This is a genomic window from Nocardia fodinahabitans (genome assembly GCF_052983615.1).
In genome coordinates this window covers 7428688-7485634 of record NZ_JBRJJC010000001.1, presented here as the reverse complement: position 1 = coordinate 7485634, position 56947 = coordinate 7428688, and the positions used below count along the sequence as shown (strand labels likewise).

Annotated in this window: 55 protein-coding genes and 1 pseudogene (2 of these 56 running past the window's edge); 25 read left to right on the top strand and 31 right to left on the bottom strand. The window is 68.5% G+C overall.

Features of this window, described 5'->3' with window-relative positions; all coding sequences use genetic code 11:
- On the bottom strand, nt 1-356 hold the 5' portion of the coding sequence (locus NV348_RS35330) for a fasciclin domain-containing protein (RefSeq protein ID WP_447150826.1). The gene continues 253 nt to the left of window position 1, outside the view; only the first 356 of its 609 coding nucleotides appear in the window; the start codon lies at nt 354-356; its stop codon lies off the left edge, out of view.
- Between the two features lie 304 nt (nt 357-660).
- Here NV348_RS35330 and NV348_RS35325 point away from each other — a divergent pair, with 304 nt between their 5' ends.
- Together NV348_RS35325 and NV348_RS35320 are read left to right on the top strand one after the other, a co-directional pair.
- The gene (locus tag NV348_RS35325) at nt 661-1158 is read left to right on the top strand and encodes a DUF6764 family protein (RefSeq protein WP_447150825.1); all 498 of its coding nucleotides are present in this window, start codon (nt 661-663) and stop codon (nt 1156-1158) included.
- A 55-nt stretch (nt 1159-1213) separates the two neighbouring features.
- On the top strand, nt 1214-2086 hold the full coding sequence (locus NV348_RS35320; protein ID WP_447151219.1) for a MerR family transcriptional regulator: 873 nt from the start codon (nt 1214-1216) through the stop codon (nt 2084-2086).
- A gap of 159 nt (nt 2087-2245) precedes the next feature.
- On the opposite strand, the gene NV348_RS35315 is transcribed toward NV348_RS35320, so the two are convergent.
- From NV348_RS35315 to NV348_RS35295, 5 genes are read right to left on the bottom strand one after another with little or no spacing between them, the layout of a single operon-like run.
- Nucleotides 2246-3046 (bottom strand): SDR family NAD(P)-dependent oxidoreductase, encoded by an 801-nt coding sequence (locus NV348_RS35315; RefSeq protein ID WP_447150824.1) that lies wholly within the window; start codon nt 3044-3046, stop codon nt 2246-2248.
- Between the two features lie 36 nt (nt 3047-3082).
- Nucleotides 3083-3664: a DUF308 domain-containing protein gene (locus NV348_RS35310; RefSeq protein WP_447150823.1), complete on the bottom strand. Its 582-nt coding sequence runs from the start codon at nt 3662-3664 to the stop codon at nt 3083-3085.
- Between the two features lie 37 nt (nt 3665-3701).
- Nucleotides 3702-3833, bottom strand: a complete 132-nt coding sequence (locus NV348_RS35305; RefSeq protein ID WP_447150822.1) for a hypothetical protein — start codon at nt 3831-3833, stop codon at nt 3702-3704.
- The gene (locus NV348_RS35300) at nt 3830-4402 is read right to left on the bottom strand and encodes an alpha/beta fold hydrolase (RefSeq protein ID WP_447150821.1); all 573 of its coding nucleotides are present in this window, start codon (nt 4400-4402) and stop codon (nt 3830-3832) included. Before NV348_RS35300 ends, NV348_RS35305 begins: the two co-directional genes overlap by 4 nt.
- The gene (locus NV348_RS35295) at nt 4402-4833 is read right to left on the bottom strand and encodes a hypothetical protein (RefSeq protein ID WP_447150820.1); all 432 of its coding nucleotides are present in this window, start codon (nt 4831-4833) and stop codon (nt 4402-4404) included. The genes NV348_RS35300 and NV348_RS35295 overlap by 1 nt, the downstream gene beginning before the upstream one ends.
- A 175-nt stretch (nt 4834-5008) precedes the next feature.
- Here NV348_RS35295 and NV348_RS35290 point away from each other — a divergent pair, with 175 nt between their 5' ends.
- The 4 genes from NV348_RS35290 to NV348_RS35275 are packed head-to-tail and all read left to right on the top strand — an operon-like array spanning nt 5009 to nt 9250.
- Nucleotides 5009-5842, top strand: a complete 834-nt coding sequence (locus NV348_RS35290) for an alpha/beta fold hydrolase (protein ID WP_447150819.1) — start codon at nt 5009-5011, stop codon at nt 5840-5842.
- Nucleotides 5843-5879: 37 nt separating this feature from the next.
- Nucleotides 5880-6326: a VOC family protein gene (locus tag NV348_RS35285; protein WP_447150818.1), complete on the top strand. Its 447-nt coding sequence runs from the start codon at nt 5880-5882 to the stop codon at nt 6324-6326.
- An 18-nt stretch (nt 6327-6344) separates the two neighbouring features.
- Complete coding sequence (locus NV348_RS35280) at nt 6345-7811, top strand: dihydrolipoyl dehydrogenase family protein (RefSeq protein WP_447150817.1); 1467 nt, start codon at nt 6345-6347, stop codon at nt 7809-7811.
- The gene (locus NV348_RS35275; protein WP_447150816.1) at nt 7808-9250 is read left to right on the top strand and encodes an aldehyde dehydrogenase; all 1443 of its coding nucleotides are present in this window, start codon (nt 7808-7810) and stop codon (nt 9248-9250) included. Before NV348_RS35280 ends, NV348_RS35275 begins: the two co-directional genes overlap by 4 nt.
- 66 nt (nt 9251-9316) lie before the next feature.
- On the opposite strand, the gene NV348_RS35270 is transcribed toward NV348_RS35275, so the two are convergent.
- Together NV348_RS35270 and NV348_RS35265 are read right to left on the bottom strand one after the other, a co-directional pair.
- The gene (locus NV348_RS35270) at nt 9317-10360 is read right to left on the bottom strand and encodes an alpha/beta fold hydrolase (RefSeq protein WP_447151218.1); all 1044 of its coding nucleotides are present in this window, start codon (nt 10358-10360) and stop codon (nt 9317-9319) included.
- A gap of 206 nt (nt 10361-10566) precedes the next feature.
- Nucleotides 10567-10770, bottom strand: a complete 204-nt coding sequence (locus tag NV348_RS35265) for a hypothetical protein (RefSeq protein WP_447150815.1) — start codon at nt 10768-10770, stop codon at nt 10567-10569.
- Between the two features lie 277 nt (nt 10771-11047).
- On the opposite strand from NV348_RS35265, the gene NV348_RS35260 reads away from it, so the two are divergent.
- The 8 genes and pseudogenes from NV348_RS35260 (at nt 11048) to NV348_RS35225 (ending at nt 18185) form a co-directional block, all read left to right on the top strand.
- The gene (locus tag NV348_RS35260) at nt 11048-11941 is read left to right on the top strand and encodes a universal stress protein (RefSeq protein WP_447150814.1); all 894 of its coding nucleotides are present in this window, start codon (nt 11048-11050) and stop codon (nt 11939-11941) included.
- 75 nt (nt 11942-12016) lie between these two features.
- Nucleotides 12017-12625: an Rv1733c family protein gene (locus NV348_RS35255; protein WP_447150813.1), complete on the top strand. Its 609-nt coding sequence runs from the start codon at nt 12017-12019 to the stop codon at nt 12623-12625.
- A 349-nt stretch (nt 12626-12974) separates the two neighbouring features.
- Nucleotides 12975-13662, top strand: a pseudogene (locus NV348_RS35250) (dienelactone hydrolase family protein); the annotation flags it as partial.
- Nucleotides 13663-13687: 25 nt separating this feature from the next.
- Nucleotides 13688-15001: an ATP-binding protein gene (locus tag NV348_RS35245; protein WP_447150812.1), complete on the top strand. Its 1314-nt coding sequence runs from the start codon at nt 13688-13690 to the stop codon at nt 14999-15001.
- 9 nt (nt 15002-15010) lie between these two features.
- Nucleotides 15011-16021 (top strand): tetratricopeptide repeat protein, encoded by a 1011-nt coding sequence (locus tag NV348_RS35240; RefSeq protein WP_447150811.1) that lies wholly within the window; start codon nt 15011-15013, stop codon nt 16019-16021.
- Between the two features lie 90 nt (nt 16022-16111).
- Nucleotides 16112-16261: a hypothetical protein gene (locus tag NV348_RS35235; RefSeq protein ID WP_447150810.1), complete on the top strand. Its 150-nt coding sequence runs from the start codon at nt 16112-16114 to the stop codon at nt 16259-16261.
- A gap of 246 nt (nt 16262-16507) precedes the next feature.
- Nucleotides 16508-17362, top strand: a complete 855-nt coding sequence (locus NV348_RS35230; RefSeq protein ID WP_447150809.1) for an acyl-CoA thioesterase — start codon at nt 16508-16510, stop codon at nt 17360-17362.
- Between the two features lie 244 nt (nt 17363-17606).
- Nucleotides 17607-18185 carry a hypothetical protein gene (locus NV348_RS35225; RefSeq protein WP_447150808.1) on the top strand — a complete coding sequence of 193 codons (579 nt, stop codon included), beginning with the start codon at nt 17607-17609 and terminating at the stop codon, nt 18183-18185.
- A gap of 322 nt (nt 18186-18507) precedes the next feature.
- Here NV348_RS35225 and NV348_RS35220 read toward each other — a convergent pair whose 3' ends face one another.
- Nucleotides 18508-18993 (bottom strand): MarR family winged helix-turn-helix transcriptional regulator, encoded by a 486-nt coding sequence (locus NV348_RS35220; protein ID WP_447150807.1) that lies wholly within the window; start codon nt 18991-18993, stop codon nt 18508-18510.
- A gap of 411 nt (nt 18994-19404) precedes the next feature.
- Nucleotides 19405-19581: a hypothetical protein gene (locus NV348_RS35215; RefSeq protein ID WP_447150806.1), complete on the bottom strand. Its 177-nt coding sequence runs from the start codon at nt 19579-19581 to the stop codon at nt 19405-19407.
- Between NV348_RS35215 and NV348_RS35210 the strand changes: the two genes are divergently transcribed.
- A complete protein-coding gene (locus NV348_RS35210; protein WP_447150805.1) occupies nt 19565-20164 on the top strand; it encodes a hypothetical protein in 600 nt (199 codons plus the stop codon). The two genes, NV348_RS35215 and NV348_RS35210, sit on opposite strands and share 17 nt — an antisense overlap.
- A gap of 86 nt (nt 20165-20250) precedes the next feature.
- Here the strand turns inward: NV348_RS35210 and NV348_RS35205 are convergent, their stop codons facing one another.
- Complete coding sequence (locus NV348_RS35205; protein WP_447150804.1) at nt 20251-21054, bottom strand: HEAT repeat domain-containing protein; 804 nt, start codon at nt 21052-21054, stop codon at nt 20251-20253.
- Between the two features lie 171 nt (nt 21055-21225).
- On the opposite strand from NV348_RS35205, the gene NV348_RS35200 reads away from it, so the two are divergent.
- Nucleotides 21226-22305 (top strand): alkaline phosphatase family protein, encoded by a 1080-nt coding sequence (locus NV348_RS35200; RefSeq protein WP_447150803.1) that lies wholly within the window; start codon nt 21226-21228, stop codon nt 22303-22305.
- A 134-nt stretch (nt 22306-22439) separates the two neighbouring features.
- Nucleotides 22440-22970 (top strand): hypothetical protein, encoded by a 531-nt coding sequence (locus tag NV348_RS35195; protein ID WP_447150802.1) that lies wholly within the window; start codon nt 22440-22442, stop codon nt 22968-22970.
- 1450 nt (nt 22971-24420) lie between these two features.
- Here NV348_RS35195 and NV348_RS35190 read toward each other — a convergent pair.
- Nucleotides 24421-25155: a hypothetical protein gene (locus tag NV348_RS35190; protein ID WP_447150801.1), complete on the bottom strand. Its 735-nt coding sequence runs from the start codon at nt 25153-25155 to the stop codon at nt 24421-24423.
- A gap of 349 nt (nt 25156-25504) precedes the next feature.
- Here NV348_RS35190 and NV348_RS35185 point away from each other — a divergent pair, with 349 nt between their 5' ends.
- Complete coding sequence (locus NV348_RS35185) at nt 25505-26017, top strand: hypothetical protein (protein WP_447150800.1); 513 nt, start codon at nt 25505-25507, stop codon at nt 26015-26017.
- 137 nt (nt 26018-26154) lie between these two features.
- Complete coding sequence (locus tag NV348_RS35180; protein WP_447150799.1) at nt 26155-26409, top strand: SHOCT domain-containing protein; 255 nt, start codon at nt 26155-26157, stop codon at nt 26407-26409.
- Between the two features lie 45 nt (nt 26410-26454).
- Here NV348_RS35180 and NV348_RS35175 read toward each other — a convergent pair whose 3' ends face one another.
- The 10 genes from NV348_RS35175 to NV348_RS35130 form a co-directional block, all read right to left on the bottom strand.
- Entirely contained in the window at nt 26455-28488 is a 2034-nt protein-coding gene (locus tag NV348_RS35175) for an erythromycin esterase family protein (protein ID WP_447150798.1), read from the bottom strand.
- 350 nt (nt 28489-28838) lie between these two features.
- Nucleotides 28839-29918 (bottom strand): zinc-dependent alcohol dehydrogenase family protein, encoded by a 1080-nt coding sequence (locus NV348_RS35170; RefSeq protein WP_447150797.1) that lies wholly within the window; start codon nt 29916-29918, stop codon nt 28839-28841.
- Nucleotides 29919-29930: 12 nt separating this feature from the next.
- Nucleotides 29931-30569, bottom strand: coding sequence for an SRPBCC family protein (locus NV348_RS35165; protein ID WP_447150796.1), 639 nt, complete (start codon nt 30567-30569; stop codon nt 29931-29933).
- Nucleotides 30566-31486 carry a universal stress protein gene (locus tag NV348_RS35160; RefSeq protein ID WP_447150795.1) on the bottom strand — a complete coding sequence of 307 codons (921 nt, stop codon included), beginning with the start codon at nt 31484-31486 and terminating at the stop codon, nt 30566-30568. The genes NV348_RS35165 and NV348_RS35160 overlap by 4 nt, the downstream gene beginning before the upstream one ends.
- 160 nt (nt 31487-31646) lie before the next feature.
- Nucleotides 31647-34193, bottom strand: a complete 2547-nt coding sequence (locus NV348_RS35155; RefSeq protein WP_447150794.1) for a cation-translocating P-type ATPase — start codon at nt 34191-34193, stop codon at nt 31647-31649.
- Nucleotides 34194-34258: 65 nt separating this feature from the next.
- Nucleotides 34259-34654 (bottom strand): hypothetical protein, encoded by a 396-nt coding sequence (locus NV348_RS35150; protein WP_447150793.1) that lies wholly within the window; start codon nt 34652-34654, stop codon nt 34259-34261.
- 163 nt (nt 34655-34817) lie between these two features.
- Complete coding sequence (locus tag NV348_RS35145) at nt 34818-35267, bottom strand: hypothetical protein (RefSeq protein ID WP_447150792.1); 450 nt, start codon at nt 35265-35267, stop codon at nt 34818-34820.
- 89 nt (nt 35268-35356) lie between these two features.
- Nucleotides 35357-36343 carry an Acg family FMN-binding oxidoreductase gene (locus tag NV348_RS35140; RefSeq protein ID WP_447150791.1) on the bottom strand — a complete coding sequence of 329 codons (987 nt, stop codon included), beginning with the start codon at nt 36341-36343 and terminating at the stop codon, nt 35357-35359.
- Nucleotides 36344-36424: 81 nt separating this feature from the next.
- Nucleotides 36425-37333: a universal stress protein gene (locus tag NV348_RS35135; RefSeq protein WP_447150790.1), complete on the bottom strand. Its 909-nt coding sequence runs from the start codon at nt 37331-37333 to the stop codon at nt 36425-36427.
- A 48-nt stretch (nt 37334-37381) separates the two neighbouring features.
- On the bottom strand, nt 37382-37636 hold the full coding sequence (locus tag NV348_RS35130) for a hypothetical protein (protein WP_447150789.1): 255 nt from the start codon (nt 37634-37636) through the stop codon (nt 37382-37384).
- 257 nt (nt 37637-37893) lie between these two features.
- On the opposite strand from NV348_RS35130, the gene NV348_RS35125 reads away from it, so the two are divergent.
- Nucleotides 37894-39243: a wax ester/triacylglycerol synthase family O-acyltransferase gene (locus NV348_RS35125; protein WP_447150788.1), complete on the top strand. Its 1350-nt coding sequence runs from the start codon at nt 37894-37896 to the stop codon at nt 39241-39243.
- 102 nt (nt 39244-39345) lie between these two features.
- Complete coding sequence (locus NV348_RS35120) at nt 39346-40344, top strand: zinc-binding alcohol dehydrogenase family protein (RefSeq protein ID WP_447151217.1); 999 nt, start codon at nt 39346-39348, stop codon at nt 40342-40344.
- A 25-nt stretch (nt 40345-40369) separates the two neighbouring features.
- Here NV348_RS35120 and NV348_RS35115 read toward each other — a convergent pair whose 3' ends face one another.
- Entirely contained in the window at nt 40370-41245 is an 876-nt protein-coding gene (locus tag NV348_RS35115) for a universal stress protein (protein ID WP_447150787.1), read from the bottom strand.
- Between the two features lie 208 nt (nt 41246-41453).
- Here NV348_RS35115 and NV348_RS35110 point away from each other — a divergent pair, with 208 nt between their 5' ends.
- Nucleotides 41454-42401: a CHAD domain-containing protein gene (locus NV348_RS35110; protein WP_447150786.1), complete on the top strand. Its 948-nt coding sequence runs from the start codon at nt 41454-41456 to the stop codon at nt 42399-42401.
- A gap of 6 nt (nt 42402-42407) precedes the next feature.
- Here NV348_RS35110 and NV348_RS35105 read toward each other — a convergent pair whose 3' ends face one another.
- From NV348_RS35105 to NV348_RS35090, 4 genes are all read right to left on the bottom strand, one after another.
- Nucleotides 42408-44141, bottom strand: a complete 1734-nt coding sequence (locus tag NV348_RS35105; RefSeq protein ID WP_447150785.1) for a sensor histidine kinase — start codon at nt 44139-44141, stop codon at nt 42408-42410.
- 40 nt (nt 44142-44181) lie between these two features.
- Nucleotides 44182-44826: a response regulator gene (locus NV348_RS35100; protein WP_447150784.1), complete on the bottom strand. Its 645-nt coding sequence runs from the start codon at nt 44824-44826 to the stop codon at nt 44182-44184.
- A gap of 87 nt (nt 44827-44913) precedes the next feature.
- Nucleotides 44914-45441, bottom strand: coding sequence for a flavodoxin family protein (locus NV348_RS35095; RefSeq protein ID WP_447150783.1), 528 nt, complete (start codon nt 45439-45441; stop codon nt 44914-44916).
- A 12-nt stretch (nt 45442-45453) separates the two neighbouring features.
- Nucleotides 45454-45870 carry a hypothetical protein gene (locus NV348_RS35090; protein WP_447150782.1) on the bottom strand — a complete coding sequence of 139 codons (417 nt, stop codon included), beginning with the start codon at nt 45868-45870 and terminating at the stop codon, nt 45454-45456.
- A 234-nt stretch (nt 45871-46104) separates the two neighbouring features.
- Between NV348_RS35090 and NV348_RS35085 the strand changes: the two genes are divergently transcribed.
- Nucleotides 46105-47007, top strand: coding sequence for a universal stress protein (locus NV348_RS35085; RefSeq protein ID WP_447150781.1), 903 nt, complete (start codon nt 46105-46107; stop codon nt 47005-47007).
- A gap of 51 nt (nt 47008-47058) precedes the next feature.
- Here the strand turns inward: NV348_RS35085 and NV348_RS35080 are convergent, their stop codons facing one another.
- From NV348_RS35080 to ppsA, 3 genes are read right to left on the bottom strand one after another with little or no spacing between them, the layout of a single operon-like run.
- Nucleotides 47059-48552 (bottom strand): bifunctional aminoglycoside phosphotransferase/ATP-binding protein, encoded by a 1494-nt coding sequence (locus tag NV348_RS35080; RefSeq protein ID WP_447150780.1) that lies wholly within the window; start codon nt 48550-48552, stop codon nt 47059-47061.
- Between the two features lie 10 nt (nt 48553-48562).
- Entirely contained in the window at nt 48563-49306 is a 744-nt protein-coding gene (locus tag NV348_RS35075) for an SDR family NAD(P)-dependent oxidoreductase (protein ID WP_447150779.1), read from the bottom strand.
- 44 nt (nt 49307-49350) lie between these two features.
- Entirely contained in the window at nt 49351-51639 is a 2289-nt protein-coding gene (gene ppsA, locus NV348_RS35070) for a phosphoenolpyruvate synthase (RefSeq protein WP_447150778.1), read from the bottom strand.
- Between the two features lie 490 nt (nt 51640-52129).
- On the opposite strand from ppsA, the gene NV348_RS35065 reads away from it, so the two are divergent.
- The gene (locus NV348_RS35065; RefSeq protein WP_447150777.1) at nt 52130-52819 is read left to right on the top strand and encodes a DUF2267 domain-containing protein; all 690 of its coding nucleotides are present in this window, start codon (nt 52130-52132) and stop codon (nt 52817-52819) included.
- 45 nt (nt 52820-52864) lie between these two features.
- Here NV348_RS35065 and NV348_RS35060 read toward each other — a convergent pair whose 3' ends face one another.
- Entirely contained in the window at nt 52865-56077 is a 3213-nt protein-coding gene (locus tag NV348_RS35060) for a beta-phosphoglucomutase family hydrolase (protein ID WP_447150776.1), read from the bottom strand.
- A gap of 184 nt (nt 56078-56261) precedes the next feature.
- Between NV348_RS35060 and NV348_RS35055 the strand changes: the two genes are divergently transcribed.
- Nucleotides 56262-56947 carry the 5' portion of an Acg family FMN-binding oxidoreductase gene (locus NV348_RS35055; RefSeq protein WP_447150775.1) on the top strand. The gene runs 289 nt beyond the window's last position, so 686 of the gene's 975 nt are visible here — the first part of the coding sequence; its start codon is at nt 56262-56264; the stop codon falls past the right edge of the window.

The window sequence follows — 56947 nt, the reverse complement described above, 5'->3', positions numbered from 1 at the left end:
GGGTCGAGCGCGGCGAACGCGTCGTCCACCGGCGCGAAAACGGTGAATTCGCCGCTGTTGAGCGTGTCGACGAGGTTGACCTGCGGATTGATCTGACCGGATACCGCCGCGGTGAGTGTGGTCAACAAGGGACTGTTCGCGGCGGCGGTGGCCACGGGCTCCTGTGACATCGAATCGATCGAGCCGGGTCCACTCGGTACTTGCTCGGCGTAATTCGCGCAGCCGGCGCCGACAAGCCCGGACATGGCACCCTCATCCTGTGCGGGCATGGTCGTAGCGGACGTAGTCATCGTTGGTGGAGACTCGGCGCCGCCTGATTCGTCGGTGTCGGTACAAGCCGACCCGGCGATGGCCATCGCCGACAGTACCGCGATCAGTATTACGGAGTGCTTTCGGATCATCATGTCGTGCCTTCCTGTTGAGGGCGATGCCCGTACCGGCCGACGGCGCATGATCTATTCCTGCGGGAGTGCGGTCGGAGCCCGCGCTTCCGCTGTGCGTCGTGGACCACGCGATGGAGTTTTTCTTGATGCGTCGATTCTGCATCATTTGACGTGTAGTGTGAAGCCCTACAGGCATCTCGTAGGCAGATATTTCAACGGCCGACGTCGCTACGGGCGTGGAGCGGCCACAGACAAGATCGGAAGCGAGGAGATGGCCATGATTCATTTCACTACTGGGCGCGCACTCGGGTTTCTCGTGAGTGCGGGAACGGCGTCACTGTTCGCGTTGGCCGCCGGACCGACGGCCAACGCTGCGCCGACTGCATCGTGTCCGGCGCCTGGTGCTGCGTCTGTGCAGGCCGGTGCGGCTGACGCGTCCTGCTCCGCGACGAGCGCCGCGGGTGGCGCGGCAGCGGCCTACGGGTTCGACGGCACCGCGTCCGCCGATGCGGCGCCGACGAGCTTGTCCCTCGCCATCGCGCAGGGCGGCGGCACAGCGGCATCGACCTCCACGTACTTGTCAGGTCCGGCCGCGATCGCGGTGGGGCCGGGTGCGCAGGTGACAACGACCGGGGTGCGTCCCGGGTTGTCCATCGGGATCGCCGGCCCCGGAGCGGAGGTCACCGTTACCGGCGTAACCACCCCCACCTGCACCGGCGGTCCCGCCTTCGCCGGTGATTTCCAGACCCTGCAGGGCTGCTTGTCGCTGCGCTGAGGAATCCCACCGGCGTGCAACGGCTGCCGGGACCTCATCCGGTTCGTGGAAAGGTATGCGGGGCTTGGGAGAAGGTGGTGCAAGCGGTGACTCGGCATCCGGCTACACCGTCGGAACCGTGGCGGCGATGCTGGGCATTCCCGTAGCGACACTGCGCAGCTGGAACCAGCGGTACGACCTCGGCCCCGCGTACCACCGTCCAGGCAGTCACCGGCAGTACACGGCTGGTGACGTGGCGATGCTGAGTCGGATGGTCGACCTGGTCCGCGCCGGAGCAAGCCCGGCCACAGCGGCGCAGGCCGCCCGTGCCGGGGCGGATTCCGTACCAACGCCGGGCAATGTCACGCCGGTGTTGGACGCTGCCGAACAGCTCCGAGTCGCCGAGCTCTTGGCCGCGATCACTGCCCATCTGACCCATTTCGGCGTGGTGGCCACGTGGCGCCAGTTGTGTCGACCGATTTTCGCGGACATCGTGAGCCGGCAGGATCGAGGAATCGGCTTGATCGATGTCGAGCACGTTCTGTCCTGGGCGATCACCACTGGGCTGCACCGCGCGGTGCCGGCGGTACGCAATGTGGCCGGGCTTGCTCCGGTACTGCTGGCCTGCACGCCGGGTGAGGAGCACGTGCTTCCCCTGGAGGTTCTGCGGGCGGCGCTGGCGGAGGTCGGCGTACCGGCGGTGCTGCTCGGCGCCGCCGTACCCAGCAGCGCACTCGCTGATGCGGTGGCAAAGGCGCGTGATCCGGTGGTGGTGCTGTGGTCCCAAACAGCTCGCACGGCGGCAGCGGCCCCGACTTCCGCCGGAATCGGTGAACCGGCCCGAATGCTTCTGGCAGGACCTGGATGGCCCGCGTTGCCCGGCGTTCGATGCCTCGGCTCGCTCGAAGCGGCTGTCGCCGAGATCAGCCGGCTGGCGCAAACTCGGTGAGTAGTCATCTACGAATGAACGATGCGTAAACGATGCATACTTCACCTGTCGCGCCTCGGCCAGTGGAGTGACGCACCATCAGCGGCACGAGCGAGCGGGGATGAGCCCATAGCCATGCCGACGGCCACTCCCGGTCCGACCGGGGTGGCCGTCGGCGTTCTACGCGGGCTCGCCGCGCCTACGCGGCTGGTCTCCGGCGACGACCGCGACGCCGGTGCGGCCGCCGTCCACGTCGAGGACGGTGCCGTGCACGAACGTGGCGTCGTCGGAGGCGAGATAGACCGCGGCGGCGGCGATGGCATCAGGTCGACCGGTCGCGCCCGCCGGGGTCCCGTGCATCATGACCCCGGCCACTTCCTCGATCGCGGGATCGCCGTCCGGCGCGAGGATGACGCCCGGGGAGATCGCGTTCACCCGGATGCCGTCCGGCCCGAATTCTGCTGACCATGCGCGCGTGAGGGTCTCCAGCGCCCCCTTGGTGGAGCTGTACAGCGCGCCGGAGCCGACACCGAGCCGGGCGACCCAGGAGCCGATGTTGACAATGACGCCACCGCCCGCGTCGATCATCCCGGGGACAAGTGCCTGGGTCAGGAAGAACGGCGCCTTGACGTTCACGCCGTACATCCGGTCGAAGGTGTCGTCGTCGACCATGAGTGTGGTCGCGTGCGGGTAGATTCCGGCGTTGTTGACCAGGATGTCCAGCCGTCCGCCCGCCGCCTCGACGGCCGCGGCGGCCAGCGCGCGGCTGGCGGCGGAGCTGCCGTCGAGATCGGCGCGCACATAGTCCGCGGTGCCGCCGTCGGCCCGAATCCGCTCGACCACGGCCGTGCCGCGCGCACGGTCACGTCCCGACACGATGGTGTGGGCACCCTCCGCGCCGAACGCGAGCGCGATGGAACGTCCGATATTGCTGGTGGATCCGGTGATCAGCGCTGTCTTTTCGCGCAGCCGCTGTGTCATGGAATGCTCCTTGCGAGTGTCGAATCAAATTTTCGGTCAGTTGGTTCCGGCACTCCGGCGCGACTTCCACGCCAGGAGCGCCGCCTGGGCGAGGAAGAAGACGCCGCCGCCGGTGGCGTAGACGGACAGCACGTGCAGCGACGGCGAGTCGCCCGCCGCCTGGGCCAGATAGGTGAGGCCGACCAGGAAGGACAGGCCGCCGGAAATCAGCGTCGGCCACTGCTTGCCGAAGACAGGGCCGCGTCGGCGCAAGCCGACGATCAGCTGAGCCGCGCCCGACACCGCGGCCCAGGCCCCGAAGACGCCCAGCACCGTGCCCACACCGCCGACGGCTCCGGCGATGCCGAGCGCGACGGCGACGGCCGTGCTCAGAACACCGTTCACCGCGGTCACCCGGCGTTCGGGTCCGTCGGGCACCGCCCGGTAGTCGATCAGCGACGACACGGCGTCGATCAGCGGATAGGCGACGAGCAGCGCGACGGCCACCGCACCGAGCGTGTCGCCGACGACCGCGAAGGCCGACGCCCACCCGATCGCCAGCACACCGCGACCCAGCGACAGCCGGATCAGCGATGACCGTTCCGTCGTCGAAACGGCTTGTACTGCGGTCTTGTTCATGGAGATTCCCTTCGATCAGGGTTGTCGGGACTCGACCTCAGCCCAGAAGTTCTCGCGGGCTGGGTCCGCGCCCGTGCAGCACAGCGGTTTCCGACCAGATCAGCATCGCGATCGGACCGGTGACGAAAAGTGCCGCGATGAGCGGACGTTCGGTATCGGGGACGGTCATGACCGGCTCCCGCCGGTGGTTTCGCCGCCCGACAGCGAGGGTGTGGGGAGGACGAAGTCGCGCACGGCCTCGGCGAAGCGTTCGGGTTCCTCGAGATGTCCCAGGTGGCCGCTGTTCTCCAGGACCACCAGTCGCGCATCGGGAATGCGGTCGTGCAGCTCCTGCGCCCAGCGCGGCCCGCAGATCACATCGAAGCGGCCGACCACGACCAGCGCGGGCACGGTGAGCGCGGGCAGGTCGGCCCGGTCGTCGACGAGATCGGGCGCGCCGAGCGCGTCCAGCCCCGAGATGTACCCGGCGCGCAGTGCGTCCCGGACCGCGGTCCAGCGGGGTTCGTCACCCCAGTAGTCGGCGCGGTTGGGCAGCCGGCCGGACTCGCCGGTCCCCAGCGCCTCGATGTACACCATGGTCAGGTGCTGTTCGAGTGCGGGCATGCGCAGGTATTCCCAGTGGATGCCGGGCCCGCCCGGGTGGACCAGGCAGACCGGTCCACTGCCGTACACGTGGTACCGCTGGATCACGCCGTCGGAGTCGAAGGCATGGGTGCCAGTGGTCAGTGCACCGGTCATCACGCGGCCCGCAGCGGTGTGGTGAAGGACTTGCGCAGCGAGGACGGGCCGACCAGCGGCAGCAGCGCCGCCAGGATCTTGCCCTTGAACGCAGTGGGTGTCCGGGTCAGTTCCACGTCGACGCGCGAGCCCTGTGCGGTGGGCGTGGCGCGGAAGACCCAGCCGCCGCCCGCGCCGAAGAGCTTGGAGTCCAGGGTGGTGACGGTGACGGTGTCGCTCGCGGGGTTCCAGTCGTAGCGGGCGCGTTCCCAGGCGGCGGCGTTGCCCTCGGTGATCTCGGCCCAGGTCTCGCCCCGGTCGTGCACCACGAAGTGCTCGGCGTCGATGGAGTTCGACCAGATCTCGGGACGAGTGGGCCCGAAGTCGGTGAGCACGCCCACGACCTCGGCGGGAGTCAGGGTGGACAGCAGGTGGAAGCGGATCGTTGTCATGGCACCACGATCGCCGCCGCCGACCACCCGCCGAATCTGTCGGATGACGCAGGCGGTGACGTAATCGCGGGTGACTACGTCATGGTCGGCGTCAGATGACAGATGTGGCGACCGGGCGGTGCGGCCCAAGGTGGAACCACCCCCACCGCACCGTTTGTTCGAAAGGACCATCGACATGGTCGACATCCGACGCCCGCACCGGATCATCGCGGCGGCGACGGCCGCCGTCGCCGCAGGCGCCCTCGCCGTCGCCTGCACCGCGAGCACCACCACCCAGGCCGGGCCGACGCAGGACGCGCCGCGCCCGACCGTCGTCCTGGTCCACGGGGCGTTCGCGGACGGCTCGAGCTGGAACGACGTCGTCGACAAGCTCATCGCGGACCGGTATCCCGTTGTCGCGGTGGCCAACCCGCTGCGTGGCCCGGCAGCGGACGCGGCGGTCGTGCGAAGTGTGATCAGTCATATCCGGGGCCCGGTGATCCTGGTGGGGCACTCCTACGGTGGATCGGTCATCAGCGCGGCCGGCGCGGGCAACGACCAGGTGCAGTCGCTGGTCTATGTGGCGGCTTTCCAGCCGACGGCCCCGGGTGAGACCGCGCTCGAGCTGACCACCAAGTTTCCCGGCTCCACCCTGCCCGGCACGCTCGATCCGGTCCCGTTCACCGCCGCGGATGGCAGCGCGGGCACCGATCTGTATATCCAGCAGGCGAAGTTCCCCGCCCAGTTCGCCGCCGACGTGCCCGCCGAGCGCGCCGCGCTGGCCGCCGCCACTCAGCGCCCGGTCGCGCAGGCCGCGCTCGAGGAGAAGGCCACCGTGGCCGCCTGGACCGACAAGCCCAGCTGGTCGGTGGTCACCACCCAGGACCTCAATATCCCGGCCGCCGCGCAGCGGTTCATGGCCGAGCGGGCGCAGTCCCGGATCACCGAGGTCGCCGCGTCGCATTCGGTGGCCCTCTCACATCCCGATGTCGTCGCCGACGTCATCGAACAAGCTGCCGCCACCCGCTGACCCCGAGTACGAAAACCCTTCGAGGAGAACATCGATCATGGATATGAAACTGGAAGTCGCCGTGTTGCCCGTCGCCGACGTCGATCGCGCCAAGGCCTTCTATGTCGACCGGCTCGGCTTCCGGCTCGACGCCGATTTCCCGGTGGACGACGGCTATCGCGTCGTGCAGGCCACCCCGCCCGGCTCGGCGTGCTCGATCATCTTCGGCACCGGAGTCGCCACGGCCACACCGGGATCCCTGCACGGCCTGCACCTGATCGTCACCGATATCGAGCAGGCCGTCGCGGAACTGACCGGGCGCGGTGTCGAGGTCGATGGTCCGTTCCGCGACGCCACCGGCGTGTTCCACCACCCCGGCATCGAGCACCGCGTGCCCGGGGCCGACCCGCAGCGGCGTTCCTACGGTTCCTTCGCGGCGTTCACCGACCCCGACGGCAACGGCTGGTTCCTGCAGGAAGTCACCCAGCGCGCGCCCGGCCGCTGACCGCGAAAGGGGAACATCATGTCCGACAACGAAACCCGTACCTACGATGTCGTGGTGATCGGCGCGGGGCCGGTCGGTGAGAACGTCGCCGACCGGACCAGCGCCGCCGGGCTGAGCACCGTGATCGTCGAATCCGAACTGGTCGGCGGCGAATGCTCGTACTGGGCCTGTGAGCCGAGCAAGGCGCTACTGCGCCCGGCGCTGCTCTATCGCGAGGCGGCCCGTGTTCCCGGCGTGGCGAGCGCGGTGACCGGCGTCCTCGACGCGGTCGCGGTGCTGAAGCACCGCGACCGCATGGCCGCCGACTGGAACGACCAGGACCAGCTCGCCTGGCTCGACTCGGTGCGGGTCGACCTGGTGCGCGGCCACGGCCGGCTCGACGGGCCGAAACAGGTGACGGTCCGTGCGCCCGACGGCGGCATCGTGCGGCTCACCGCCCGCCACGCGGTCGCCCTGTGCACCGGCACCTCGGCCGCGCTGCCGCCGCTGCCCGATCTGGACACGCTACGGCCGTGGACAAGCCGTGAGGCCACCGCCGCGCAGACGGTGCCCGGCCGGCTCGCGATCCTCGGCGCCGGGGTCGTCGCGGTCGAGATGGCCACCGCCTGGCAGGCACTCGGCGCCCGGGTGACCCTGATCGCCCGGGAATCCCGGCTGCTGGAGCGCGTCGAGCCGTTCGCCGCCGGCCTGGTCACCGAACGGCTCCGGGAGGCGGGGGTGGACCTGCGGCTGGGCACGACGATCGCGGCGGCGCGGCGCGGCGACGACGGGGTGCACCTCACCCTCGCCGACGGCGCCCGGCTGGTCGCCGACGAGCTGCTGCTGGCGACCGGGCGCGCACCGCGAACCACCGACCTCGGCGTCGACACCGTCGGCCTGCGGCCCGGCGCGTGGCTGAGCACCGACGACACGCTCACCGTCACGGCGGTCGAGGGTGCGTGGCTGTACGCGGTCGGCGACGTCAATCGCCGGGCCCTGCTCACCCACCAGGGCAAATACCAGGCCCGCATCGCCGGAGCCGTCATCGCCGCCCGGGCGCGCGGACAGGCACTGGACACCGGACGCTGGGGCGGGCACGCCGCCACCGCCGACCTGGACGCGGTGCCGCAGGTGGTGTTCACCGACCCGGAGATCGCTTCGGTCGGCCTCACCACCGCCGACGCCGCTCGCGCCGGACGGGCGGTGCACGTGGTCGACTACGAGATCGGCCACGTCGCCGGGGCGATCCAGCACGATCCCGGGTACCGAGGTCGGGCGCGCGTTCTCCTCGATCCGGATCGCGGTGTCGTCGTCGGTGCCACCTTCGCTGGTCCCGGGGTGGCCGAACTGCTGCACTCGGCGACCGTCGCGATCACCGGAGAGGTTCCTCTGGAACGGCTCTGGCATGCCGTGCCGTCGTTCCCCACCATCGGCGAGGTCTGGCTGCGGCTGCTGGAAACCTATCGCGACCAGCAGCAGCCACCGGCACGAGGAGATGTCGCGTGATCACCTACGACCGGCTCTACGTCGGCGGCACGTGGGCCGAACCCAGCGAGCCCGCGCTCTTGGAGATCCTCTCCCCGCACGACCGCTCGGTCGTCGGCCGAGCGGCGCAGGCCCAACCCGCGGACATGGACCGGGCGGTGGCGGCGGCCGCAGCGGCCTTCGACAGCCGCGTCTGGCGGGACACCCCGCCGGCCCACCGCATCGCCGCGCTCCGGCGCTTCGACGAGCTCCGCGCCGCCCAGGCCGGCCGCATCGCCGCGCTCATCACCGCCGAGAACGGTTCGGCCGCCTGGTTCACCACGGCGGGCCAGGCGGGGCTGACCCGGCAGGCGCGCGCCTACTTCGCCGCGGCCGAGGACTTTGCGTGGGAGCGCACGCTCACCCCGTCCGACCCGGCCGACCCGGTCCGCACCGTGGTCCGCCGCGAGCCGGTGGGCGTGGTCGCCGCGGTGATTCCGTGGAATTCGCCCTTCGCCGCCGCGACAGCGAAGATCCTGCCGGCCCTGCTCACCGGGAATTCGGTGGTGCTCAAGGCTTCTCCCGAGAATTCGCTGAGCATGGGAATGCTGGCCGATCTGATGGATCAGGTCGGGCTGCCCGACGGCGTGCTCAGCGTGCTGCCCGCCGACCGCGACACCAGCGAGTACCTGATCTCGCATCCCCGGGTGGACAAGATCGCGTTCACCGGGTCGACCGGGGCGGGCAGGCGGATCGCCGCCATCGCGGGCGAGCAGCTCAAACGCGTCAGCCTCGAGCTGGGCGGGAAATCGGCGGCGGTCATCTTGCCGGACGCCGACCTGACCGCGGTGATTGCGGGCCTGAAGTTCGGTTCGCTGCTGAACAACGGCGAATCCTGTATCGCCCAGACCCGGATCCTCGCCCCGCGCAGCCGCTATGCGGAGGTGGTCGCGTCGCTCGCCGCGCTGGTGGAGTCGCTGCCGGTCGGTGATCCGAGCGATCCGCGCACCTTCATCGGACCGATGGTCCGCGGCGATCAGCAACAGCGGGTCCGCGACTACATCGACGCCGGCATCGCCGAGGGCGCGCGCCTGGTCTGTGGCGGGCCGCAACTACCGTCCGGCCTCGGCGACGGCTTCTACGTCACGCCGACGGTCTTCGCCGACGTGAACCCGGCTATGCGCATCGCACGCGAGGAGATCTTCGGTCCCGTGCTGGTGGTCATCCCCTACGACGACATCGACGACGCGATCCGCATCGCCGACGACTCAGACTACGGGCTCTCCGGTGGCGTGTGGTCGGCCGACGAGGACGCCGCCCTGGCCGTCGCGCGCCGGATCCGGACGGGGACGGTCGCGGTCAACGGCGCGCCAGTGGGATTCGACGGCCCGTTCGGTGGCTTCAAAGCCAGTGGGATCGGCCGCGAGTTCGGCGCCGTCGGCCTGGGCCAGTACACCGAATACCAGACCATCACCATCTGACCCGGCCGCGCTCCGGTGCCGGACACCCTGTGTCCGGCACCGGAATTCGCTCGGGTAGCCGGTCGATCACATCCGGTTCGCGTCGACGATCGCCTGGGCGAACGGCCGCGGTGCCTCCTGCGGAACGTTGTGGCCGATGCCGTCGAGGACACGGTGCTCGTACTTTCCGGTGAACTTGCCCCGGTAGGTCTTTCCGTCCTTGGCCGCTCCGTCGAAGTCGCTGCTGATGGTGATCGATGGGACGGCGATGGTGGGTCCGGCTGCCAGGCGCTGCTCGTAGTCGTCGTACTGCGGTTCGCCCGGCGCCAGGCTGAGCCGCCAGCGGTAGTTCGAGATGACGATGTCGACGTGGTCGGGGTTGTCGAAGGCAGCGCCGCTGCGCTGGTAGGTGGCCTCGTCGAAATCCCAGGCCGGGGAGGCGTTTCGCCAGATGAGTTTGTTGAAGTCGTGGCGATTGCGCGCGTAGCCGAGGCGGCCGCGTTCGGTGGCGAAGTAGTACTGGTACCACCAGCCGAGCTCGGCCGCGGGCGGCAACGGCTGCTGCTGGGCCGCCTGCTGGGTGACGAGGTACCCACTCACCGCGACCATCGCCCGGACCCGCTCCGGCCACAGCGCGGCGATGATGTCGACCGTCCGTGCGCCCCAGTCGAATCCGCCGAGCACCCCCGTGTCGATGCGGAGCGCGTCCATGAAGTCGACGATGTCGCGCGCGATAGCGGACTGCTGACCGTTGCGGAGCGTCTGCGCGGACAGGAAGCGGGTCGGCCCGTACCCGCGCAGGAACGGGACGAGCACCCGGAATCCCGACTCGGCCAGGATCGGACCGACATCGGCGTAGCTGTAGGGGTCGTAGGGCCATCCGTGCAGCAGAATCACGGGTTGTCCCGAGGCAGGGCCGAATTCGGCGTAGGCGACCTCGAGCACGCCGGCCTGGATCGTCTTGATGGGGCCCAGAGCCGTATTGGCTCCCGCGCCGGCCCGCAGCGCGGCGCCAGGAACGGCGGGCGCCGCCGGGGCCGGAGCGCCGGTCGCGCAGGCACCGAGGGAAGTCACGGCCAGGCCCGCGGCGCCCGCCGCGAGCGCGCTACCGAAAAGTCGTCGTCGATTGATGTCCATGCCCTCGACGCTAGGGAGCGGACGGGGTCCGCCGCGTGCGTCGGATGACGTAGTCGGTGTCGATCGCTCGTGCCCGGCGCCGCTCGGACCGCCGGGTCGTCGAGGGTCGGCACAGCGGGTGGGCATGGAAGTACGAGGAAGAGGGCACCGGCCGCCCGCTACCGTCTGCCGATGATCGGTCGTGGTGATGGCGGTCGCCGTCAGGAGCCCTTCCGTAATTCGATCCGGATCATGTTCTCCAATCCGTCCAGCGCCGCACCGGACGACGTCGAGTGCGCGCACGACAGATTCGGATAGTCGACGCAGTACGCGATAAACGCGCGATGTTGCGGCGACCAGCACACATCCCAGCGGATGCGGAGTAGACGGTGCTCGATTTCCTCGGCAGGGCAGATGGTATTCATATCGCTGATTCTGTCGGAGTACGACGATCGGCACATGATCGAAAAGTCTCTGAAATGGGGGGCTTTCGTCATGTCGGTCGCCACCTCCGACCCGTGCCGGTGTATTCGAGTGAATAGATCGACGCCGTCGTCGTGGTCGGGCTGTTCCGGGGGTGGGTCGTCTACGAGCCGCACAGCTGCGAGCCGAACGACGAATGGCCCACTGACAGGGGCCATGCGTCTCTTCCATGGAGCGTGGTGGTAGACGCATGCTGGCAGCACCAGAAGGGGTACGACTATGAGTGCTGCCGCGAAAGCGGGGCCGATCGTCGTCGGCGTCGACGGGTCGGAACAGTCACGGTACGCGGTGCGCTGGGCGGCCGAATTCGCTGCTCGGCACCGAGTGCCGCTGGTGCTCGTCTGCGCGGTCGACGTCCCTGTCGATTCCGGCCCGAGTCTGACCGGCCCCCACTTCGATCTCGAGGCACTGCGCCGACAGGGCGAGGAAATCGTCGCGTCGGCGGCAGCCGAAGCGTCGGTGGTGACGGCTCCGATCGCCGAGGTCACGATCTCCTCGGAGGTTGTCCTCGGCGCCGCACGAGCGACACTGCGGCACCGCAGCGACTCGGCGCGCCTGATCGTCGTCGGTAGCCGCGGCCTCGGCGCGTTCCGCGGGACTCTCCTCGGCTCGGTCAGTTCGTCGATCGCCGGCCATGCCGGGTGTGCGGTAGCGGTGATTCCCGAGTCGGCGGTGCCGCCCGACGGCCCGGTGGTGGTCGGAATCGACGGGACTGCCCGCAGCATGGAGGCGCTCGCCATTGCCTTCGACGAAGCCGCCCGCCGTGGGGTCGTCCTGCGAGCAGTACACGCCTGGTCGGAGTTCGCTCGCTCGCAGTCGCCTACGACCCTGCGAACCGCCGCCGAGGCGAGGCTCGCGGAAAGCCTCGCCGGCTTCGCCGAGATGTACCCCGACGTCGAGGTCGGTCGAATCGTCGTCGAGGATCGACCCGCCGACGCGATTCTCGCCGCAGCCTCCCGTGCTCAGCTGGCCGTCGTCGGCAGTCACGGACGCGCCAGGCCGACCGAAGCGGTCCTCGGCTCGGTGGCCCACGCGGTCCTGCACGGCGTCGAGTGCCCGCTGATCATCGCGCGGCCCGGTCCGAACGGAGGTCACTGGTCCCCGGCACAGTGACGTTGGGCTCTTTCCCGGCGACCGGGCAGCGCGCGATCGTCAAGGGATCGACTCAGGTGGAAAGAGGTGATCCGGGTGTCCGGCTACCCGTCGATGCCGGTGCGGTGGTGGCGTCGGCGCCCATGGAGTTCCAATCCGCTGATGCGGCCGTCGGATCGCTGGGAAGTGATCCTGTGGATGGTCGTTGTGCTGGTGGTTCTGGCCGCGATACCCGTGGCGGGGGCAGTTGGCTCCGCGGCCTACGTCGATGCCGGAGACCGGATCAGGACCGAGAACATCGGGAAGGTCCCCGCCATGGCGATGGTGCTGGAATCTCCGACGCGGACCGCAGCTGTGAGCCCGCGTGGCATCGTCACCGAGCGGTACTCCGCGCCGGCGACCTGGAGCACCGATGGCCGCAGCGGCACAGCCATCGTCGAGACAGACGCATCTGTCGCAGCCGGGGACACAGTGCCGATGTGGCTGTCCGGCGATGGCCTACCGACCAGCGCACCGCAGAGCCCGAGCGCCGCCGTGGCCGCTGGGATCGGGGCTGGTCTGGTGCTGTTGTGCGAGATCGCTGCGGGAGTGCTGGCGTTTGCGTGGATCGTCAGCTGGCTGTTGGTCCGACAGCACCGTGCCGGATGGGCCAGAGAGTGGGACCGGATCGGAGCCGGGCGGGACGAACGGCCTTCGAGCTGGTGACGCGCACTGGTATACAGCCGTGACCATCGAGCAGACACAGGCGTCCGCCGAGTCTCGTAGAGCCCCGTCGACGGCCGCCGGCATCCGCCGGATGCAGTGATCGAGGCCGATCGGCCCTTCTCGCGGCGACGATGGGTTCTAACGCCGGGAGGGATGAAAGCCCATGCTGAAGAGGGAGTGACAAGGGAGGTTCGCCATGTTGTTCGAAGATCGAGGTGACGCCCGGGACAGGCCGGCATCCGGTTCGGCCGGACCTCAGGACAGCCGGTTCGATCGGGTTCCCGACGCCGAGGTCACGGAGGCATCGCACCAGGCCTCCGACCGGCGATCGGACCCGCGCGCCCCTGGTGCGAAGCCGCCACGAGCCAGGGACGACACGGTCGCAGTTCCGGCAGGTGCAGTCGAACTCCAAGGACAGCTCACTGTGCCGCAACGTCCTGTCGGGATGGTCGTCTTCGCCCACGGCAGCGGGAGCAGCCGGCACAGTCCGCGCAATCGGTACGTAGCCGAGGTACTCAACCGAGCTGGACTCGCCACCCTGCTCATCGATCTGCTGACTCCTGGTGAAGAGACTGACCGAGCCCACGTCTTCGACATCGCGGGATTGACGCGCCGGGCTGGTCGCGGTCACCGCCTGGTTGTCTGCGCACGATGAGTTCGCCGACTTGCCTCTCGGCTACTTCGGCGCGAGCACGGGCGCGGGAGCGGCGTTGCGGGCCGCGGCCGATCCGACCACCCGCGTTGCGGCGGTGGTCTCGCGGGGTGGCAGACCCGATCTCGCTGGACCGGCAATCGCCGAGGTGACCGCGCCGACCCTGCTCATCGTCGGCGGCAACGACCCGGTGGTCATCACGCTCAACCGGAACGCGGCGGCGGCGATGTCTACCGAGGTAGTGGTCACCGTGGTACCCGGCGCGACACACCTGTTCGCCGAACCGGGAGCACTCGAGCAAGTCGCCGAACTCGCCCGCGCATGGTTTGTCCAGAAGCTGACGTCGAAGGCGCCGGAACGCTCGCGTGGGGCTGAAGAGACGTAGAAGCTGTCGATGCGAAGGAGGCGCAATGTACGGCACCCGCGGGCGGGGTCGGTGGTCCTTGGCCGAGATCGATGTGCTGCCGTGGCGAGCGCTCACCGATCCGCGACGTTCGACCCCACAGGTGCTCGCGCTGCGCGTGTGCGTGATCGAGCTGCTCATCGAACGTAGCCGAGCAGCAGACGCGTTGTCGCACTGCGCGATCGCGCTCGGCGCCGAGCCGGGAAACACCCAGGTCATCGCGTTGATGAACCAGTGCACGGCGCTGTTGGCAGGCGTCGCGGCCCCCGCGGCCCCCGCGGCCGGCACGGTCGAGCCCGGACAGGCCCCGGCACGAGTCGACCCGCCGCGACCCACCGCCCAGGGCGGGTTCGACTGGGCCGCTGCCGAGAACGAGGTCGGCCACATCATCGAGCCCGCGTTCATCGACCAGCCCGCCGACTACGTGACCGACAACGATGTCGACACCCTCGACCGCCCGCGGGCGACCCTCGCTGACGTGGGCGGCATGGAGACGGTCAAGCGCCAGCTCGATCTGACCTTGCTCGGCCCCCTGCGCAACCCCGAGCTGGCCAAGGCGTTCGGCACCTCGGCGCGCGGCGGGCTGCTGCTCTACGGGCCGCCCGGCTGCGGCAAGACCTTTCTTGCCTCGGCGGTCGCGGGCGAACTCGGCGCCGCTTTCTACCCGATCGAGATCACCGACATCCTCGATATCTACACCGGATCGAGCGAACGCAACCTGCACAGCATTTTCGAAATGGCCCGCCGCAACGCACCCTGCGTGCTGTTCCTCGACGAGGTCGACGCACTCGGCCACAAGCGCAGTCAGATGTCACAGTCGGCGACGATGCGCACTGTCGTCAATCAGTTGCTCACCGAGATGGACTCGGCCACCCATAGCAACGAAGGGGTGTTCGTGCTCGGGGCAACAAACCACCCGTGGGATCTCGACGTGGCGTTGCGCCGGCCCGGTCGCTTCGATCGCATGATCTTCGTCGGTCTCCCCGACGCCGAAGCCCGTCGTTCGATCATCCACTCGAACCTGCGCGATCGTCCCGTGGCCGGTATCGACCTGGGCGTCTTGGTTCACCGCACGGACGGATTCTCCGGCGCGGATCTCGCCCATCTGTGCCAGAGCGCGACCCAGCTCGCGATGGCCGACTCGGTCCGTACCGGGTCGGTGCGCCCGATCGGTATGGGCGACCTCGAGTTCGCGCTCGCCCAGATCAGGCCGAGCGCTGGTGCGTGGTTCGAATCCGCCCGCAACGTGGTCGAGTTCGCCAACGCCGATGGCAGCTACGACGAACTCGCGGTGTATCTGCGGCAGCACCGACGTGGCTGAACACCGCCGATGACCGACTCCGTCCTCGAGCGAGCCCAGATCCTGTGCGACCTCGGCCGGAACTCCGCCGCACGTGAGCTGCTCGGCCCCGCTTCGGCGAGCGAACCGGACAACGCGGAGATCCACGCCATGCTCGGCTACGCGTGGTTGCGCGACAACGAGCTGTTCCCCGCGCGCGAAGCCGCCCGGACAGCCCTGGGACACGACCCGACCAATGTGTTCGCCTTGCGGGTCCTGGCGATCTGCGACAACGAGCTCGCCGACCGGGCCACCGACCTGCGTCTGCGCGCGCACCACACCGAGGCTGCGATCGCGACGGCCATTCGCGCGGTCGAACTCGATCGCGACCGCCCGATCAATCACCGGCTGTTGGCGCAGGTCAGCAGGGAGCGCAACCGCGGTCTCGCGCTGCGCGCCATCGGTACCGCGCTCGAACTCGATCCCGACGACGCGCGCAGCCACATCGAGCACGCGCGTGTGCTGTGGACCGGTGTCGGCGACGTCTCGAGCAGGGCGGGCGGTGCGGCCGCGGCGGGCCGCCGCGCGCTCGAGACCGCGCTGCGCATCGAGCCCGACAACGCCGAGGCGCTGTTCTTACTCGGTTACGCGGACGCGATCGCGAAGGAATGGGCGACCGCGGAACCTCGGATCCGGCGCGCGACCGAGCTCAACCCCGACTACGCGCCGGAGGCACGCGCGACGCTCGCGCGTCGACACGCCTGGCGGGCCGAGTACCTGGGCGGCAGGAGCCGGGGCAACTCCAAGGCCGCGCTGGTGATCGCCGCCGTCGCCGCGCTCGTGGCGTTGAACGTCGTGGTCAGAGCGGCACTCGACGACGGGAACGAACCGAGCACGCCCAGCCGATCGACCACCTACCGAACCCCCAGCCTCACCTACTACCGCCCACCGACCCCACCGGTGATTCCACCGATCCCGTCCAACTTTCCCTGGCCCTCGGGGTTTTCCCCTACGCCACGACTACAGGCACCCACTCCACAGCCGAACCCGCACCGCCTCTGACCGCTCGCGGCATTCTGGCCGAGGGCAGTGCGTGCGCGAGGTGTCGGTGGTCCTGTCGAACATCGAGCGCCGAACGGGAAGTGGTTCACGGTGCGTGACCTTGCCGAGGCCATCGCCGAGACGGAAAGGAGTACTCGCCGGCAGTCGCAGTGCTGTGGCGGTGTCGACGTGCAGCACATCTACTTCGAAGGCATCAACGCGGGCGTCGACGGAGCTTGGGAGATCTATTGGGGGTCGTGAATCGTCGAGGATGTGAGATCTGCCGAACGCTCGGCCGAGCAGTTCACGAACTCGGGTTGTGGCGTGTAGCGCGATCTCGGTGTGGATCGGTTCGCGCAACAAGGCGTGCTGGCGCGCTGTCACCCCGATAACGGGTCCCGGTCGCTACCGGAGGTAATCGCTGGTCAGCCCGCCTCGTCGAGAAGTGTCCCATTCACCGCTCACTGTGGCTTCCCTGAACAGCGAGGTGTGTGCGAGCATTCCGCGATGGCTGGTGGAACAGATAATTGGCCGGTCGTCGACCTGGCCGACCTCCTCGAAGTGCTCGATATCGACGAGTTCGCGCCCGGGCGATTCCGGGCGAGGAACGTGACTTCGACGCTGCCGACCACGTTGGGTAGTCAGACGCTGGCGCAGGCGGTCGTGGCGGCCGAGCGCACGGTGCCGCAGATGGCGGTGCAGTCGCTGCACGGTGTGTTCCCCCGCGGTGGGTACGCCGATCGTGAGGTCGACGTGGACGTCGAGGTCGTGCAGTCGGGGCGGGCGCTGGCCACCGTGCAGGTGTCGTTCCGGCAGGACGGGCGCGAGCACGCCAGAGTGCTGGCCATGCTCAGCGTCGACGAGCCGGACTTCCTCGTGCACGATGCGGTATTGCCGCCCGAGGTGCCGGGTCCGGAGGAATGCGCCGACCTGCCGTGTGCCCTGCTGCCGTGGGAGGTCCGGACGCCCGGTGGGGCGGACGCGCTGGCGCCCGACCTCGCGGGCCCACCGTCGCTGGATGTGTGGATGCGCTGCGACAAGGCACCCGAGCTGCCGGTGTTCTCGCGGGCGCTCTTGGCCCACGGCAGTGAGGGTTTCCTGGGCCCGGTCGCCTTGCGTCCATATCCGCAGGCCGAGATCGCGCGGCGCGGTGGCCGGGGGATGTCGGCCATGCTCACCCAAACTGTCACCTTCCATCGGCCGTTCACCGTGCACGACTGGCTGCTGATGCGTTGTGAGAGTCCGTTCGCGGGCGCGGGGCGCATGTACTCCCGAATTCAGATATTCACGCGCGCCGGAGAATTGGTGGCTTCGGTGGGTTGTCATGGCCTGATGCGCGCGCACGGCGAACCCACGACATAGCGCAGGTCTCGCTCTCGATGATCGCGGAGCCGAGCGGACCGTGCCTGCCCCGTCGTCGACTCTCCTCGGCGCGGGTGGACCGTGACCCGACCGCCGGTTTCGAGATCGACCGGTCGCGCCGAGCGCACGACGGACTGTCTATCTCGTCGGTGTCACCTGCGGTGACCGGGCCGGTGGGTGCGCGGTTGATGGAGTCGAACGCGCCGGCTTCGTCGAGGTCGGGGGCATGGTCGTCGTCGGCGCCGTGGTCGAGGACCGCGGCGATGTGGTTACCGGCGCCGCGGGTGGTGTGGATGCCGCCGATGACGTGGGTGTCGTGGTCGAACTCGCCGGAATCGTGGTGGTCGTCGTGCTGGTCGGTGCGGTGTTCGTGGTGGTCGGCACCGAGGTGGTCGCGGGGGCGGACGTGACGGTGACGGTCGAGGGAGTTGCTGTGACCGTCACCGTGCTCGGATCGGCTGTCACCGTGACCGTCGACGTGTCCGCCGGAGTCACGGGGACGGTCACCGTGGATGTCGAGGTCGGGGCGACAGTACCGGGCTCCTGCATGCTGAACGTGCCCTCGATCGAAAGGCTCGCTGTGGCAGAGAAACTCGCACCCACCGAGGGCGCCGTCGAGTTCGCGGTGGCGGTATCGGTCGGCAGGGTCGTCGTCGTTTCCGTCGCAGTAGCTGTGCTCGAGGGGTCGGCGTCCGATGGGGCGGTTCCGGCGTCGGCGGCCGAATGGGTGCCTGGGACGTCGCCTGGCACCATGGCCTCGCTCGGTGCGTCAGATGTCACGCTCGTGTGGAGCACACTGGGCTGGCTTCGGGCGGCGCTGTAGTCGGACGTCTGTACGGTGGGTTCGCACGAGGACATCGCCGCATTGCTCGCCTGTACCGGCGGACTCGAGTCCGCCCGTACTGCCAGTGTTATCCCGATGGCCGTGGCCACCAACGCGGCTGTCACGCCCGTACGCGACAGCTGGCTTCGAAGGCTATCGGCGGCGCGACGGAAGACCGGTGTCCGCGCCGCGGCGTCGGTGTCCTGCTCCGTCACTGGTTCTTCGGTGTTGTCGACGCTGTGCATCCAGCTCCTGCTTTCTCAGTGGAACTGTGCCGGCCATGACGAGCGATGACACAACACCGCGGATGGCGTGGCCGATATCAGGGATTCGAGTAGGGATCGACCTCGCGCAGCCGTTGCCGGTGTATTCGCTGCAACTCGCCGGCGCGGGTGAGAAAGTCGGCGATTGTTTCCAGTTCGGCGGTGTCGTAAGAGCTCAGCAACATCTTGTAGCTCTCGAGGATCATCGGTACGACGAGTTCCTGTACGCGATGGGTCGCGAGTTCGGTGGCCACCACAATTACGCGGCGACGATCGGTCGGGTGCAGCGAGCGGGCGATATAGCCCTGCTTCTCCAGCCGGTTGAGCATGATCGTGACACCGGCGGAGGTGAGTCCGAGCCGTGTGGCGAGTCTTCCCGGTGTCGTGGACTTCTCGTCTTCGAGCAGGACGATCTCCAGTGCCCGCCGATCGGTCTCGTTCACGCCCAGCACTCTGATCAGTTCGCGGATCAGATCCTCGACAGATCCGTGATAGAACTCCAGCGCCCTTTTGAGCTCGACCGGGATCCGGGCGGGTTCGCTCAACAGAAGTCACCGATCAGGGTGTGCGCGGTTGCCGAGCGCCTGATTCCGTGCGGGGGAGTCAGGGTGTGAATCGGGCATGGTGGCTCCTGTCAATCGATCGACCGGCAGCGCGGACCCGTGGCTGACGAACATCACGAAACCGACACCCGCTCCGGCCGCCGGAGCGTTCGTGGCGGTGTCGGATATGCACTGTACGACAGGTCCAGGGATGCGACATTGCGCATCGGAATATTCGGTCGAAGTGGCTGCTCTGAACCAAACCCGCAGTGGGGCAAGCACTATCGGAACCACCGGCGCGTGGCGGGGTTCGGGTGAAGTAGGACCGGGTTGCCGGCGCAACCCGGTCCGGAGGTGTTCACCACAACCGACCGCGCGGACGCCGGTGATCGTGTCGTGGCGCCGTCCGCGGGCTCAGGTCACATTGGTGGTGGTGAGGGTCGGGGACGGGTTCGGGTAACACGATGTCGCGACGTTACCGACGAACGAGACGTTGGTAGTCATGGTCATGCCCGGATTGGTGTAGCTGGTCCCCGCGTACTTGCTGGTGATCGGCGTTCCGGCGGCGCCGGCTGTGACGTTGATGGTCACCGCCGGCGGGGTGAAGCTCGTGCCGCCGGCGATCGGACCCGGCATGGTGAGAACGACGTTTCCACCCGACGTCGACACCGTGCCGGCCACGGTACCGCCGGAGGCGGTGGCCGAGACCAAGGTCGAATTCGCGGGAGTCGGAATGGTCATCTTCACGTTGCTGATGTTGTTCACGGTGAAGCCGGACGCCGAACTGGGCACCGACGAGGCGCCCGGCGTGATCGTGATGGCCACCGCGGAACCCGACGCCGCCGAGCCCGGCGCGGTGCCGGTGACCGAGGTGTTCATGCTCGAGGTCTGGCTGATACCGAAGACGGTGCCCCGGCAGCTCCAATTCACGCTGACCGGTGCGGCGTTTACCGGTGCGGCCAAGCAGAATATGGTGGCGACGGCCACCGGAGCAAGAAAGCCGGCACGGAAGAGAGAAGAGGTCGAACTCATGGCGATCTCCAGAAATGTCGAACAGCGGTGTGACGGATGTCGAGCCGCAAAATGGGTGTTCGAAAAATATAGCCTGCTCTTCTCTTTTTGTGGTCGAAATCGTGAATCCGAACATGCCGGGAATATCATTATCGGCAATTAGTTATTTGCTCTGAATAGTTAATTCTGGAAAGGTTTCCCATTGATCGCCGATCGACACTACTGTGCTGCTCGACGGCGAGACGCCGTCTAGGATTGGCGGGCTGCGATCGCGGCCTGGATCCGCCGGAGTGTGCGCAGGCCCTTCTTCGCGGCGACGCTCACCATGCCGTCGAAGACGGTCGAACCGCGGTCGTCGGCCATCAGCCGTTCCAGCGTCGGTACGGCACGATCGTCGCCGGTCGAACCGAGCGCGACTGCGGCCCAGTATCTTTGGTCCGGGTCGGTACTAGCGGCCGCTTCGCACAGGCGTGGGATCACGTCCGGCGTGAAGGTGGACAGCGCGCTGGCGATATAGCCGATGCGGTAGTACCGGCGATTCTCGAATTCGTCCCAGAGCGCGGCCAGGGCGGCATCGCCGCCGATCCGGCCGAGGGCTTCGGCGGCTCGTTCGCGCATGCCCGCGATCGGGTCCCGGAGCACGGGTGCGAGCGCCGGGACGGCGGACTCGTCGCCGAGCGTGCCCAGCGCGATTACCGCTTGTTCCCTGGCCAGCTGTTGCGAGTGGTCCAGCATCGCGATCAAGCCGGGCACCGCCTCGCGGACACCGAGCGCCGCGCAGCCCATCGCCGCCCAGGCCTGGCAGTTGTACCGGGTGTCGGCCAGCGACGCGAGCAGCGGTTCCTTCAGGGTGTCGTCGCCGAAGACCGCGATCCGGTTCAGGGCTCGGCTGTACAGCGACCGGTGGTAGTCGGGATAGTCGCGGACGAGCGCGCACAACGCTTGCTTGGCGGCGGCGTCGCCGTCGGTGGCCCGCGCGAGCAGGAGTCGCAGATTTTCCTCGCGGGTCTCGAGATCGCCGTCTTCGAGGAGTCGCGCGTCAGCTGGGTTCACCGGCCAACGGTACCTGGCGGCGTCCGCGTCCCCGGCGGCCGCGTTCGGGTGGGCGCAGGGCCTGAACCCGAGGCCGGCGGTCGACAGGAGGCTTCCCAATGGACGGGAAATTATCGGTCAATTGTCCAATTTGCTGGGTGTTGCGGCCGCTCGGCAACTACGGTGCCGCGCATGTCTCGCACTCACCGTATGCTCGCGGCCGCCGCCATGGCCGCTGTCCCACTCGCCGCGGCAGCACCCGCCCCGGCGGCTCCGGTCGTGAACAAGGTCGTGGTCATCGGTATCGACGGCACGCTGTGGAGTGAGGTGTCGGCGGCCGATGCCCCCAACCTCGACCGCCTGGCCGCGGAGGGCACCCTGGCGCGCACCTCGATCGCGCCGCACACCACCATGTCGTGTGTGTCGTGGGCGACGGCGCTGACCGGCGTGTGGGACAACAAGCACGGGATCCAGGACAATGGATCCACCTGCAACGCAGGACCTTTCGCGCAGTATCCGACGGTGTTCACGCAGGTGGAGCGGGAGCGTCCGGCGTTGTCGACGGCCGCCATCGGGACCTGGGACAAGATCGGCATGATCGCGCGCACCGGCAGCCCGCAGGCCGACCGGGTGACCGTCACACAGATCGATCCCACCGGTGCGGGCGTCTGTGAGACCACCGCCGATGCCAATGCCACCGCGGAGGTCGTCTCGGCCATCACCGAGGACGGGACCGATCTGCTGTTCACCCACCTCGATCAGGTGGACATCGTGGGACACACGCTGCGCGGAATCTGGCCGCAGGCGTATCGCGATGCCATCGGCCGAGTGGACGGTCTGGTCGGCAAGATCACTGCCGCGGTGGACGCGCGGGCGGCCTCGCATGCGAACGAGCGGTGGACGATTCTGGTCACCACCGACCACGGACACAAGCCCGATGGTGGGCACGGTGGGCAGAGCGCCTATGAGACAGCCAGTTTCGTGATCGCGCGCGGAGCCGGGTTCGCGGCGGGAGCGCAGAACAACGGGTACACCCTCGCCGACATCACACCGACCGTGCTGGACCTGCTCGATGTCTCGGCTCCCGCGAATCTCGACGGCGAGTCGATGCTGACGGGCGGCTCGGGCAACTCGGCGGCGCCGATGCCGAACACGCCACCGGTCGACTCCGGGATCACCGGTTCGTCGTCGGGTTCGGCGCAGGCGGCCATGGTGGCGAATCCGTTGTGCATCCTGGGGACCGGATCGGCGAGCGGTTCGTCCGACAGATGATGGGCTGATGCGGTCGGGTCTGGTCGTCACCCGTTTTGGGTGATGCGCCCGACGTCGCGGATGCCGAGGCTGGAGCTCGGACACTGCCCGGGCGCTCAATCTCCGCCACCGAACCGAACCCACTGGAGAAACCCATGGCTCTCGACACATTCGCCCTGCTGGCGGCGACCTACGACTCGCAGGACGCCGCGATCGCCGACTACGACGCTGTGCACGAGATCTACGCCGCGAGAGGCTTGATCGACACCTACGACGCGGTGGTCATCACCAAGACGGACAAAGGCAAGGTCAAGATCGTCAAGAAGCATGAGCAGCCGACCCGGCAGGGCGCCTGGGGTGGACTCGGCATCGGCCTGGTCGGAGGTGCGTTGATCGCCCTGTTCCCGGCCGTCGGGATCGGGGCGGGGCTGTTGCTGGGCGGTGCGGGTGGTGCGGGGCTCGGAGCACTGGGCGGGCACGTCGCGGCCGGGATGAGCCGCTCCGACCTCAAGGAGGTGGGTGAGCTGCTCGACGAGGGGGACAGCGGGCTGATCGTGATCGCGGCGACGGACCTCGAGGCGCATGTCGAGAAGGCCATCGAACGCGCGTCCAAGATGACCAAGAAGCAGCTCGAGGCGGACCCGGAGCAGGTCGGCAAGGAGATCGACGAGGTGTCCAAGTCCTGATGCGTGACGGCCCGGCAGAGGTCGGCATCCGGGGTGCGCCCGGCGGGCTGGTCGTTGCCGCGGCAGCGGTCCGCGTACGGATTCCACACCCGGAGCCACCATCACGAGGCCGACCGTGACCATCGCGGGGATTCCTGCGATGGTCACGACCTCGCCCCCCGATGCCGGGGAGTATCAGGTCGGTGATCATCTGGGTGGTGACCACCGTATGCCCGGTGTCCGAGACGGCCAGGATGTCGCCGGATCCACCGGGGGGGGCAGATGGTGACGGTGAAATGCGGCGATGCCGTCCTGGACAGGTTGTCGAGCAGCCGCCCGGGTTTGTGATCAGCATCCGCGCACCAGCGCACCGCGCCGCTGGGCGCGCCCGCACGTGCCTGTCGGCGCCGGTGAATGGTCGAAATCGGGTCGCCCTCCTGAGTCGACTCACGGACCCCGCGGCGCGTCGTCGTGGCGGGGCCGGCATCACGGATCGGCGCCATCTCTCCGGCGTCGCACTCCGGCTGATCGAGGGCGGGATGCCACCCATCGATTTCGCGCTTCGGGGCGAGGACGACACGGGCGGAAATTGCCGAACCCGGCACCTCTCCGGATCCGGCTCTGCGGACCGGTGGGCTCGAGGCGCTCACGATTGCGGATCTTTCGTGCCCGGAAGGAATATGGTTCGGCCGATTCGGGCGAGCATCATGACTGCAGCGCGGTGCCGAATGGGGAATTTCGACCAACTTACCACCGTTGATTCACGAGCTGCCATCCCGAACCTGACCGGCGCCGACGCGTAAATACGGGTGAGTAACGATGGTGGTGGATGCGGAATATTCAGCCACCGAGCCCGGTCATCAGCATCCAAAGGCCCGACGTAAAAGGACTTTAGGCTCTATTTGCCTTAGATCTGCGATGGTGGGATCGGGGCCCGTGAAACGCTCCGCCCCAAGGATGTGAGGTTCTCAGGTGTCAACTTCCAAACTGTCCATTTTGTTTCGCCGCAGTCCCGAGTCTGCCATGAATGATCCGGCGCCGACAGCCGGGGGAGGCGGACATGTACGAACCGAGATGCCACCCTGCCCTTCAGGCGAGCCAGGAAACGACTGTGGCGACACAGTTCTGGGCCGAACTCCGGCCGTGACGCAGACGATGACGCTGTATGTCATCGCCCGCCTCGATATCGGTGATGCGGCGGCCGATGTGTACAGCAGCGAGATTCGATGTCACTACGCCTCCGACGGCGCCTTCTGCGGCCACACCCGCACAACCTGGTCGAGATCGGTGAAGCTGGGACCGGGTACGTCTGCCGGCCTCGACGAGCTCGACCGGGCTCTGGCCGCGGCTGGATACTGCCGCACCAGCGGGTGGCGGGTGCAGGCCACAGCCAGTGGTGCCGTGCGGTACTTCGCCGACGCGATCGCTTGTCTCCGAAGAGCTTTGGATGGACCCTCATAGCGTTCCCGGGTCAATTCGCCGAGTCCGACTGTCCGACGACGGGCGGGGCGCTTCGGTCGGTCTCAGGGGTGTGATCCGGCAGCGCGGCGAACTTGGACGGAGCCCTTCGCTTGCAGAGGGAGAGGATTCCCGCGCGCTGTGTGCCGGCTCGAACAGGTGATTGCCCCGCGAGGTGGGCGCCTGGCAGGAATGCGGCCCAGTCGATTCGGGCGAGCATGACGATCGCGGCAAGCAGTGCGATCTGAATGGCGATTCCGGAAGGGGACGTCAGCGAGGAAACGAGTGTGGTACCGAGACTCCGTTCGGCGACACCGGTCGCACCGACATAAATGGTGAAGCTGACCGTTCTTCCCACGACGTGCGCTGCCGTGAGGGGAAGAAGACGCAGTCCCATGAGGCCGGCGGCCTCGAACATCTGCGCGGAGGGTAACGGGGAGACGAGGAACACCCCGAGCACGGCAAAGGTACGGCCGCGTCGATGCGTGAGATACTCACCGGCAGTTCGCAGATTGGTACGACGTCGGGTATCGAGATGGTCGCCGACGCGGTGGGTAGCGGTGGCGAGGAGGTATCGACCCGCGCCGGAAGCGACGGCGGCGATCACGACGAGCGGAATCAGGGGGAGGTGCCAATTGAGTGCGAAGAACACCACCAGGAGCGCATTGGGAGGACCGAACGCCGGCAGCAGATTCACCGCGAACACAACGGCGAGAACGATGAGAAAATGCAGAAGTGTCGCGTTCATGACGTGACCGCAGCAGTCGGCACACCGAAACGGCGGCTGTGCGGCGCAGTGTGGAAGCTATGGCAGCGTGGCTGTTGATTCATCGGATTGCAGATGCTTCATTTCGGTCGTTTTCTGTTGTCGTCAGCGTGCGCCGGGCGGCATGACTCCGGACAGGGTCTCGAGACCCGCGCGGAGAGGCCTTTCGTCGTGACGATCGTGATTTCGGCCGACGGATCGAGGAGGTCCTGATGTCCATCGAGGCGGGAAGACCGATGTGGCGTCGCTGGATCGTCTTCGTCACCGTCGGGGAGTTTCTCGGCTTCTCGATGCCGGCGGTGGTGGCGGTGTCGATGTGGGAGCGCGCCGGATGGCCGCGACGGCGTCGTTGCTGGTGGCGGGGGTGGGCGAGGGTATGGTGCTGGGCTGGTTCCAGGCCAGGGCGCTACGCCCTGCGCTTCCTGAACTCCGCGGTAGCGTCTGGACCGCGGCGACCGCGCTCGGCGCCGCGGTCGCCTGGTCGGTGGCATTGGTGCCGGTGAGCACCGAGGGATTCGGTGGTTGGCCGACAGCCGTGGTGATACCGGTGGTGTGTACGGGTGGCGCTGTGGTGGTGTCGGCTATCGGGACGGCCCAGTGGGTGGTGCTGCGCAGGCATCTGACCGGAGCCGGCTGGTGGATCGGTGCGACCGCGCTGTCGTGGGCGGCCGGCCTGGTGGCCTTCGCTCTTTTCACCAGCCCGCTGTGGCACCCGGGACAGCGAGCCGTCGAGACAGCCCTGATCGGCGTGGCAGGGGGACTGCTGATGGCCTTCGTCATGGCGAGTGTCTCGGGCGGATTTCTGGTGTGGCTGCTGCGTGTACAGGCCGAAAGTGGGCGCTGACCTCCATCGCGCGTCGGCTCACCGCCGGACGACCTTGGTACTCGCGAGTGGTGCCTGTCGGCCCTTTCGCCTGCGGGTTCGTCCGGCACATGGTTGACAGAGCCGGCCGAGAGGCCGCGATTCGGTAGGAGGCGGAAATGCACTGGTATGACGACGACGTCAGTGGCTGGGGATACGCGTGGATGGGGATGGGGATGATCGTGTTCTGGGCACTGCTGATCGTCGGCTTCGCGCTCGCGCTGCGGTACCTGTTCCGGATGGACGGTGAGCACCGCCACCCGGCGCCGCCCGGTCCGGAACATGTGCTGGCCGAGCGGTTCGCGCGCGGCGAGATCGACGCGAAGGAGTACGCGGATCGGCTGTCCGTGCTGCGGTCCACCGGACAACGATGAGCCGCGCCTGGCCGTCCCCGGTCGGCGGCACCGACCCGCTTGCCGTCACAGGCCCGTCGGATAGGTTTCCGGTGTTCTCGCCGCGCTCCAACGGCCGGTCGGCTCGAGCGGCGCCAAGGCGGTGGTGTGGTCGATGTGGATGAGCGCGTCGAACTGGTCGGCGGCGCGGGCGTGGAAGTAGTGGCTCTGCCGTTCGCTGCGGGGACGGTAGACGACGCCGATGGCCCGCTGTAGACGCGCCTGCCCGAGCTCACGCGCGGCGGCGTTCCCCGTGTCCATGCGCACCATGAACTCACCGGCGCCGGTGTCGTGCAGCAGCGTCTCCATGCTGGACGGTAGCGCGGGGCGGACGGTTTCGTGGATTGCCGCGCCACCCCACTCCTGCGCGGCGGTGACCGATCCGTAGTAGGTACTGAAGCCGATCGTTCGGCAGTGCGCACCGTGACGTTGCCGCGTCAGCTGCCCGATCGTCACCTGACCCTCGGCGCCCAATTCGGTGGCCCCCGCGTCGCCGACATGCGAGTTGTGGGCCCAGACCACGATCTTCGGTGTCCGATCGGTGCCGTGCCGATGCTGCCGAAGATGCTCACGGAGTGCGTCGAGGGTGTCGGCCATGTGTTCGTCACGCAGATTCCACGACGTGGTGTGGTCACCGAACATCGTGCGGTAGTACTGCTCGGCGTTACGGACCGACCACGCGTTGCGCAGGGCATCGAAGAACTCCTCCGCGGCGGCCGGATCGGTGTCGGTCTCGGTGAGCATCGTGCGCTGGAGGTCGACCAGCTGCGCGACGACCTGGTCTTCGCACGTCCTGCCCGCGCCGAAGGCCGCCCCGTATCCGTAGGCCTGGCCGTCGTCGGTGCCGATCTGGCCGAAACAGCCGTACCGAGCCTTGGCGCGTTGCGCGGCTCGGCGGTCTGTTCGATCGAGGTAGCGCACGACCTCGTCCATGGATCGATGCAAGCTGTAGAGGTCCAGACCGTAGAAGCCCGTGGTGGGCTCGTCGTTGCGCACCTGTTCGTCGTTGTGGTCGCGCAGCCAGCCGACGAAATCGCGGACCACCGTATTGCGCCACATCCATGCCGGGAATCGCTGGAAGCCGCGCAGAGCTTCCTCCGCGGTGGTGTCGCTGCCCCGTGCGTGGACGTAGCGGTTGACGCGGGCGGCATCAGGCCAGTCGGCCTCTACCGCGACAGCGCCGAACCCCTTCTCCTCGATCAGCCATTTCGTCATCTCGGCACGCGCGGAATAGAACTCGTGTGTTCCGTGGGTGCTCTCGCCGATCAGCACGATGCTCGCCGCACCGATCAGATCGTCGAGGTCGCCGTCGGCGGGGATGCCCGCGGGTGCGCTGATCGCGCAGGTCCGGATCACCCGCGCCGGCTCGGTCGCCGATATCCCGAGTCCGGTGGTCGGGGTCGCGAGCAGGGTCTGCACCTGGTCGTCGGGGACCTGGGTGAAATCCCAGTAGGACGCACCGACGGCACGAAACGGAGAAGGTATCGTCGCGCACACCACTTCGTCGACCATCGCGCCGAGTTCCCGGCACGTCGATTCCGGTGCCGCGGGGACGGCGACGACGATGCGCTGCGGCTCCTGAGCTCGGATGGCGTCGATCGCGGCGAACATGCTGGCACCGGTGGCCAGGCCGTCGTCGACGAGGATCACCGTCCGTCCGGCGACCTCGAGCGGACCCCGGCCATCGCGATAGGCGGCTTCTCGTCGTGCGAGTTCGGCGGCTTCGGCGCCGGCCACCTCGCGCACCTGTTCGGGGGTCAGGCGCAGCGCCCGCACGACATCGTCGGCGAGAACGATCAGGCCTCCGGTCGAGATCGCGCCGAAGGCGAACTCCGGGTTGCCTGGGGCTCCCAGCTTGCGCACCACCAAGGCATCCAACGGTGCGTCGAGGGCCGCGGCCACCTCCCACGCCACCGGAATTCCACCGCGCGGCAGCCCGAGCACGATCACCTCGCCCTGGCCCCGGTAGTGCCCGAGCAGTTCCGCGATGGCCTGTCCGGCCTCTCTGCGATCACGGAAGATCCGGCGGGAGGAATCTTCGCGCGTTGCGATCGGACTCATCGTTGCCTCGATTCGGTCGGTGTACACCCTGGCCGCAGCCGAGGCGATCTCAGGGCTTTCTGACGGAGAGGTAGGTGGTGACTATGACCATGGCTGCGAAGATCGCGGCGATGATCACCGCGGCGATTGTCCAACTCATGACGACTCCTTTCGGCGGGATTCGAGGCCGCTTCGTCGAGGCGGTCCGGCTACCTGTCGTGGTAGTGGATCTACCGCGGGCCGGTCCGATCCTGGGCGGAAATGCCCGGTAGCCTGCCTCTGATTGTCGGCGTCGTGCCGGGTAGCCGATACGGCACTTGGTCCCCTGGCGAGGGGGCGTTGGACCGTCCCGGTGTCGCGGAAACCGCAGATCACGGCTCCGCACCCGTCGGAGCAGACGTGGCCGCGATACCGTCGGTGACGGTGACCTTCAAGGCTCCCGTTTCCGCGGCACGCGCGAAAGTGTCATAGGCGAGGTCGAATTCGTTCATCTCGAAACGGTGCGTGATCATCGGGGTGGGATCGAGATGCCCGGATCGGATCAGTTCGATCAGGCGCGGTATCGAGTGGGTATCCACCAGACCGGTGGTGATGGTCAGATCCCGGCTCCAGAGGTCCTCGAGGTGCAACGAGGCGGGCGCGCCGTGCACCCCGATATTGGCGATGTGACCGCCGGGGCGTACGAGATCGACTGCCAGTTCGAAGGTTTCGGGAATGCCGACAGCCTCCAGCGCCACATCGGCACCTCGGCCACCGGTCAGCTCGGCGAGCCGGGCCCGCACGTCGTCGCGGCGGCTGTTGAGCACTGGATCTGCGCCGAGTTCGCGCGCGGCCGCCAACCGGGTGTCGGCGACGTCGATGACGACGATGCGGCTCGGGCTGTAGAGCCGCGCGGTCATCACCGCGGCCAGCCCGATCGGCCCCGCGCCGACGACGGCCACGGTGTCGCCGGGCCGTACCCTGCCGTTGCGGACACCGACCTCGTAGCTGGTGGGCAGGATATCGGCCAGCATGAGCATCTGCTCGTCGCTGATCCCGGGCGGGATCGGGTGCGTCGACATATCGGCGAACGGCACGCGCACCGATGCGGCATGGGTGCCGTCGATTTCGTGGCCGAGCAGCCATCCGCCGCCGCCGGTGCACTGCCCGTAGCGGGCCTCCCGGCAGGACGCGCAGGTTCCACACGCGGAGATACACGACACGAGAACTCGATCCCCGACCCGCACTGTGCGTACCGCGTTGCCGATGGCGGCGACGGTTCCGACGGCCTCGTGGCCGAGGATCCGTCCGCGCTCGACCTCGGGCACATCACCCTGCAGGATGTGCAGGTCGGTCCCGCAGATGGTGGCTGTGTCGACCCTGACGACGGCGTCGGTGCTGTCGAGGATCATCGGATCGGGTACGTCGCGACGGTGTGGACGTCCCGGGCCGTCGTAGACCATGGCCAGCATCGAAGACTCCGTTCAGATCGTTGACGGCCGGCCGAGTGCTTCGGCGCGGGTTCGGATGCCCGAGAGCATCTTTCGCTCCATGATCAAGCTGCCGGGTTCGGCGACGAGGCGGGTGAACAACCGAGTGGGCAGCGGTGACCCGGTCTGCGCGATGAGGTTGCGGCTGATCAGCCGGGTACCGGTGGGTTCGGGGTAGAGATTGAACGACCAGACCCAGTTGCCGTCCTCGGAGCCGAACACGAGCGACCGGTTGGGGTCGAGCGTGTCGATACGCATGCGGGGGCCCTTCGCGCCGAGCTCGATCACGTCGTCGAGCGCCGGATGCTGGAACTGGGGCAGGATCTCATCGGCACTGTGCATGTCGAGCCCGAGCAGGTTCTCGATCCAGTCGTAGGTATAGGCGCCGCCGCGCCCGGGGCCGATCTGCACCAGCCACGGCCAGATCGCCGCTGCGTCGGCCGCGATGGTGACCGCCCTCGTTGTTCGAATGTCGGGGTTCGGGAGCAAGTCGTCGCCGGGCATAGTTCGCTCGGCTTCGTCTCGGGTCGCGCCCCAGGTCGCGAACCGTTTACGGAGGAGAACCGCATACCCGAGCCCGAGTGCGGCGAGGGAGGTCGCGACCCCGGCGGCCAACGCTGTGGTGTTCTTCATCGCCGGTCCTCGACGGCCGGGTGGGCGACCATGACGGGGCAGTGGGCGTGCTGGACGAGCCAATTGCTGGTCGAACCGAGGACGAGACCGCGCAGCCCACCCCATCCGTGGCTCCCGACGACGACCAACTGCGCCGAATCCGACCAATCCTGCAGGTGTTTCCGCGTGTCGGAGGGGTAGATCTTATGCGTCACAGAGACATCCGGGTATTTCTCGTTCCAGCCGGCGAGACGCTCGGCCAGCAGCGCTTGTTCGGATGTCGTCAGATCGTCGACGGTGAACTCGCCCGCGAATTCCCGGTAGGACGCGTCGTTCCACACGTGGACCGCGACGAGTGGCGCCCTCCGCTCGGAAGCTTCGGTGAACGCCGCGGCGATGGCCTGCTCACTGGTCGGGCTGCCGTCGACGCCGACGACGATCGGTCCGGTGTTGCGGGGCAGCTCGCCGTCGCCGGGCTCGTTGACCACCACGATCCGGCCCGAGCCGTGGGCGGTGACGGCCAGGAGCGTCGAACCGAGATGCGCGAGCGTGCCGACATCCGGTGTAGCTCCGAGCGCCACGAGATAGGCATCGCGCGACAGCGTGATCAGCGTCTGCGCCGGGTGGCCCGCATCGAGCTCGGTCCCGATCACCAGTCCGGGCGCGACGTCTTGGGCCATGCGCCGGGCGGTCGCGAGGATTTCCGCGCCCTGGGTGCGAACTCTGTCGATGATCGCCGGTGTCACGACCGCATACGGGTTCACCGCCACGGCGTGGGCCAGATCGAGGCCGTACACGATCAGTAGGCGGCGGCCCCGTTCGGCGGCGGTCTGCGCGGCCCAGCGAACGGCGATATCGGCCGATTCCGACCCATCGGTGCCGACGACGACGGCGGATGTCGCGAGCTCGTGTGGGTCGACGGCGGAATGCGTGCTCATCATGGGTCCCCTGTCGGCGTGTGCGGTGCGGATACTTCGACGGTAGGAAATCGCCGCGCCGGACGACTGCTGGCGTAGGTCCCCGACCGAAGGGCCGATCGGACTCACCTTCGGTGTCGATCGCACAGGCCCCACGTCGACCACAGCGATGTCCGGACGATCAGGGGAGCCGACCGATCCGGCGCCGGCGACCGCGCAACGCTTTCTGTACGGTGTCCGACGCCAGCAACGCGGGTATCGCACAGGCCGCGAGCAGCCAGCCCAGTGCGTTCGGCGGCGCGCCTCCGAGCAGACGGGGCAGCGGCGGCACCCAGAGGAACACGACGAGCAACCCGATCTCGATCACGACCGTCGACAGCAGCAGCGGATTGCCGCGCCAGCCCACCGATCCCACCCAGCGTGCCTCGCTGCGGCAGGCGAACGCGTTCGCCAGCTGTCCGAGCACGATCGCGACGAACAACGCCCCCGATGCCGACGCCAGCACCTGGGCATCCACCTCGTCGCCGGGCCGCCAGCCGGCGACGGCGAGCACGGTCAGAAACGTGATCATGCCGACGGTCGCCTCGGTGGCGCCGAGCACGCCGAAAACCCTGCGCAACAGGGTCCGATCGATGAGGGTGCCGACCTCGGGCCGTCCCGACATGGTGCGCGGATTCGGTGGCTCGGCGCCCAGCGCGAGAGCGGGCAGCATGTCGGTGCCGATGTCGAGCGCGAGCACCTGCAAGACGGTGAAGCCGAGCGGGATGGTGCCGCCGCTGGCGGCCCAGAGGGCGAACGGCGCCAGTTCGGCGACATTGTCGGTGAGGTGGTAGGTCAGGAACCGGCGGATGTTGGCGAAGGTCGCGCGGCCGAGCCGGACCGCGGCGACGATGGTGCCGAAATGATCGTCGAGCAGGACCAGATCGGCGGCCTCGCGCGCGACGTCGGTGCCAGAAGCGCCCATGGCGATGCCGATGTCGGCGGTGCGCAGCGCCGGGCCGTCGTTCACGCCGTCACCGGTCATCGCGACGACATGTCCGCGCTGTTGCAGCGCGGCCGCGATCCGCAGCTTCTGTTCGGGCGCGACCCGCGCGACCACCACCCCGCCGCGTTCGAGCAGGCTCGCCAGTTCCCCGTCGTCGTCGGGCAGTTCGGCGCCTGAGACGACGACGCGATCCGGGCCGAACAGCCCGACCTGCTCGGCGATGGCCGCCGCCGTACCGGGATGGTCGCCGGTGACCATGGCCACCTCGATGCCCGCGACGCGGCAGGCGGCGATCGCCGCAGCGACGTCGGGACGGGGCGGATCCTCGAGTCCGATGATGCCGAGCAGCTGGGGTGTGGTGCCTGCCGCACGGGCTCGGGCGACCGCGATGACGCGAAGCCCGCGTGCGGTCATGGCGGCGACCCGCTCCGCCGCTTCCGCGCATTCGGAACCGGAGTCGCACAGCGCGACAACGACTTCCGGGGCGCCGGTGATGTGTTCGCCGTCCGCGTCGACCGCCGACGCGCGACGCGTGTGGGTGTCGAACGGGGTCCGGTGCCGGAGTGCCGGCGGGTCGGCGGTCCCGATGCGCGCGGCGAGGACGTGCACGGCCACTTCCATCGGATCACCGAACGGCACCCATTTCCCGTGCAGGAACTCGGCGCGGGCGTCCGGGGAACATCGGGCGGCCGAGTCGGCCGCCGCACGCGTGGCCGCAAGCGCGCTGTCACTGCCGTGCAGAGTCGCGGCGGGACCGTAGCCCGCCCCGTCGACGTTCACCTGGCCGGCCGGCGTCCACACCTCGACGACCTGCATCTCGTTGCGGGTCAACGTGCCGGTCTTGTCCGTGCAGATGAAAGTGGTCGCACCGAGCGTCTCGACCGCCTCGAGCCTGCGGACCAGCGCGTTCTCCGCGGCCATCCGCTGCGCCGCGCGAGCCAGCGACAGGGTGACGGTGGGCAGCAGACCTTCCGGGACGAGAGCGACGGTGACGCCGATCGAGAACAGCAGGCTCTCGGTGAAGTCGCGGCCGAGGAGAGCGAAGACACCGAAGGACGACACGCCCACCAGCAGCGCGATCAGTGCGACCAGGCGCACCACGCGGTGCAGTTGACGGGTCAGCGGGCTGGGTGGTCTGGTCGCGCCTGCGGTGACGGCGGCCAGGGTGGCCAGACGGGTGGCCGATCCGATCGCGCTCACCTCGGCATCGCCCTGTCCGGCCACGACATAGGTCCCGGCCAGCACCGTGTCGTTCGCGCTGCGTGGTACCGGTTCCGCCTCGCCGGTCAACATGGATTCGTCGACGGTGAAGTGCCGCGCGTGACGCATCGCCGCGTCGGCGCAGACTCGATCGCCCGCTTCGAGGACGAGCAGGTCGCCGACCACCAGCATGCTCGCCTCGACGGTGACGACGCGTCCGTCGCGCCGCACCCGGGCCCGCACCGGGAGCAGGTCACGCAGGCGCTGCGCCGCCCGGTCGGCGCGGAACTCCTGCACGAACGCGAACACGCCGTTGAGGATCACGACGCAGGCGATGGCCACAGCGAGCGCGGGCATTCCGGCGACGAGCGCCAGCGCGGCGGCGATCCACAGCATGGCGGCGAAGAAATGGGTCAGCTGCGCGGCGAATTGCGCGATCCGGTTCGGTGGGCGTGGTTCGGGCAGAGCGTTGGCTCCGTCGCGGCGGTGGCGCAGGACGGCTTCGGCGTCTGTCAGTCCCAGGCGCTCGACCGCCATCGCCATCTCGGCCCCTTTCCACCGGTCCGATCGCTGTCGGGATCAGTCTTTCGAGTCCGCGGCCGGCCCGGCTACGGCCGAAGTACCTCACGGCGCTGACGGAATGGCACAACCGGGTTGCCCGGAGAGTCGTCGGTCATCCTGGGTCGACCCGCGCTGACGATGTCGGTGGACTGTCCCGATGTGACGGTGGGAATACTCGCCAATCGGGATCTCGACAGGTTGAGCGTGAGCGGTATGAGGTGCGAGTGGATGCGTGCGGTACGGGCAAGTCGAAGATAGGTCGACTCGACGACCTCTCGTACAGCGGCGCCGGGGATCTCGGGGAATTTGCAGGCAAGGACGCGAGCAATGGACTCCAGTTCATCGGAAATCGTCCGCGGTACCGGGTCCGCTGCTGGGACGATCGGCGCCGACTTCCGCGGTACATGAGCGATGGGCACGTTGTCGACCGTCGGCTCGCTCATGATTCGTCTCCTTTGACGGGAATCGCACACCGAACTCCTTGTTCTACGGAGTCTGGCCGGTAGCTGTCGTCGGGAGGTAGGGACATTCGGCCTCAGTACAGCAGCGATCGACCTCTGCTTTCGATCGGCTTGTTCGTCGGTGTCGGCCCACGCCCCGAGTTGTTCATGCCGGCGATGCGCCGAAGGGGCAATCCGGGGAGCTGATGCCGGGGATCGGGCGGTGTAGCCAGTAGCCCAGCAGGCTCACAATCCCGCCCAGCAGCCCGAAAACAGGCTGCAGCCAGTTGAACTGCCCGATCAGCAATGGCTGGACCGTGACCCACCCCAGCAGGAGCAGGCCACTCGCTACGCCGGCTATCGGGGCGCTCGGCCGTGTGCGCAGTGCGAGAGTCGCCGTTGCTGTCATCGGGACACCGACGATCGAAGCCAGCAGCAGGCCGGCCAGGACCGGGCTGCTGAACGGCAGGCGGGCGGTGATCTCGTCGCCGAGGCCGACGCCGCCACTGATCAGACCGAAGGCGCCCGCGAAGGCCCAGAAGGCGACGAATCCGGCACTGCCGACCAAGCCCGCGCGCAGAGCGCGCTGGGTCTTGCGCTGTTTGAAGGTGGACATGGGGGCACTCCCGGTGACCTGGTCGGTGGCGAAGCGCTGGTCCGATGATCGTGGTCCGCGCTGGATGTCGTGCCGAACGTCGAGTCCGGTCACGTCAGGGTGAGCACGTCGGTCAACTCGCGGCGTGGCGTGGCCGGCGGTCGACGGTTGTCGGGGGCGACACCGATGCGCAGCACGACCTGCGGGACCCCCGGGTGACCGATCATGTCACTCAGCAGGCGCCGCCCCGCCGTCGGCTCGGTGATATGGGTCAGTGCACAGGTCGACAATCCGGATGCCGTGCACTCGAGCAGTGCGGCAGACAGCGCCTCGCCGGTGTGCAGCCAGATATCCGGTGTCTCGCCGGTCGCGGTGAGAACCGCCAGGCGGGCGTGGTCTCGGAGCTCGCCGCGGCGTTCGGAAGATTCCGACTTGGGGAAATCGCGGACGACACCGACCCGGGCGGCCTCCGACTCCGACACCAGAGCCGATGCCGGTACGCCTTCGGAGGTGCCGGAATGTCCTGACCACCAATGTATCTCGGACTGATAGTCCATATCGTATCGGTGCATCGCCCCCGATTGCTCCGAGGCGATCGACAGGCGTGCTCGCGCGTCCTCGTCGAGCACGTCGAGGGTGAGTCCGTGCGCGCTGACGAGGTCTTCCAATGCGAGTCTGACCGACGCCCAGCCGGTGGGTTCTGCCATCGGCAGCCGGTCGGTATATCGGTACTCGATCGCCTCGGCTCGCCGGTACACGGCGGTCGGCGGATCGAGCCACGGCCTGAACTCGATGGTTGCCAGGAGGTCGGGCTGCGCCGGGTCGGGTAGCCGGGCGACGTCGGTGTGCCAGCACAGCGACGCGAACGCCGTACGGACATGGTGCAGCGCGGCACCACAGCTGATCATCGCTTGACGGCCGTGCGGGTCGGCCGAGGGCAGTTGCCGGTCGGGGTCGCGGTGCAGACTCAACCGGGTGCCGTCGAAGACCCAGCCCCACGGCTGCGTGTTGTGGACCGATGGCGCACGGCACCCGAGTCGGATCGCTGCTCGGATCGTGGGCGGGTCGGGGACAGCGGGGGCTGGTTCATCGTTCATGTTTCCCAGTGTGTTCCGTGCTGCAGATGTGCCGAGACGGCCATTGCGCCTGTTCGGTGAGGACCAAGTGCCCTCGTTGGGTCAGTCGTGGTGCACGACCATGACCGGGCACTGCGCGTGCTGGGCCAGCCAGTTGCTGGTCGACCCGAGCAGCAGTCCCCGGAATCCGCCGCGACCGCGGCTGCCGACGACGATCAGCTGCGCGGTCTGTGACCAGTGGGCCAGGTTCTCGCGCGGCCCGAACAGCTCGACAACGCGCCGCACGACGACATCGGGAAACTGTTCGGACCATCCCGCCAAGCGCTCGGCCAGCAGCGCTTCCTCGGCGACCGAGAAGTCGTCGATCGGCATCTCCAGGTAGCTGGTGCCGCCGAACTGCCCCGCCGTCAGATCGCTCCAGGCGTGCACCGCGACGAGTTCGCTGCCGCGCAGGGAGGCCTCGGCGAACGCTGCGCCGATGGCCGGCTCACCGACGCTGCTGCCGTCGACACCGACCACGACAGGGCCGGTACGGCGATCGGGATCGGGCCCGCGCACGATGACGACCGCGCCGTGCGCGTGTGCGGTCACCGCGAGCAGAGTCGAGCCCAGATGGGCGATCGATCCGGCGTCGGCCGTGACGCCGAGGACCACCAGATGCGCGTGAACCGAGGCGTCGATGAGGGCGCGGGCGGGATTGCCGGTCGCGACCTCGGTGGTCACCGCGACCGAGGGTGCCGCGGTGAGTGCGTCCTCGCGAGCGGCGGCCAGCATCTGCTCGGCGGCCAGCCGGATGTCCTGCATCGTGGCGAAGATGAACGCGTCGTAGGCGCTGCGTGGTGTGCGATCGGCGATCGGGTTGGTGCAGTGCACGATGTGCAGGGCGCGGCCGCGGTCGGCGGCGGTGCGGGCGGCCCAGCGCACGGCGGTGGTGGACCCGTCCGATCCGTCGATACCGACGACGACCGCGGACGAGGCCGTGCCGTGGGGGTGGTCGCTGTGCTCGGTCATGATCGTCTCCTGGTTCGGGTGAGCGTTACGGGCTGTCGGGGCGATCTTTCATCTGCGCCGGGCGAGCCGGCGCACTCGGGCGAACTCGACAACGAACACCGATACGCTGGCGATGAAGCACAGGGAGGTCGCCGCCACACCCAGCAATGCCCAGCCTGCGAAGCCGTAACCCGCGGCGGTGAGAGTCGACCCGAGGCCGACCACACCGGCGAGGAAGAGCAGAATGCCGGGAATGTTGTAGGGGTCGGCGAGGCTTTCGCCGGGATTGCCGTGGTACGGCTGGCTGGATGTCCTGTTGGTCACGGGAATTCTCCGATGCGGTCGAATCAGCCGTGTGACGGTTGTGCCACGGCCTGTCGACAACCCTCCTCGGTGGCGTCGTGTGCAGAGCAGAGGCCAAGGTCCCCTCCGGTCCGGACCAAGGTCGTTCGAGGGCCATTCGTACCCCCGCGTGGTGGCTGTCGACTCTGCCGCAGAAGCCCGATCGGCGGCATAGTGGTGGTATCGATGCAAACGCGCCCCGAGCGGCGTCGATGACCCGACCGACCGGAGGTCGACGAATGACCGAGTTGCATCCCCTGGATTCGGGATTCCTGGAACTGGAGGACACCGATGGGCGTATCAGTCTGGGGATAGGTGGCGTCGCGATCATGGCGGGGCCCGCGCCGACGCGTGCGGAGTTCGTCGCCGGGCTGGCGGAGCGGATTACCCGGAATCAGCGTCTCCGTCAGCGCGTGCGGCGGTCGTTTCTCGGCCTGACGGCTCCGGTATGGGAGGACGACCCGCACTTCGATCTGGCGCACCACGTTCGCTGGGCCGCATTGCCAGAGCTACGCGACGAGCAGAGCCTGCGGGAACTGGTCGCCGCCGAGCTGACCGAACGACTCGATCGTGACCACCCGCTGTGGCGGTGCGTGGTCGTGGAGCAGCTGGCCGACGGACACTGGGCGCTGATGATCCTGGCACACCACAGCATGGTCGACGGCACCTCGGGGATCACGTTGTTCGAAGGACTGTGCGATCGTCCCGACAGCCGGGCCCAGCGGGTGGAGAAGGGGGCGGTGCGCCGGCACGAACGCGAGGGCATCGGCAGCGTGACGGGCCTGATGCGCGCGGCGTTGGGAGCGCCGCAGCTGGCCGCTTCGATGCTGGGCGGCTTGATCCCGGTGGTGTACGGCGCTGTCGCGCCGGTTCCTTCGTCGTCGCTCAACGGTACCCTCGGGCGGCAACGGCGCTACGGTGTCGCCCGCGCGTCCCTGTCGGAGATCCGCGAGATCGGAACAGCATTCGGGACGACGGTCAACGATGTCGCACTGGCGGCGGTCGCGTCGTCCTATCGGACCGTGCTGCACCAGCGGGGCGAGGAGCCGACCGCGGGTAAGCTGCGCACCTTGATCCCGGTCTCGATGCGCACGCCGGACTTCGAATCAGTGGTGGACAACCGTGTTTCAGCGATGATCGCAAGTCTGCCGATCGAGTCTGCCGATGCCGTCGAGCGGCTGCGGACGGTCCATGATCGTGTCGCACGGCACCGCCGGAGAGGGGAAGCGGACGCGGAGAAGTCGGTGCTGACGATGGCCGAGTGGCTGCCGTATCCGGCCATCGCGTGGTTCGTTCGACTGCTCGGACGGTTCCCTCAGCACAGCGTTTCCGCGTTGGTGACCAACGTGCCCGGCCCGAGCGAGCAGCTGTCCTTCTTGGGCAGCGAGGTGATCGAGATCCTTCCGTGCATTCCGATCGCGATGCGTCTGCGCAGCACGATCGCCATCCTGAGCTACCACGACCACGTAGTTTTCGGAATCACCGGCGACTACGACACCACCCCTGATATCGACTCGATCGCCGATGGGATCGAGCAGGGGATCGGCGACTTACTGACACGGGCCAGGGCCGTCGGCGCACCACCGTAGTAAGGCGGCGGCGTCAGGCGTCACGGCACTCGGTTCGGCGTGCAGCGTCAGCGAAATCCAGAGGTGCCGGCGGATACCGGCGTATCGGCGGAGTGAGACATGATGCGATCGTGGCGAGTGCGAAATCCAGGTCCGATCGGGACGGCGCCCCTGCGACTCGGCGAGGAACCGATCCCGGTGCCCGCGGCGAACGAGCTTCTGGTGCGGGTGCTCTCGTGCGGGGTGTGCCGGACCGACCTCCACGTGGTCGAAGGTGACCTGCCGGTCCATCGGAAACGAGTGACGCCGGGACACGAGGTGGTCGCCGAAGTCGTCTCGATTCCCGACGGGTGCGCGGACGTGGCGGTCGGTGATCGGGTCGGCATCCCCTGGCTGCGGCACACCTGTGGCGTGTGCAGGTATTGCCTTCGGGGTGCGGAGAACCTCTGCCCCGAGTCGCGCTACACGGGCTGGGACGCCGATGGGGGATATGCCGAATTCGCCACGGTACCTGTTGATTTCGCGCTTGCGTTGCCGACCGGGTACAGCGACGACGAACTGGCACCACTGTTGTGCGCCGGCGTCATCGGATACCACGCGCTCGTGCGCGCGGAGGTCCCGGTCGGTGGTGTCCTCGGTATCTACGGCTTCGGGGGCAGCGCGCATCTGACCGCGCAGATCGCGCTCGCGCAGGGTACGCGCGTCCATGTGATGACCAGGGACGCGGCCGCCAGGGAACTTGCACTGGCGCTCGGCGTCGAATCGGCCCAGGGTGCCGCCGACGTGCCGCCCGAGCCGTTGGATTCGGCAATCCTGTTCGCCCCGGTGGGTGAACTCGTGCCGCCGGCGCTGCAAGCACTGGACTCGGGTGGCACCTTGGCCATCGCCGGCATCCATCTCACGGATGTTCCCGTACTGAACTATCAGCGACATCTGTTCCGGGAGCGCCAGCTGCGGAGCGTCACGTCGAACACCCGGGCGCAGGCCAGGGAATTTCTCGCCCTGGCCCAGGGTCGTCACCTGGCCGTGACGACCCATCGCTATTCGCTCGACCGCGCGGACCGCGCGCTCGAGGATCTGTCGATGGGACGTTTCGACGGTGCGGCGGTGCTGGTGCCTTGACCGGCCGCACCGTCGAAGGCGCGGATCAGTGGTCGGTCGATCCCCGGGCGATGATCAGCGGCTGCTCGGCGCCGTGCAGGACGGTCTGGGCAACCGAGCCGAGGGTCATCCCGGCGAATCCACCGCGTCCGTGGCTGCCGACGACGATCAGCTGGGCCCCCACACCGGCGGCCAGGACCGCTCGTGCCGGTCTGTCCTCGACGACGACGCGTTCTACCGACACCTCGGGATACTTCTCCGCGTATCCGGCCAGGCTTTCCGAGAGCAACGCTTCCCCTTCTGTCTGCATGGTCGACCGGGCCTCGTATCGGTAGAACTCCGACCAGGCGTGAATCGCCACCAATCGGACACCTCGGCGGGCGGCCTCGTCGAAGGCGATGGCGACCGCGTCGACGCTGCACGGCGAGCCGTCGACACCGACCACCACCGCGCCGTCGGAGGGAGCGACCGACTCGGGGATCACGGCCACCGGGCAGTGCGCGTGCCGGGCGATCGAGGTACTGACCGAGCCCAGCAGGGTACGGCGCAGGGCGCCGTGGCCGCGGCTGCCGACGACCACCAGCCGAGCCGATTGGCTGCGCACTCGGAGTACCGCGACCGCGGAGCCCAGCACCACATCGGTCGAGATGGTGATGTCGGCGATCGGCGTGGTGATCGTCGCCGCTTCGGCCGCCGCGGCCGCGACGACGGTCTCGCCGTGCCGGCGCAGCGCTTCGAGGTCGTAGCGTGGGCCTGCCAGACCCGGGCCGTAGTCGACCGGGACATCGGCCGCGTAGACGAGCTGCATCGGTACCCGGTGGTGTGCGGCGTACTCGGCTGCCCAGCGCAACGCGGGGCGTGACTGTTCCGAGCCGTCGACTCCGACGACGACCGGGTGCTTCGGATTTCCGGGCATGGTCATGGTGTGGTCCCCTTTTCTGCTCCTGTCACTGTGCGCCGACGTCGTACTGGCCCGGCAGGGCCACACGACCTGCGCGGAGGGGCCCTTCGTCGTGGCATGCCGGTGTCCGGAGAAAGGACTCTGCGGGGCGAACGGCACTGGGGTGAGAGGGGCTAGCCGGAGCAGGGTGAAAGGACGAACATCCCCACACATCGAGGCAGGTCCACCGATGAGCACCGAGATCCGGGCCGGCGACGGCGCCGTCACCACCACCGAGCCACCACTGGCGAGCCGGATGCTGGCGAGGTATCTCCACGCCCAGCGCGAGACGATCATGGACGGGCAAGTCGCTGTGGCACACGACGATCCGGACGCGGTCGCCGATACGGTGATCGCCGCCCGGCGGGCGCGTTGCGCGCTCAGCGCACATCGTCCAGCGGTGCACCGTGGACCCGAAGTGCGCAGGTTGGTCGAGGAACTGCGCTGGTTCGGCATCAATGTGGGCGCCGCGCACGAGCTGCGGAACCAGGAGGCCCGGCTCCACGCGGCGATAGACGTATTGCGTCCGCGCTATGTCCGCGGGCCGGTGCGTGCCAGGATGGCGAACTACTTCGAGTCGCGCACCCGGCCGGCGTGGACAGCGGCCCGGGACTTGTTCAACTCACCGCGGTTCCCGGCCTTGATCGAGGACCTGATGAGTGAGGAAAGACTGCTGAATGCCGGACTGGTGCCCGGCATCGACGACGCCGACAACGCCGTTGTTCTCGGCGCGCTGCTCGGGCGAGTGCGTCGCCGCATGCGCGCTGTCGAGTCGGCCAGGGGCGAGGACGCGGCTGACGCGGCGATGCATGATCTGCGCAAGGCACTGCGGCGTACCCGTTACTACCTGGAATCGGTGCGGGAGCTGAATCCGGCGCGCAGTGCGCAGGCCGCCGATGGGCTGGCCGTCGTGCAGGATCTTCTCGGAGCGAACCAGGACGCCGCGGTAGCCAAACACCATCTGATTCAGCTCACCCGGGAAGCGGAGAACGCGGGCGAGTCGACCTTCACCTATGGGCTGCTTCTGCAACGCGAGATCAATCGCACCGCGGAGTGCGCGGCGGCGTTGTCCAGCGCGTACTGGCAATCGCTGCGCACCGTGCGCGCGATGGCTGACGTACACGCACCAGCCGACTGACTGTTCTCAGTCCAGTGGTGCCGACCAGCGCAGTACGGTACCGCCCTGATCGCGAGCGCGCATCGTGAACGTTCCGCCGACTTCCTCGGCGCGGGCGGCGAGGTTGGCCAGCCCGCTGCGCCTGCGCACTTCGGGGTCGACGCCCGTGCCGTCATCGGCGATTTCGATGGTGACCTCGTCTTTGACGACCAACTCCACCGAGACCGTGGTCGCCTTGGCATGGCGAACGACATTGCTCACCGCCTCACGGAGGACGGCCTCGACGTGATCGGACAGCAGCGGTTCCAGCACGGTCACCGGGCCCGCCAGCCGGACTGTCGTACGCAGCCCGCTGTCGGCGGTCATCTCCGTGATGATGGCATGCAAGCGTTTGCGGTAGTTCGACGAGTCCGTAGCGGTGTTGGAGTGCAGGTCGAAGATCGAGTGGCGGATGTCCTGCACGATCGCCTGGATGTCGTCGATGGTCTCGTCGAGCCGGGTACGAACCTCGGGCGTTCTGGTTCGCTGCATGGTGCTCTGTAAGGACAATCCGACCGCGAAAAGGCGTTGGATGACGTGATCGTGCAGCCCGCGCGCGATCCGGTCGCGGTCGGAGTAGACATCCAGCTCCCGCATTCGGCGCTGGGTGTCGGCCAGTTGCAGCGCGACCGCTGCCTGGTCGGCGTAGGTGTTCATCAGCGACTGGTCGTTGGCACTGAGCTGGTGTGCTCCGGCGGAAAAGACCGTGGTGAGCACTCCGGTGACCAGCCCGTTGGCGCGCAACGGCACGGTCAGCACCGGGCCGAAGCCGGCGATGGAGTCGAAGATCGGATTGTGGGCGGGGGAGTCCGCGGCGACGGTGTTCCCGGAACGGAACGCTTCCGCTGAATGTGAGTCAGCGAGGGGGATGTGCCGGCCGACCAGCACGTCGGCGTCGACTCCGGCGGCGGCTACCACGACCAGCTCGGTGACTTCATCGTGCGGCACGTCGGGGTCTTCGGGCAGTGCGAGGAACGTACACGCCGAGTCGGTGAGCGAGCGTCCTCGTTCCGCGACCAGGGCGAGCACGTCTTCGGACGAGCTGCCCGCCAGCAGCGCGGTGGCCACGTCCCGGATCGCTTCCAGCCACCGCTGGCGCACCCGCGACTGCTCGTAGAGGCGGGCATTCTCGATCGCGATGCCCGCGGCGGCCGCCAAAGCCAGCACCACCACCTCGTCGTCCTCGGTGAACTCGAGACCGTCGGCCTTCTCCGTCAGGTAGAGGTTGCCGAACACCTCACCACGCACCTGGACCGGAACGCCGAGGAAGGTCCGCATCGGTGGATGGTTGTCCGGGAACCCCACCGAGGACGGATGGTCGGAGAGATTGGTCAGCCGAATCGGTTTCGGCTCGGCGATGAGCAGCCCGAGGACGCCGTGCCCGCGCGGTAGGTCGCCGATCAGTACCCGGGTGCGGTCGTCGATGCCCTCGTAGACGAATTCGGCGAGCTGGTTGCTGGTCTTGTCGGTCTCGCGCACGCCGATCGCGCCGTAGCGGGCGTCGACGAGTTCGATCGCGGTGTGCACGATGGTGCGCAGGGTGTTGTCCAGATCCAGGCCCGCGGTGATGACGAGCATGGCCTCCATCAGCCGGTCCATCCGGTCGCGGACGTCGACGATCTGGGTGATCCGGTCCTGTACCTCGGCCAGCAGTTCACGTAGACGCAGCTGGGACAGGGTCTCGGTTACCGGGGGCCGACCGCCGATCGCCGATTCGTCCATGAGCTGCATTCTTCCACGACTCGGCAGAACCCGGCGGAGATCACCTCCGTGGTGACCGATCCAGGTCGGCCGCGATCACCGCCGCTTGGGTACGGCGTTCGACCCCGAGTTTGGTGAGCAGCCGGGACACGTAGTTCTTCACCGTCTTCTCGGCGAGAAACATGCGTGCGGCGATCTGCCGGTTGGTCAGGCCCTCGCCCAGCAGCGACAGCAGCGTGCGCTCCTGCTCGGTCAGGGTCGCCAGCGGGCCGGTGTCTTCCTCCGCCTCCGAGCGGAGTTTGGCCATCAACGCGGCCGCGGCTCGATTGTCGAGCAGCGACTTGCCTTCGCCGACCTCGCGCACGGCGTTGATCAGCTCCAGGCTCCTGATGTCCTTGACCACGTACCCACTGGCGCCGGCCAGGATCGCGTCGAGCATGGCCTGCTCGTCGGTGAACGAGGTCAGGATCAGGCAGCGCAGCTCGAGGTCGGCCGAGAGCAGTTCGCGGCATAGTTCGATGCCGTTGCCGTCGGGTAGGCGCACGTCGAGTACGACGACGTCGGGACGTAAGGCCGGGATCCGGGCCAGCGCCTGGGCGACGGATCCCGCTTCGCCGATCACCTCGAGGTCCGGTTCGAGGGTGATGAGGTCACCCACACCACGGCGCACGATCTCGTGATCGTCGACCAGGAATACTTTGATCATCGATGGCTCTTTCTCGAAGGGTGTGCTTGCCATTGTCCGCCGACTCGGCGTCACCGAGTGCGGATCCAGGCTAGAGCCCGGCAATTCTCATCGCGGCGACGGCCGCAGGTCGGGCTCGATGGCGGCCAGCTGCCCCGCCCAGCTGGATGCCCGTTCGAGTTCGCCAGGCAGGAGGGGGCCGGTCATTCCGTCCACAGAGAAATCTGCGGGCGCCACGACAAGGCGATATCCCAAGTGCCGCAGGCGTTTACCGATACTCTTCGCTGCTGAGCCCGGCAGCCAGGGTGGGGTGCCGACTTTGGTGCCGAAGGCGGCTGCCCGGCGTGCCGACGACACCGGCAGCGCGGCCTCGAGCCATTCCCGGATCCCGACGTCGACCGTGACGGGGGTGTCGATTCGGCCCGCCGCGTCCTTGCGCGTGGCCGGTCTGCTCAGTCCGAAGGCATGCGTCGGTCCGCCGACGACCAGCAGTTCGACCTCCGGGGCAGGCCGTCCGGCAGCGTCGGTGATCGGGCAGATTTCCACCTCATACCGTGTGCGGAGCCCGTCGGCGATCGCCCGCGCCACCGCCTCGGTGTTGCCGAACATGGATTCGTAGACGACGAGCGCTCGCATGATGGTCTCGTTTCAGCGTCGGAGGGAAGTGCGGTGCACCAGCGGTGGGGCGCCGAGGGACGCCACCGTTACCGCGAGGACGACGCAGACCGGCTGCAGCCAGCTGAACTCGCGCAGCAGCAACAGCTGCACCAGCACCCAGCCGATCAGCGCGTAGGCGGCGGTCAGTGTCGTCTGCGAGATTCCTGGGTCCTCGTCGGCGGCGGTGAGGGCCACGACGGTCATCGGCAATCCGACGACGAGTGCGAGCAACACGCCCGCCAGGACGGGGCTTTGCCACGGCAACCGGCTCTCGGCGACCGGACCGAGCGAGAGCGCCCCGGTGATCAAGCCGAGTGCCCCGGCGTAGGCCCAGGTGGCCAAGAAGCCCGCGATGAGGCACAGCACAGCTCGACGGGGGTCGAGGCGGTGCAGGTAGGTGCTGATCATCCTCCAAGCCTCGCGCGACGGCGCTGGTCGCAGGCAGGGCCGAAGGTCCCGGAAGCCGGGGACCCGCGTCCCGACTCCGTGTCGTCCGAGCGGCACCGGGGCAACTCGCCGGATCAAGGGGCGATCGGCCCACCTCGGCAATGACCTTGTCCTCTGCCCGCCTGGAGTCGTCGGGACGAGGCTCGATAGCGAACCGGCGTTCGCCTGGTTGATCCGACGAGGAAGGGAACGACGATGACCGACAAGAAGGCCCGGCCTACCGAACACCGCCCTCGGCCCGTACTGGCCGCGGTCGACGGGTCGGCGAATTCCTATCAGGCCGCCGCGTGGGCGGCCGCCGAAGCGGTACTGCATCACCGGCCGCTGCACATCCTCACCTCGGGCGCACTCCAGACCGGCTTCGGGCCCGGCATGTCGCTGGGGGAGGCGGACCTGGAATGGCTGCGGGTCGATGCCGAGCGGGTGGTGGGAGAAGCCGAGCGGGTCGCCCGCGCCGCAGTACCCGACGAGGACCTCACGGTCACCACCGAGGTCGCGTTCGAGCAGGCCGCGCCGCTGCTGATCAAGCGCTCGACAACGGCGGAGATCCTGGTCGTCGGCAGCCGGGGCCTCGGCGCCTTCCAGCGTGGCCTGCTCGGGTCCGTCAGCCGTGCGGCGGCCCAGCACGCGCACTGCCCCGTGGCCGTGATCCACGGCATCGCGGCGATTGATCCGGTCTCGGCGGCGCTGCCGGTGCTGGTCGGCGTGGACGGCACTGCCAACAGCGTGCCCGCTGTCGAGCTCGCCTTCGACGAGGCATCGCGCCGCAAGGTCGAGCTGGTCGCGCTGCACGCGTTCAGCGATTCCAGCGCACTGGACTTGCCCGCCTTCGGATGGGAGGTGGGCAAGCAATCGGCCGAGGCCGACCTCGCCGAAATGCTGGCCGGCTACGGCGAGCGCTACCCCGACGTGCCGGTGCGCCGGATCGTGGTCGCGAACCGTCCGGTGCGGTCGCTGGTCGACGAGGCCGCTTCGGCGCAGCTACTGGTGGTGGGTAGCCACGGCCGTGGTGGATTCTCCAGCATGCTGCTCGGCTCGACGAGCAATGCGGTCCTGCATTCGGTGGAGACCCCGACGATCGTCGTCCGCAGCAGGTGACACGTGGTGCGCCGGGCACGACGAGGTGTGCCCGGCGCACCCGATCGACCATCACGGTGCGCTGTAGGCCGGGCTGGTCGTCGGCCGTTCCCGCCAAGCACGGCAGGCGGTCGCGACGGAGTCGGCGAGTGGCGTCGCGGTGTCGACGGTGACCGCCTCCGGCCACGGTGCCGCGGTGGCGGCCATCGCGTCCGCGATCTCGGTCGTCGCGTCGGATTCGTGGCCGTGTCCGCGGCTGCCGATGCGCGCACGCGCCAGTTCGATGGGGCAGACACAGTGCAGGAGAACGAGGTCGGCGGCCACCTCGGCGGCCGTCGCCGCAGCGCGTCGCCGATCCTCGGCCGCGGTCCAGCTGGCGTCGAGGATCACCGAGACGCCGTCGGCGAGCAGCACGCGGGCGCGCCAGAGGAGCTCGTCGTAGACCCGGGCCCGGTTGGCATCGGAGTAGCGTCCGGCGCCCAGTTGCCCGATGTGGCCCGGCACCCTGTCGACCCGCGCCAGTTCTTTGCGCACAGAGTCACTGGCGAGCAGGACCGCGCCGGTCTCGGTGGCGAGTTCCGCGGCCAGGGTCGATTTGCCGGTTCCTGGTAGTCCGCCGACCAAGGTGAGCCGGACCGCGCCGCGGGCCAAGCGGTCCGCGGCGATCGACAGGTGCTTGGACAGCCGCGCACCGGCGGCCGGATCACCTTGGTCGGCGCGAATCGAATCCACTTTCGCGCGCACGGTCGCCCGGTAGGCGATGTAGTGGTCACGCAATGACGCGGGCGCGCGATCCCCGCTCGTCCGCTGGTAGTCCGCGACGAGGCGGTCGCCGAGGTCACCGTGCCCGAGGAACTCGAAATCCATGGCCAGGAAGGCTATGTCGTCCAATCGGTCGACGTAGCGCAGGCGGTCGTCGAAGTCGAGACAGTCGAGCACCCGGAAGCCGTCCGCCAGCGCGAAGATGTCCTCGGCGAGAAGATCGCCGTGGCCGTCGACCATGCGGCCGTCGGCGATTCTGCTGTCGAACAGCGGGGCCCGGCCGTCGAGGTAGCGCACAGCGGCATGGTCGATGTGCGCCAGCAGCTCGGCGTCGACGAGCTCGGCCGGTGCGGCACCGAGCGGATCGAGCAGTGCGCGCCACCGGGAGCGGACGGCGGCGGCCGTACCAGCGCGGTCGATCTCGGGTCCGCGAGCGGCCCTGTCGTGGAATCGCACGAGTAGTTCGACGAGCTCGGCCGTCGCCGCCGGAGTCGGGGCGTCGCTGCCTGCCAGCAATTCGGATAGCCGGGCGGACTCGGGCATCCGCCGCATGATCAGCACGGGTTCGGCCGCTCCACCGGCCGGGTCGCTGAGGTGCGCGACCCCGATATAGACATCCGGAGCCAATCGGCGATTCAGCTCCAGCTCCCGGGCGCAGGCCCGTTCGCGCAGCGCCGGGGTACTGAAATCGAGGAAGTCGGTGCGCAGCGGCTTCTTCACCTTGTACGCGCGGTCGCCACACAGCAGGACGACGCCGGTATGAGTCTCGTGCACCTGCGCCGGATTCGGTGTCGGGGTGAGCACGGGATCCGCCTCAGGAGGGTCCGAGGAGCGAGGCGCCCGCGGTGGCGCCGCCGTCGAGCACGAATTCCGAGCCGGTGGAGAAGGTGGCGTCGGTGACGATGAATCCGACCATCGCGGCAACCTCCTCCGGTTCGCCGAAGCGCGGAAGTGGTTGGCCCGCGGCGATACCGGGATCCATCTCGGCTGTCATCGGCGTGTGGATGGGGCCCGGGTGCACCGAGCAGACGCGAATGCCGGCGTCACCGAGCTCGATCGCCGCGGCCTTGGTCAGCCCACGCAGACCCCACTTGCTGGCGACGTAGCCGGAGATGCCGGAGTAGCCGATCAGGCCTGCCGTCGAGGAGACGTTGACGATGACGCCGTCACCCGCGGCGCGCAGCCGCGGCGCGGCCAGATGCATGCCCAGCCAGGAACCGACGAGGTTGACGTCGAGGACGTGGCGGAACTGCGCGGGCGCTTCGGATTCGACACCGCCGAAGTCGACGATGCCGGCGTTGTTCACCAGGACCGCGAGCGGACCGAATGTCGCTTCGGCGTCATCGAGCACCCGGCGCCACTCGTCCTCGTCGGTGACATCGAGGTGCCGGAAGATCGCTTGCGGGCCGAGTGCGGCCGCGACGGCGTTGCCGTCGCGTTCGAGCAGGTCGGCGACGACGATGCCGGCGCCGGTCTTGGCGAGTGTGCGCGCGACGGCCGCGCCGATACCGCGGGCGCCGCCGGTGACGACAATGCTGCGGCCATGAAGATCGGACATGATGATCAAACCTTTCGGTGGAGGTATGGCGAAGACATCGGAGTTCAGTGGCCTTCCTCGGCAACGGTGGCGAGGGCATGGTCGAGCAGCACTCGCCGTTCCGCGGCGGCGACGACCCTGCGGGTGGCATCGACGGCGTCGGGGGTCACCGAGACCGAGGTGATACCCATCCGGACGAGGTGTTCGGCGAAGGCAGGGCGGTTCGAGGGGGCTTGGCCACACAGCGAGGACGTGATGCCGTGCCTGCGTGCGGTGGCGACGATCTGGGAGATCGCGTCCAGCACCGCGGGATCGGATTCGTCGAACAGTTCGGCGCACTGCTCGGAGTCCCGGTCGACACCGAGCATCAGCTGGGTGAGATCGTTGCTGCCGATGGAGACGCCGTCCACGCCGAGCCCGACGTATTCGGGAAGCCAGTGCACCACGGACGGGACCTCGGCCATCACCCACCGATGCAGGCCACGCTGTCTGCCCAGCGGGCTCGCGTCGATGAGTTCGAGGCAGGCCTCGAGCTCCCAGCGGGTGCGCACGAACGGAATCATCACGTGCAGGTTCGGGTGGCGCTCGCGCGCGACGGCGAGCGCGGCCAGCTCCGTCGCGAACAGGTCGGGTTCGCGGATGTAGCGGTAACAGCCGCGGTAGCCGATCATCGGATTGTGTTCGACGGGTTCGTACCGCTCGCCGCCACGCAGCGCGCGGAATTCGTTGCTGCGAAAGTCGGTGGTGCGGTAGACGACCGGTCGGGTGCCGAACGGCTCGGCGATGCGATGCAACGATTCGCTCATGCGATCGACGAAGAGCCGCTGCTCGCCGCCGGCGATGAGATCGCGCGGGTGGCGGCCGTCCAGGGCTGTGGTGAGCAGTGTTTCGGCGCGGAGCAATCCGACACCGTCGACCGCTTCCGCCGCAATCCGCGCGGCGTGCTCCGGGGTCGCGAGGTTCACATAGATCTTGGTCGCGGTGGTGTCCGCGGACGGGGCAGGCCGTCCGGCGGCCGTGGGTATCGAGGCGGCGGCGAGGCCGCCCGCGACGACTTCGCCGGTCGACCCGTCGACCGTGACGAGGGTGCTCGCGGCCAGGGTCGACGTAGCGTGGCGGGCGCCCACGATGCAGGGGATGCCGAGTTCGCGGGCCACGATGGCGGCATGGCAGGTCATGCCGCCGCTGTCGGTGACCACCGCCGCGGCGCGAGCCAGGGTCGGCAGCCAGTCCGGGTTGGTCATCGGCGCGACGAGCACCTCACCGTCGCGCAGCTGAGCGCCCTCGTCCGGCGAAGCCAGCACTCGCGTGCGTCCCGATGCCCGGCCTGGCGCGGCGCCGACACCTCGGATCAGCACCGTGGGTGCGGATGCGCCGACTTGTGCCGGCTCGTTCGCGCCGGTCGGCGTGGTGATAGGTCGGGCTTGGACGATCCACAGATCGGTCTCGTCGAATGCCCACTCGATGTCCTGCGGGACGCCGTGGTGATGGGCTTGCACTGCGAGAGCCAGCTCGGCGACGGCGTGTGCGCGGTCCTCGGTCAGGACGGGCTCGGCGGACTCGGCGTCGGGAACTGCCACCCGCCGATCGCCGTCGGGCCCGGCGACGATGGCCCAATGCTGTTGTCCGACACGGGTGTGCAGCAGGGTCGGACCCGCGGCATCGAACAGGTAGGTGTCGGGTTCGACTTCGCCGGACACCACGACCTCGCCTTGGCCGCGGGCCGCTTCGACCACGACCCGATCGCGTCGTCCGGTGGTCGGATCGGCGGTGAAGGCCACGCCGGAGCATTCGGCGCCCACCATCGTCTGGACCACGACCGCCATCTCCGGCTGCCCGCGCATGCCGCGCCGCGCTCGGTAGGTGATCACCCGAGGTGTGAACAGCGAGGCCCAGCAGTCGACGACGGCGCGTAGCAGCGCCTCGTCACCGCGCACGTTGGTGCGCGTGACATTCATCCCGGCGAACGACGCACTCGCACTGTCCTCGCCGATCGCCGAGGAGCGCACCGCCACGGCCACGTTGGCACCGAGTGCGTGGTAGGCCGCCAGAACGGGCGCGCGGACGGCGTCGTCGAGATCGGTGGCGCGCACCAGCGCCGTCATGCGGTCGCACAGCTCGGCTATCCCAGCGGTGTCGGCGCCTGCCGCCATGGCAAGGCCGTGCAGACGGGCGAGTTCGGACCCCGCGGGGCCATCGGTGAGTGTGTGCTCGTAGGCGGCCGACAGGATCACGAACCCCGGGGGTACGGGCAGCCCGGCGGCGACGAGCTCGCCGAGGTTGGCGCCCTTGCCACCGGCGCGATCGGCGTCGGTCAGCCGCAAGCCGCCGAACTCGGTGACGAATTCGCCCATGTCGATTCCTCGTTTCCGGCTGGTCGTCGGTCTGCTTCCAGCCTCGTCGCGGACCCGATCGGTCGATACGGCCGAAGGTCCCGGCCGGGCGCTGGCATTGGTCCTCGCCGGTCCTTCGGCGAGTCCTCGGTGGGCGGCCTCGACGGCAGCCGTCGGCGCCGGGATGGTCCTGGGCAACAGGGGCACGAAGGCTACTCGGGCGGTGCCGTTCGGATCTGCCGCCGAGACGGCGCGGAGCCGATGATCGAGACATGAACAGCACGACTCGCGTGGACGACAACGGCGTCGGACATGTTGCTCGTACCGGCACGACGACGTGACGGGTGCGGCACCCGATTCGGTGTGGTGGGCCACTCGTCACTGATCCGATGGCCGCTGCGCCGGCTGTGCGCCCGGGGTGACTCGGCTACGGCCGAAGTGCCGTGCACTTGCCGAGTGCTGGCCTCGGCGGTGATGACCTTGTCCGATCAGACGATCAGGGAGAAACATTATGCCGAACCACCACGATCCGCTGGCTCCGGCCGTCCACACCGCCCATGTGTGGCTGCGTGCCGTCGCCGAGAGCCTCGACACCGACGATCGCCGCTTCGCGTTGCGCGCGCTGCGCGCATGGTTGCATACGGTGCGCGACCGGATCGGGATCGACAGTTCCGCGCACCTCTCGGCGCAACTGCCCGAGCTGCTGCGCGGTATCTACTACGAGAACTGGGTGCCGTCACATGTTCCTGTGCGGCACGGGCTGCGCGAGTTCCTCGCCCAGTTCGCCCGCGAGACCGGGATCGAACCGGGCGAGGTTCCCGCCGTCGTGGCGCCGGTGACGTTCGCCTTGGAGGAGCTGTTCTCGCCGGGGCTGCTCAGCCGCATCTTCGCCGCGATGCCGATCGATCTGTACCGCGTCTACTACGGAGCGACCTCGGATATCGCGGGTGAGCTGCGACTTCCCGACGATGCCGACACCGCGCAACAGCCTGCTCCGGACCGTGTCACAGAGGTCGCACTCCACGTGGCGGCCTTGACCGAGGCACTCGCGGTCCTCACCCGGGGCTTGGAGCACCTGCCGACCGAAGGCACCGACGACGACACGCGCACTGCCGAGGCCGCACGGCGCGCGCACGACCTGCTGCTGGCCGCTGGTCTGGTCGGACCCCGGCAGTCGGATGCGGTGCGCAGGATTCGATGATCGAGCGGGACGTGCTCGACCGGATTCCGAATCGGGCACGACTCCTCAGCTGGCGAGCGGCACATCCCAGGATTGTCCTGCCCCGAGGACACGCTCGAGGTCCTCGACGCAGACCCGGATCGGGTCGGCCGTGCTCGGGTGCAGCCGAAGCCGGACGTGGGTGTGGTTGACGATGACGGTGACCGGTTGGCCGCGATAGGAGACGGTGAATTCCGCTTCGGGTAGTTCGGCAGGCAGGACCGGATGGAGCCGGAGCACGCCGTGGCGTGTCTCGATGCCGCAGTAGCAGCGCAGGACCATGTCGGCGGTGCCGGCCATCGCGCCGATGTGCACTCCCTCCCGGGTGGTCCCGTGCTGGGTGTCGGCCAGATCCGCGTCCAGTGCTCGGGTGAACAGCGACCAGGACGCCTTGCGGTCGGTGCGGGCCAGCACCCAGGCGTGCGCGAGACGGCTCAGCGTGGACCCGTGACTGGTTCTGGCCAGGTAGTACTCGACGGTCCGGGGAATGATCTCCGGCGGCAGCGAATAGCCCAGCCGTTCGAGGATGTGCCGTAACTCCTCGGCGGAGAAGAGATAGAACAGCATCAGCACGTCCGCCTGTTTGGACAGCTTGTAGCGATTGGGCGTATCGCCTTCCGCGTGCAGGATCAGGTCGAGCCGTTCGATGTTGCCGTAGCGCGCACGGTAGGTGTCCCAATCGAATTCGGCGAGCGTCTCATAGCCCTCGAACTGGCTGATCATGCCGTCGCGGTGAAAAGGCACTCGCATTCGCCTGCTGACGCGGTCCCAGTGGACCGGTTCGCCAGCCCGCAGCCGCAGTCGATTCCACAGGGGTGCGCAATCGCGGCCGTCGAGTAGCCGAACCACGTCGTGGGCGCGCGCCAGCGTCCAGGCGGCGAGGACATTGGTGTACGCGTTGTTGCGCAGCCCAGCTCCGGGCGTATCCGGTCCACCGTCGTGATATTCGTCCGGACCCATCACGCCGTCGATATCGAACCGGTCCTCGGCTGGGTCGTAGACGGCCATCGAGGCGAACGAGCGGGCCACCTCGACGATGATCTCGGCGCCGACGTCGATGAGAAACAGGTCGTCACCGGTGACCTGGTAATACTGCCAGATGCTGTACGCCACGGCCAGCCCGACATGGCGTTGCCTGCGCGAATGGTCCGCCATCCACGTGCCGTTGCGAACGTTGAACAGTTCGGCCGGTGCTTCCTCGCGGCCGTCACTGCCGCTCCGCCAGGGAAAGAGAGCGCCGTCGAGCCCGGCCGCGCGGGCCGCGTCGCGGGCCCGCGGAAGGCGCTCATAGCGATAATGCAGCAGCGCTCGGGTCAGTTCGGGCTGGCGCAGCGTCAGCATCGGGTAGACGAACACTTCGTCCCAGAAGACGTGGCCGCGGTATCCCTCGCCGTGCAGACCCCTGGCCGGCACGCCGACATCGAGGTCGGTCGTGCTGACATGCACCGTCTGCAACACGTGGAACACGTGCAGATTCAGGGCGAGGCTGTGCTTGTGACGCTCGCCCAGACGGATCGCGAAACGGTCCCAGAGCCGGGCCCAGGCCCTGACGTGGGCATCACGCAGGGCCGCGGCATCGCCGACCCGCCCGATCCGGTCCGCGGCGGCCAGCGCGGCGGTGGAGATACCCCGGTCTCGTGAGGTGCTGACGGCGGCGACCATCTCGACCGTAACCGGGGCGGCGCTGCCCACTCGCACGGTCGTGACGACGCCCGGCCGGGATGGCTGGTCGAGGAAACCGCGGTCGACGAGGGTGCCGCGGATCCGGGTGCGGACGGCCGTGGCGATCGTCAGGCGCGATTGCAGGGTGGTCGTTTCGTAGAGCACGGTGTCGTCATCGAGCCTGCGATGGCGGCCGGGTTCGAGATGCACGGCGGTCAACGCGTGGTCGGCGCCGACATTGCGGTTGCGTACCCGCCCCTCGATCGCCGACTCCACGACGAGTTCGCCGTCCCAGTTGTGCGCGTGCACCGACACTTCCAGCACCGCCACCCAGGGCTCGGCCATCGAATGGAACCGCCGTGTGGTCACCGTCGTGTGCCTGCCTCGGCGATCCTCGTACCGGTCGAGGCAGGTCAGTACTCCGGCGCGCAGGTTCAGATCCTGGTGATGGCTGATCAGATCGGGTGAGTCCGGCCGCAGCATCGTCCCATCGGTGTGCCGTACGACCACCCAGGTCCAATCCGGCGTGTTCACCAGATGTTCGGTCTCCACCACGCGCTCCTCTACCGTCGAGGTGCACCGGTTGTAGATCCCGGCCAGATAGGTTCCGGGGTAGTGGATGCCGTCGGGTCCCGTGCCAGGCGTGGCCGCCCGGCTGGCCCAGTAGCCGTTACCGGTGGTGCACAACGCTTCCCGCGTTCCTTCCCTGGCCGGATCGACATCGTCGTAGATCAGGTTCCAGCCACCGGAACTCGCGGGCACAGCGCCACCACACCACCGGGTGCCCACCACCGGAAGCGGGTCGTCGTCGGAGAGGGTCAGCGCCAGATCCGACAGATCGGTGACGATGATGTCGGCCCCGACCTCGGCGAGACGGGCACCGGAGCCTGTGCGATCGACACCGATGACGAGCCCGAACCTGCCATCGACGGCTGCTTGTACCCCGGAGGTGGCGTCTTCGAGCACCACCGCGTCGAGTGGTTCGACCCCCAGCCGGTGCGCGGCCTCGAGGAACATCGCCGGATCGGGTTTGCCTGCCAGCGCGTAGCGACGCGCGTCGTTTCCGTCGACGCGCACGGTGAACGCGTCAGCCAGTCCGGCCGCCGCGAGCACGGCACTACTGTTGGCGCTGGCCGTGACCAGCGCGGTCGGCACGCGGGCCCCGGTGAGCCGATGCAACAGGTCGGCGGCATCGGGAAAGACACGGACGCCGGATCTGGCGAGTTCGGCCGCGAACAGTTGCTGTTTGCGGGCCGCCAGTCCGGCCACGGTCAGGCAGTCCGGCGGGTCCGCCGCGGAGCCCTCGGCCAGGGGAATGCGCCGCTCGGCCAAGAACATACGGATGCCGTCGCTCCGGCTGCGTCCGTCGACGAAACGCCGGTAGTCGGCGTCGATATCGAACGCGCGGACGTCGTCGCCGGTCAGCCGGGGCAGGACTTCGTCGAACAGCTGTTTCCATGCCACGGCATGCACCGTCGCGGTGTCGGTGACGACACCGTCCATGTCGAACAGCACCGCGCCGAACCCGTTCGTGGTGCGGCCGGGTGCGGCCGGGAGGGGCGTCCGGCGGATCACCATGGTGGCCGCAATCGCTCACTGTCCACAGTTCGATCCTGCCCAATGGCGCACGACCAGGGAAGTGTCGTTGGGCGGGCGCAGGATTGCCCGAAGTCCTTCCGACCGGGGACATCGTGCCCTTATCTCCGCACCGGTGCTGCTGGCACCGTGAAATCGGACGAACTTCGACGAAGGACGAGACACCATGAAACGCGGACTGCCCGACGACACCACCGTGCACGCGGCGCTGACGCTCGCCGGGCGCGCGCCGTCCGTCCACAACGTCCAGCCGTGGCGCTGGCGCATCGCCGACCACAGCATCCACCTCTACCTCGATACCCGGCGCGCGCTGCCGGCCGCCGATCCCGACCACCGTGACATCGTGATCAGTTGCGGTGCGGCGCTGCACCATCTCGCGGTCGCGGTGACGGCCCTCGGATGGGCACCGGTGATCCACCGGATTCCCGACCCCGCCGAGCCGGACCACCTGGCCGCGGTGACCCTGGTGCCCCACCGGCCCACCGCGCTCGAGATCGAGCTCAGCAAATCCATCACCCGCCGCAGAACCGACCGTCGGCACTACACCTCCTGGCCGATCCCGTCCGGGTACCTCAGTCTGTTCGTCGAACGGGCCGCGACACTCGGTGCCGTCCTGCGCCGGATCGAGGACCGGGGACCCGTGCAGGCCGCCGCCCGTGCGGCGAGCCGGATCCATGCGAACGACGACGCGTATCGGTTCGAACTCGCGATGTGGTCGGGCAGACACGGTAGCGACGACGGTGTGCCTGCGCGCAACACCGTGCTGCCGACCACGGTCGACGACTTTCCACCCAGGAAGTTCGCGGCGGCGGAATTCGCCGACCCGGCGACTCAGCCGGACCATGCCGAGCT

Coding starts and splice junctions, on each gene's coding strand:
- NV348_RS35310 (WP_447150823.1), bottom strand. CDS start 3,664: ATGAACAAGACCGCAGTACAAGCCGTTTCGACGACGGAACGGTCATCG.
- NV348_RS35115 (WP_447150787.1), bottom strand. CDS start 41,245: ATGACCATGCCCGGAAATCCGAAGCACCCGGTCGTCGTCGGAGTCGAC.
- NV348_RS35090 (WP_447150782.1), bottom strand. CDS start 45,870: ATGATCAGCACCTACCTGCACCGCCTCGACCCCCGTCGAGCTGTGCTG.
- NV348_RS35320 (WP_447151219.1), top strand. CDS start 1,214: ATGCGGGGCTTGGGAGAAGGTGGTGCAAGCGGTGACTCGGCATCCGGC.
- NV348_RS35065 (WP_447150777.1), top strand. CDS start 52,130: ATGCCGAACCACCACGATCCGCTGGCTCCGGCCGTCCACACCGCCCAT.
- NV348_RS35200 (WP_447150803.1), top strand. CDS start 21,226: ATGTCTCGCACTCACCGTATGCTCGCGGCCGCCGCCATGGCCGCTGTC.
- NV348_RS35095 (WP_447150783.1), bottom strand. CDS start 45,441: ATGCGAGCGCTCGTCGTCTACGAATCCATGTTCGGCAACACCGAGGCG.
- NV348_RS35230 (WP_447150809.1), top strand. CDS start 16,508: ATGGCTGGTGGAACAGATAATTGGCCGGTCGTCGACCTGGCCGACCTC.
- NV348_RS35135 (WP_447150790.1), bottom strand. CDS start 37,333: ATGACCGAGCACAGCGACCACCCCCACGGCACGGCCTCGTCCGCGGTC.
- NV348_RS35285 (WP_447150818.1), top strand. CDS start 5,880: ATGGATATGAAACTGGAAGTCGCCGTGTTGCCCGTCGCCGACGTCGAT.
- NV348_RS35290 (WP_447150819.1), top strand. CDS start 5,009: ATGGTCGACATCCGACGCCCGCACCGGATCATCGCGGCGGCGACGGCC.
- NV348_RS35280 (WP_447150817.1), top strand. CDS start 6,345: ATGTCCGACAACGAAACCCGTACCTACGATGTCGTGGTGATCGGCGCG.
- NV348_RS35145 (WP_447150792.1), bottom strand. CDS start 35,267: ATGTCCACCTTCAAACAGCGCAAGACCCAGCGCGCTCTGCGCGCGGGC.
- NV348_RS35150 (WP_447150793.1), bottom strand. CDS start 34,654: ATGAGCGAGCCGACGGTCGACAACGTGCCCATCGCTCATGTACCGCGG.
- NV348_RS35260 (WP_447150814.1), top strand. CDS start 11,048: ATGAGTGCTGCCGCGAAAGCGGGGCCGATCGTCGTCGGCGTCGACGGG.
- NV348_RS35155 (WP_447150794.1), bottom strand. CDS start 34,193: ATGGCGATGGCGGTCGAGCGCCTGGGACTGACAGACGCCGAAGCCGTC.
- NV348_RS35140 (WP_447150791.1), bottom strand. CDS start 36,343: ATGAACGATGAACCAGCCCCCGCTGTCCCCGACCCGCCCACGATCCGA.
- NV348_RS35060 (WP_447150776.1), bottom strand. CDS start 56,077: ATGGTGATCCGCCGGACGCCCCTCCCGGCCGCACCCGGCCGCACCACG.
- NV348_RS35105 (WP_447150785.1), bottom strand. CDS start 44,141: ATGGACGAATCGGCGATCGGCGGTCGGCCCCCGGTAACCGAGACCCTG.
- NV348_RS35165 (WP_447150796.1), bottom strand. CDS start 30,569: ATGAAGAACACCACAGCGTTGGCCGCCGGGGTCGCGACCTCCCTCGCC.
- NV348_RS35325 (WP_447150825.1), top strand. CDS start 661: ATGATTCATTTCACTACTGGGCGCGCACTCGGGTTTCTCGTGAGTGCG.
- NV348_RS35185 (WP_447150800.1), top strand. CDS start 25,505: ATGGCCGCGACGGCGTCGTTGCTGGTGGCGGGGGTGGGCGAGGGTATG.
- NV348_RS35175 (WP_447150798.1), bottom strand. CDS start 28,488: ATGAGTCCGATCGCAACGCGCGAAGATTCCTCCCGCCGGATCTTCCGT.
- NV348_RS35180 (WP_447150799.1), top strand. CDS start 26,155: ATGCACTGGTATGACGACGACGTCAGTGGCTGGGGATACGCGTGGATG.
- NV348_RS35170 (WP_447150797.1), bottom strand. CDS start 29,918: ATGCTGGCCATGGTCTACGACGGCCCGGGACGTCCACACCGTCGCGAC.
- NV348_RS35125 (WP_447150788.1), top strand. CDS start 37,894: ATGACCGAGTTGCATCCCCTGGATTCGGGATTCCTGGAACTGGAGGAC.
- NV348_RS35245 (WP_447150812.1), top strand. CDS start 13,688: ATGTACGGCACCCGCGGGCGGGGTCGGTGGTCCTTGGCCGAGATCGAT.
- NV348_RS35075 (WP_447150779.1), bottom strand. CDS start 49,306: ATGTCCGATCTTCATGGCCGCAGCATTGTCGTCACCGGCGGCGCCCGC.
- NV348_RS35240 (WP_447150811.1), top strand. CDS start 15,011: ATGACCGACTCCGTCCTCGAGCGAGCCCAGATCCTGTGCGACCTCGGC.
- ppsA (WP_447150778.1), bottom strand. CDS start 51,639: ATGGGCGAATTCGTCACCGAGTTCGGCGGCTTGCGGCTGACCGACGCC.
- NV348_RS35305 (WP_447150822.1), bottom strand. CDS start 3,833: ATGACCGTCCCCGATACCGAACGTCCGCTCATCGCGGCACTTTTCGTC.
- NV348_RS35300 (WP_447150821.1), bottom strand. CDS start 4,402: ATGACCGGTGCACTGACCACTGGCACCCATGCCTTCGACTCCGACGGC.
- NV348_RS35190 (WP_447150801.1), bottom strand. CDS start 25,155: ATGAACGCGACACTTCTGCATTTTCTCATCGTTCTCGCCGTTGTGTTC.
- NV348_RS35315 (WP_447150824.1), bottom strand. CDS start 3,046: ATGACACAGCGGCTGCGCGAAAAGACAGCGCTGATCACCGGATCCACC.
- NV348_RS35085 (WP_447150781.1), top strand. CDS start 46,105: ATGACCGACAAGAAGGCCCGGCCTACCGAACACCGCCCTCGGCCCGTA.
- NV348_RS35160 (WP_447150795.1), bottom strand. CDS start 31,486: ATGAGCACGCATTCCGCCGTCGACCCACACGAGCTCGCGACATCCGCC.
- NV348_RS35295 (WP_447150820.1), bottom strand. CDS start 4,833: ATGACAACGATCCGCTTCCACCTGCTGTCCACCCTGACTCCCGCCGAG.
- NV348_RS35100 (WP_447150784.1), bottom strand. CDS start 44,826: ATGATCAAAGTATTCCTGGTCGACGATCACGAGATCGTGCGCCGTGGT.
- NV348_RS35265 (WP_447150815.1), bottom strand. CDS start 10,770: ATGAATACCATCTGCCCTGCCGAGGAAATCGAGCACCGTCTACTCCGC.
- NV348_RS35110 (WP_447150786.1), top strand. CDS start 41,454: ATGAGCACCGAGATCCGGGCCGGCGACGGCGCCGTCACCACCACCGAG.
- NV348_RS35120 (WP_447151217.1), top strand. CDS start 39,346: ATGCGATCGTGGCGAGTGCGAAATCCAGGTCCGATCGGGACGGCGCCC.
- NV348_RS35195 (WP_447150802.1), top strand. CDS start 22,440: ATGGCTCTCGACACATTCGCCCTGCTGGCGGCGACCTACGACTCGCAG.